The organism is Arthrobacter sp. fls2-241-R2A-172 (assembly GCF_030208885.1).
Taxonomy (GTDB): Bacteria; Actinomycetota; Actinomycetes; order Actinomycetales; family Micrococcaceae; genus Arthrobacter.
Map to the genome: position 1 here is coordinate 56,633 of NZ_JARVTB010000016.1, position 56,243 is coordinate 112,875.

Annotated in this window: 54 protein-coding genes (2 of these 54 running past the window's edge); 40 read left to right on the forward strand and 14 right to left on the reverse strand. The window is 63.6% G+C overall.

Translation table 11 applies throughout. The features are described from left to right. Together dapB and QRM57_RS19175 are read left to right on the forward strand one after the other, a co-directional pair. Positions 1–743, forward strand: partial view of a 4-hydroxy-tetrahydrodipicolinate reductase gene (dapB, locus tag QRM57_RS19170; protein WP_257371117.1) — the 3' portion only. Its footprint begins 16 nt before the window's first position; only the last 743 of its 759 coding nucleotides appear in the window; its start codon lies beyond the left edge, outside the window; its stop codon occupies positions 741–743. A gap of 3 nt (positions 744–746) precedes the next feature. Continuing rightward, positions 747–1,235, forward strand: a complete 489-nt coding sequence (locus QRM57_RS19175) for a hypothetical protein (protein WP_284987781.1) — start codon at positions 747–749, stop codon at positions 1,233–1,235. Here the strand turns inward: QRM57_RS19175 and QRM57_RS19180 are convergent. Further along, positions 1,211–2,446, reverse strand: a complete 1,236-nt coding sequence (locus QRM57_RS19180) for a heparan-alpha-glucosaminide N-acetyltransferase domain-containing protein (protein ID WP_284987782.1) — start codon at positions 2,444–2,446, stop codon at positions 1,211–1,213. The two genes, QRM57_RS19175 and QRM57_RS19180, sit on opposite strands and share 25 nt — an antisense overlap. Before the next feature lie 99 nt (positions 2,447–2,545). Here QRM57_RS19180 and QRM57_RS19185 point away from each other — a divergent pair, with 99 nt between their 5' ends. The 8 genes from QRM57_RS19185 to QRM57_RS19220 all read left to right on the forward strand — a co-directional run bounded on the left by QRM57_RS19185 (position 2,546) and on the right by QRM57_RS19220 (position 11,139). Then, entirely contained in the window at positions 2,546–2,881 is a 336-nt protein-coding gene (locus QRM57_RS19185; protein ID WP_284987783.1) for a hypothetical protein, read from the forward strand. 39 nt (positions 2,882–2,920) lie between these two features. Beyond that, entirely contained in the window at positions 2,921–3,781 is an 861-nt protein-coding gene (locus tag QRM57_RS19190; RefSeq protein WP_284987784.1) for a carbon-nitrogen hydrolase family protein, read from the forward strand. A 58-nt stretch (positions 3,782–3,839) separates the two neighbouring features. Next, positions 3,840–4,772, forward strand: a complete 933-nt coding sequence (gene dapA / locus QRM57_RS19195) for a 4-hydroxy-tetrahydrodipicolinate synthase (RefSeq protein ID WP_235521825.1) — start codon at positions 3,840–3,842, stop codon at positions 4,770–4,772. Between the two features lie 6 nt (positions 4,773–4,778). After that, the gene (locus QRM57_RS19200) at positions 4,779–6,470 is read left to right on the forward strand and encodes a ribonuclease J (protein ID WP_284987785.1); all 1,692 of its coding nucleotides are present in this window, start codon (positions 4,779–4,781) and stop codon (positions 6,468–6,470) included. An 81-nt stretch (positions 6,471–6,551) separates the two neighbouring features. Continuing rightward, positions 6,552–9,416, forward strand: a complete 2,865-nt coding sequence (locus QRM57_RS19205) for an FtsK/SpoIIIE family DNA translocase (RefSeq protein ID WP_284987786.1) — start codon at positions 6,552–6,554, stop codon at positions 9,414–9,416. Between the two features lie 39 nt (positions 9,417–9,455). Continuing rightward, entirely contained in the window at positions 9,456–10,058 is a 603-nt protein-coding gene (gene pgsA, locus QRM57_RS19210) for a CDP-diacylglycerol--glycerol-3-phosphate 3-phosphatidyltransferase (RefSeq protein WP_235521828.1), read from the forward strand. Beyond that, the gene (locus QRM57_RS19215) at positions 10,055–10,567 is read left to right on the forward strand and encodes a CinA family protein (protein ID WP_284987787.1); all 513 of its coding nucleotides are present in this window, start codon (positions 10,055–10,057) and stop codon (positions 10,565–10,567) included. Before pgsA ends, QRM57_RS19215 begins: the two co-directional genes overlap by 4 nt. 137 nt (positions 10,568–10,704) lie before the next feature. Beyond that, positions 10,705–11,139: a helix-turn-helix domain-containing protein gene (locus QRM57_RS19220; protein WP_211711854.1), complete on the forward strand. Its 435-nt coding sequence runs from the start codon at positions 10,705–10,707 to the stop codon at positions 11,137–11,139. 117 nt (positions 11,140–11,256) lie between these two features. Here QRM57_RS19220 and QRM57_RS19225 read toward each other — a convergent pair whose 3' ends face one another. After that, positions 11,257–11,790 carry a MarR family winged helix-turn-helix transcriptional regulator gene (locus QRM57_RS19225; protein ID WP_374111549.1) on the reverse strand — a complete coding sequence of 178 codons (534 nt, stop codon included), beginning with the start codon at positions 11,788–11,790 and terminating at the stop codon, positions 11,257–11,259. Positions 11,791–11,831: 41 nt separating this feature from the next. Between QRM57_RS19225 and QRM57_RS19230 the strand changes: the two genes are divergently transcribed. The 6 genes from QRM57_RS19230 to dapF all read left to right on the forward strand — a co-directional run bounded on the left by QRM57_RS19230 (position 11,832) and on the right by dapF (position 17,341). Beyond that, the gene (locus QRM57_RS19230) at positions 11,832–12,056 is read left to right on the forward strand and encodes a DUF3046 domain-containing protein (protein ID WP_502868669.1); all 225 of its coding nucleotides are present in this window, start codon (positions 11,832–11,834) and stop codon (positions 12,054–12,056) included. 245 nt (positions 12,057–12,301) lie between these two features. After that, positions 12,302–13,342 (forward strand): recombinase RecA, encoded by a 1,041-nt coding sequence (gene recA, locus QRM57_RS19235; protein WP_235521831.1) that lies wholly within the window; start codon positions 12,302–12,304, stop codon positions 13,340–13,342. A gap of 58 nt (positions 13,343–13,400) precedes the next feature. Continuing rightward, positions 13,401–13,874: a regulatory protein RecX gene (locus QRM57_RS19240; RefSeq protein ID WP_374111551.1), complete on the forward strand. Its 474-nt coding sequence runs from the start codon at positions 13,401–13,403 to the stop codon at positions 13,872–13,874. Continuing rightward, a complete protein-coding gene (miaB, locus tag QRM57_RS19245; RefSeq protein ID WP_284987790.1) occupies positions 13,874–15,403 on the forward strand; it encodes a tRNA (N6-isopentenyl adenosine(37)-C2)-methylthiotransferase MiaB in 1,530 nt (509 codons plus the stop codon). Before QRM57_RS19240 ends, miaB begins: the two co-directional genes overlap by 1 nt. A gap of 16 nt (positions 15,404–15,419) precedes the next feature. Then, positions 15,420–16,331: a tRNA (adenosine(37)-N6)-dimethylallyltransferase MiaA gene (miaA, locus tag QRM57_RS19250; protein ID WP_284987791.1), complete on the forward strand. Its 912-nt coding sequence runs from the start codon at positions 15,420–15,422 to the stop codon at positions 16,329–16,331. 41 nt (positions 16,332–16,372) lie between these two features. Then, on the forward strand, positions 16,373–17,341 hold the full coding sequence (gene dapF, locus QRM57_RS19255; protein ID WP_284987792.1) for a diaminopimelate epimerase: 969 nt from the start codon (positions 16,373–16,375) through the stop codon (positions 17,339–17,341). Here the strand turns inward: dapF and QRM57_RS19260 are convergent. Beyond that, the gene (locus QRM57_RS19260; protein ID WP_257371105.1) at positions 17,322–17,936 is read right to left on the reverse strand and encodes a class I SAM-dependent methyltransferase; all 615 of its coding nucleotides are present in this window, start codon (positions 17,934–17,936) and stop codon (positions 17,322–17,324) included. The genes dapF and QRM57_RS19260 overlap by 20 nt on opposite strands. Before the next feature lie 497 nt (positions 17,937–18,433). Between QRM57_RS19260 and hflX the strand changes: the two genes are divergently transcribed. Then, on the forward strand, positions 18,434–19,996 hold the full coding sequence (gene hflX, locus QRM57_RS19265; protein WP_284987793.1) for a GTPase HflX: 1,563 nt from the start codon (positions 18,434–18,436) through the stop codon (positions 19,994–19,996). Then, on the forward strand, positions 19,989–22,049 hold the full coding sequence (locus QRM57_RS19270; protein ID WP_284987794.1) for an ATP-dependent DNA helicase: 2,061 nt from the start codon (positions 19,989–19,991) through the stop codon (positions 22,047–22,049). Before hflX ends, QRM57_RS19270 begins: the two co-directional genes overlap by 8 nt. 25 nt (positions 22,050–22,074) lie before the next feature. Here the strand turns inward: QRM57_RS19270 and lexA are convergent, their stop codons facing one another. Continuing rightward, complete coding sequence (lexA, locus tag QRM57_RS19275) at positions 22,075–22,818, reverse strand: transcriptional repressor LexA (protein WP_257371102.1); 744 nt, start codon at positions 22,816–22,818, stop codon at positions 22,075–22,077. Between the two features lie 350 nt (positions 22,819–23,168). Between lexA and QRM57_RS19280 the strand changes: the two genes are divergently transcribed. The 8 genes from QRM57_RS19280 (at position 23,169) to QRM57_RS19315 (ending at position 29,344) form a co-directional block, all read left to right on the forward strand. After that, positions 23,169–23,528 (forward strand): LysM peptidoglycan-binding domain-containing protein, encoded by a 360-nt coding sequence (locus QRM57_RS19280; RefSeq protein ID WP_284987795.1) that lies wholly within the window; start codon positions 23,169–23,171, stop codon positions 23,526–23,528. Between the two features lie 79 nt (positions 23,529–23,607). After that, positions 23,608–24,726 (forward strand): histidinol-phosphate transaminase, encoded by a 1,119-nt coding sequence (locus QRM57_RS19285; RefSeq protein ID WP_284987796.1) that lies wholly within the window; start codon positions 23,608–23,610, stop codon positions 24,724–24,726. Between the two features lie 46 nt (positions 24,727–24,772). Further along, on the forward strand, positions 24,773–25,399 hold the full coding sequence (hisB, locus tag QRM57_RS19290; RefSeq protein ID WP_235521842.1) for an imidazoleglycerol-phosphate dehydratase HisB: 627 nt from the start codon (positions 24,773–24,775) through the stop codon (positions 25,397–25,399). After that, positions 25,396–26,145: an imidazole glycerol phosphate synthase subunit HisH gene (gene hisH / locus QRM57_RS19295; protein WP_257371098.1), complete on the forward strand. Its 750-nt coding sequence runs from the start codon at positions 25,396–25,398 to the stop codon at positions 26,143–26,145. The genes hisB and hisH overlap by 4 nt, the downstream gene beginning before the upstream one ends. After that, positions 26,146–26,304: a CG2302 family histidine operon protein gene (locus tag QRM57_RS19300; RefSeq protein WP_235521844.1), complete on the forward strand. Its 159-nt coding sequence runs from the start codon at positions 26,146–26,148 to the stop codon at positions 26,302–26,304. It abuts the gene before it with no gap. Between the two features lie 29 nt (positions 26,305–26,333). After that, positions 26,334–27,077, forward strand: coding sequence for a bifunctional 1-(5-phosphoribosyl)-5-((5-phosphoribosylamino)methylideneamino)imidazole-4-carboxamide isomerase/phosphoribosylanthranilate isomerase PriA (priA, locus tag QRM57_RS19305; protein ID WP_235521845.1), 744 nt, complete (start codon positions 26,334–26,336; stop codon positions 27,075–27,077). Next, on the forward strand, positions 27,077–27,988 hold the full coding sequence (locus QRM57_RS19310; RefSeq protein WP_284987797.1) for an SseB family protein: 912 nt from the start codon (positions 27,077–27,079) through the stop codon (positions 27,986–27,988). Before priA ends, QRM57_RS19310 begins: the two co-directional genes overlap by 1 nt. Positions 27,989–28,039: 51 nt before the next feature. Further along, the gene (locus tag QRM57_RS19315; RefSeq protein ID WP_257371095.1) at positions 28,040–29,344 is read left to right on the forward strand and encodes an MFS transporter; all 1,305 of its coding nucleotides are present in this window, start codon (positions 28,040–28,042) and stop codon (positions 29,342–29,344) included. Between the two features lie 72 nt (positions 29,345–29,416). Here QRM57_RS19315 and QRM57_RS19320 read toward each other — a convergent pair whose 3' ends face one another. Next, positions 29,417–29,815 (reverse strand): DUF1844 domain-containing protein, encoded by a 399-nt coding sequence (locus QRM57_RS19320; protein ID WP_257371094.1) that lies wholly within the window; start codon positions 29,813–29,815, stop codon positions 29,417–29,419. A 382-nt stretch (positions 29,816–30,197) separates the two neighbouring features. Here QRM57_RS19320 and infC point away from each other — a divergent pair, with 382 nt between their 5' ends. The 5 genes from infC to QRM57_RS19345 all read left to right on the forward strand — a co-directional run bounded on the left by infC (position 30,198) and on the right by QRM57_RS19345 (position 34,303). After that, the gene (gene infC, locus QRM57_RS19325) at positions 30,198–31,232 is read left to right on the forward strand and encodes a translation initiation factor IF-3 (RefSeq protein ID WP_502868670.1); all 1,035 of its coding nucleotides are present in this window, start codon (positions 30,198–30,200) and stop codon (positions 31,230–31,232) included. A 117-nt stretch (positions 31,233–31,349) separates the two neighbouring features. Then, positions 31,350–31,544, forward strand: coding sequence for a 50S ribosomal protein L35 (rpmI, locus tag QRM57_RS19330; RefSeq protein WP_059387794.1), 195 nt, complete (start codon positions 31,350–31,352; stop codon positions 31,542–31,544). A gap of 119 nt (positions 31,545–31,663) precedes the next feature. Beyond that, the gene (gene rplT, locus QRM57_RS19335) at positions 31,664–32,338 is read left to right on the forward strand and encodes a 50S ribosomal protein L20, sunset domain variant (protein ID WP_026547339.1); all 675 of its coding nucleotides are present in this window, start codon (positions 31,664–31,666) and stop codon (positions 32,336–32,338) included. Positions 32,339–32,363: 25 nt separating this feature from the next. After that, positions 32,364–33,275, forward strand: a complete 912-nt coding sequence (locus QRM57_RS19340) for a TrmH family RNA methyltransferase (RefSeq protein ID WP_257371092.1) — start codon at positions 32,364–32,366, stop codon at positions 33,273–33,275. A gap of 101 nt (positions 33,276–33,376) precedes the next feature. Further along, complete coding sequence (locus QRM57_RS19345) at positions 33,377–34,303, forward strand: cation diffusion facilitator family transporter (protein WP_284987798.1); 927 nt, start codon at positions 33,377–33,379, stop codon at positions 34,301–34,303. Between the two features lie 97 nt (positions 34,304–34,400). On the opposite strand, the gene QRM57_RS19350 is transcribed toward QRM57_RS19345, so the two are convergent. After that, positions 34,401–35,609, reverse strand: a complete 1,209-nt coding sequence (locus QRM57_RS19350) for an MFS transporter (RefSeq protein WP_284987799.1) — start codon at positions 35,607–35,609, stop codon at positions 34,401–34,403. Positions 35,610–35,743: 134 nt separating this feature from the next. On the opposite strand from QRM57_RS19350, the gene QRM57_RS19355 reads away from it, so the two are divergent. Continuing rightward, complete coding sequence (locus QRM57_RS19355) at positions 35,744–36,178, forward strand: (deoxy)nucleoside triphosphate pyrophosphohydrolase (protein ID WP_284987800.1); 435 nt, start codon at positions 35,744–35,746, stop codon at positions 36,176–36,178. A 29-nt stretch (positions 36,179–36,207) separates the two neighbouring features. On the opposite strand, the gene QRM57_RS19360 is transcribed toward QRM57_RS19355, so the two are convergent. Continuing rightward, positions 36,208–37,302 carry an Rv2578c family radical SAM protein gene (locus QRM57_RS19360; protein WP_284987801.1) on the reverse strand — a complete coding sequence of 365 codons (1,095 nt, stop codon included), beginning with the start codon at positions 37,300–37,302 and terminating at the stop codon, positions 36,208–36,210. A gap of 89 nt (positions 37,303–37,391) precedes the next feature. Between QRM57_RS19360 and pcp the strand changes: the two genes are divergently transcribed. Next, positions 37,392–38,033 carry a pyroglutamyl-peptidase I gene (gene pcp, locus QRM57_RS19365; protein WP_284987802.1) on the forward strand — a complete coding sequence of 214 codons (642 nt, stop codon included), beginning with the start codon at positions 37,392–37,394 and terminating at the stop codon, positions 38,031–38,033. Here the strand turns inward: pcp and QRM57_RS19370 are convergent. Both QRM57_RS19370 and QRM57_RS19375 read right to left on the reverse strand, forming a co-directional pair. After that, positions 38,030–38,659, reverse strand: coding sequence for an SIMPL domain-containing protein (locus QRM57_RS19370; protein ID WP_284987803.1), 630 nt, complete (start codon positions 38,657–38,659; stop codon positions 38,030–38,032). The two genes, pcp and QRM57_RS19370, sit on opposite strands and share 4 nt — an antisense overlap. A 2-nt stretch (positions 38,660–38,661) precedes the next feature. Beyond that, entirely contained in the window at positions 38,662–39,108 is a 447-nt protein-coding gene (locus QRM57_RS19375; protein ID WP_257371086.1) for a hypothetical protein, read from the reverse strand. A gap of 178 nt (positions 39,109–39,286) precedes the next feature. On the opposite strand from QRM57_RS19375, the gene pheS reads away from it, so the two are divergent. The 3 genes from pheS to QRM57_RS19390 all read left to right on the forward strand — a co-directional run bounded on the left by pheS (position 39,287) and on the right by QRM57_RS19390 (position 43,947). After that, the gene (pheS, locus tag QRM57_RS19380) at positions 39,287–40,348 is read left to right on the forward strand and encodes a phenylalanine--tRNA ligase subunit alpha (protein WP_235521858.1); all 1,062 of its coding nucleotides are present in this window, start codon (positions 39,287–39,289) and stop codon (positions 40,346–40,348) included. A 2-nt stretch (positions 40,349–40,350) separates the two neighbouring features. Continuing rightward, entirely contained in the window at positions 40,351–42,894 is a 2,544-nt protein-coding gene (gene pheT, locus QRM57_RS19385) for a phenylalanine--tRNA ligase subunit beta (protein ID WP_284987804.1), read from the forward strand. Between the two features lie 186 nt (positions 42,895–43,080). Continuing rightward, positions 43,081–43,947: a trypsin-like serine peptidase gene (locus QRM57_RS19390; protein WP_284987805.1), complete on the forward strand. Its 867-nt coding sequence runs from the start codon at positions 43,081–43,083 to the stop codon at positions 43,945–43,947. Positions 43,948–43,951: 4 nt separating this feature from the next. Here the strand turns inward: QRM57_RS19390 and QRM57_RS19395 are convergent, their stop codons facing one another. Next, positions 43,952–44,938 (reverse strand): nitrilase family protein, encoded by a 987-nt coding sequence (locus QRM57_RS19395; protein ID WP_284987806.1) that lies wholly within the window; start codon positions 44,936–44,938, stop codon positions 43,952–43,954. A 162-nt stretch (positions 44,939–45,100) separates the two neighbouring features. Here QRM57_RS19395 and QRM57_RS19400 point away from each other — a divergent pair, with 162 nt between their 5' ends. Together QRM57_RS19400 and QRM57_RS19405 are read left to right on the forward strand one after the other, a co-directional pair. Next, on the forward strand, positions 45,101–45,982 hold the full coding sequence (locus QRM57_RS19400; protein WP_284987807.1) for a LysR family transcriptional regulator: 882 nt from the start codon (positions 45,101–45,103) through the stop codon (positions 45,980–45,982). Then, the gene (locus tag QRM57_RS19405; RefSeq protein WP_284987808.1) at positions 45,979–46,629 is read left to right on the forward strand and encodes a 4'-phosphopantetheinyl transferase family protein; all 651 of its coding nucleotides are present in this window, start codon (positions 45,979–45,981) and stop codon (positions 46,627–46,629) included. The genes QRM57_RS19400 and QRM57_RS19405 overlap by 4 nt, the downstream gene beginning before the upstream one ends. Here the strand turns inward: QRM57_RS19405 and QRM57_RS19410 are convergent. The 4 genes from QRM57_RS19410 to QRM57_RS19425 form a co-directional block, all read right to left on the reverse strand. Continuing rightward, entirely contained in the window at positions 46,626–47,969 is a 1,344-nt protein-coding gene (locus QRM57_RS19410) for a M1 family metallopeptidase (RefSeq protein WP_284987809.1), read from the reverse strand. The two genes, QRM57_RS19405 and QRM57_RS19410, sit on opposite strands and share 4 nt — an antisense overlap. A gap of 12 nt (positions 47,970–47,981) precedes the next feature. Next, positions 47,982–51,938, reverse strand: coding sequence for a Pls/PosA family non-ribosomal peptide synthetase (locus tag QRM57_RS19415; protein ID WP_284987810.1), 3,957 nt, complete (start codon positions 51,936–51,938; stop codon positions 47,982–47,984). A gap of 118 nt (positions 51,939–52,056) precedes the next feature. Then, the gene (locus QRM57_RS19420; RefSeq protein ID WP_257371078.1) at positions 52,057–53,022 is read right to left on the reverse strand and encodes a quinone oxidoreductase family protein; all 966 of its coding nucleotides are present in this window, start codon (positions 53,020–53,022) and stop codon (positions 52,057–52,059) included. Between the two features lie 85 nt (positions 53,023–53,107). Continuing rightward, complete coding sequence (locus tag QRM57_RS19425; protein WP_235521867.1) at positions 53,108–54,196, reverse strand: fatty acid desaturase family protein; 1,089 nt, start codon at positions 54,194–54,196, stop codon at positions 53,108–53,110. Between the two features lie 168 nt (positions 54,197–54,364). Between QRM57_RS19425 and argC the strand changes: the two genes are divergently transcribed. After that, positions 54,365–55,396, forward strand: a complete 1,032-nt coding sequence (gene argC, locus QRM57_RS19430) for an N-acetyl-gamma-glutamyl-phosphate reductase (RefSeq protein ID WP_235521868.1) — start codon at positions 54,365–54,367, stop codon at positions 55,394–55,396. Further along, positions 55,393–56,243: the 5' portion of a bifunctional glutamate N-acetyltransferase/amino-acid acetyltransferase ArgJ gene (gene argJ / locus QRM57_RS19435; RefSeq protein ID WP_257371076.1), read on the forward strand. The gene runs 316 nt beyond the window's last position; the window shows 851 of its 1,167 coding nt (coding positions 1–851); the start codon lies at positions 55,393–55,395; its stop codon lies beyond the right edge, outside the window. Before argC ends, argJ begins: the two co-directional genes overlap by 4 nt.

Below are 56,243 nucleotides of genomic sequence, written 5' to 3' on the forward strand. Positions count from 1 at the left end.
CTGTTGCAGTGCTGGGCGCCAACGGGCGTATGGGAATTGAAGCCGTTAAGGCTGTTGAAGCAGCCGAAGACATGAAGCTGGTGGCCGCTTTGGGCCGCGGCGATTCCCTGGACAAGCTGCTCGACGCCGGTGCGCAGTATGTTGTTGATCTCACCGTCCCGGACATCACTGAGACCAACGTCCGGTTCGCCGTCGAGCACGGCATCCACGCCGTTGTGGGCACCACAGGCTGGAACGCCGACAGGCTGGAATCCCTCCGCGGACTACTGGAGTCCAAACCGGAAACAGGCGTGCTGATTGCCCCAAATTTTGCCTTGGGCTCGGTGCTGGCATCCGCCTTTGCTGCCAAGGCCTCGCAGTACTTCGAGTCTGTTGAAATCATTGAGCTGCACCACCCCAACAAGGTGGATGCTCCTTCCGGCACGGCCGTGCGCACGGCCCAGCTGATCGCCGAAGCCCGCCAGGAAGCAGGGGTGCCGGCCAGCCCGGACGCCACCGAGACGGCATTGGACGGTGCGCGTGGTTGCGACGTGGACGGGGTACGGGTGCACAGTGTCCGCCTTCGCGGCCTTGTTGCCCACCAGGAGGTCCTCTTTGGCGGTCCCGGCGAACAGCTGACGTTGCGCCACGATTCCTTCGACCGGGCCTCTTTCATGCCCGGCGTCCTTCTTGGACTGCGGAAGGTGGCAGCCAACCCCGGCCTCACGGTCGGCTTGGACGGCTACCTGGATCTGGGGCTCTAGGACATGGGAAATTTCTGGACAGCACTGAAGAAGAACCGCACCAAGATCTGGGTAGGTGCCATCACCTTGTTGCTGGTGCTGTACTTGGTGGTGTCCGTCCAACGCTCCTTCCTCCTGCTCGGCGATCCCAACCTGGTGGCCAAGGGCATCGGTGCCGCCTACCTGGTCCTGCCCGTGGTGGGCGCGTGGGCACTCATCCGCGAACTCCTTTTTGGTGCCCGCACCGAACAGATGGCCAAGGTCCTGGAAGCCGAAGGCGGCCTGCCGGAGGACACGCTTCCCCGCACACCCGGCGGCAGGATTATCCGGTCCGCTGCGGACGCAGAGTTCGAAAAGTACCGGGCGGAAGCCGAGGCCGCCCCGGAAGATTGGCGTTCCTGGTTCCGGCTGAGCTGCGCCTACGACGCCTCCGGTGACCGCAAGCGGGCCCGCGCTTCCATGCGGGACGCGGTGAAGCTCTTCCGTTCTCAGCCAACTGCCGCTGGGCGGTAACTGCCGAGCCTGGCCGCCTGGTGGGCCACCCACTCAAGTGGTCCCCGACGCCGGAGCAGGGAGAAACAGGCCCCGATGATGATCGCGGCGATGGCCTGGGCCCAGTACATCCCTTCCGGGGTCCAGCCGGCCGGCAGGGGCTTATTGGTGAAACCGGATACCACCCACACGTGTGCCGAGTAGAGGCTCAACGTCATGGCTCCCGGACCGCTGAGCAGGACCAGGAAGTTGACCTTTGCCCGCTCAGCCACTGCGCCAAGCAGCAGGCACAACCCCACGACAGCGGCCGCCGTACCCCCGGTGTGCAGCAGGTCCAAGGTGGTGCCCGCGTGTGGCGCCGCGGTAGCCAGCCACCACCATGAATCGACTTGCTGAAGGCCCGTCAGGTTGACCTGCAGCATGCTGTCCAAGGGGTACCCGCGGGTACCGGGGAGCGCCTCCAAGGCAGCCCTTCCGCCCCACGATTCCATGGCCAGGATGCCGACCGTTTTCGCAAGGACGGCTACAGCGCTTCCGCCCGCCAACAGCAGGACCTGTACCTTCGCCGTCGTGAGCGCCAGACGGCCTATGGCAAGCCCCAGCAGCAGGTAGGACATCCACTGGAACACGGGGTAGTAGCCGGTAAAGAAGAGATCGGCCAGAAGCCGTCCCGGTGTCTCCAGGTCCTCAACTTTTGGGTTGTGGCCCAACTGAAGGGGAGGGTTCGTGTCCAGCAGCAGGGGGCGGACCAGGTACGCCAGGACCGGCGAGGCCAGGATCCAGCCCAATGCCACGAAGCAGAGGGCTTTCAGGCGCAGGCCCAGGAACGGCAGGACGCAGAGGAACAAGAGAGCGTAATGGACCAGAATCACCGCGACGTTCACATCAAGCCCGCCCAGGACAAATCCGACGACGGCAATCACCAGGGCGCGCATGGCCACTCCGCCCCGTGCCGCCCGCAGTACGGCGCCGCTCCACGGCTGCTGCTTGCCTGTGCTGAGGGCCAATCCGACGCCGGCCAGCACAGCGAAAAGGGCCGAGGACCGACCTGAAAAGACCAATCCCACGAATGTCGGATCCCACCGTGGGGGAGGCCCGAACGTCGGCATCAGGTGGGTGGACATCATGCCCAGCAAGGCCGCGCCCCGGGCGGCGTCGATCCCCTTGAGCCGGGCTGAAACCGGGCCGGCCCCCGCGGCCTCCTGCTGAGGGGCCGTCCCGTGCGAAGTCATGCAGCGATCGTCTCATAGCTGCTGCGCGGCAACCCGACATGGAGCAGCTGGCGCCGAGTGGCCCTTGTCTTCGAATATATGTTCGAATAGCATTACGGCATGAACGATGTTCCAAAGCCGCAGGACCGCCTGTGTGGACCCATGAAGGCAATGAGCCCCGGTGTGGTCGACTTCCTGTTCAGGCAGCTTGTCACCGGCGAACCACCGGAGGACACCCAGTGGCAGAGCGAAGGTACGGTCCTGGCCGAGCAGATGCCGGGAGCTGAGCTCGCCCGCAGGCTGGCGGATACGGATCTTGACTCGCTCACGCCCATTGAACTCTTCGAGTACGTGCGGGCCTCCCAGCGGCTGGTGGCCTGGGCGGAGCAACTCAAGGAGCGGGCTGTAGCGCAGTATTGTTCGGAGCAGCCGGCCCGGACGTCCGGATCCGCCTGACGTTGCCGGTCCGGCTGTTCGCCGGACTACGATGGCCCGGTGACCCAAGCGCACCCGCAATCACCGTCCCCGTCGACCACGCCGCGACCCGCCGGGCCTGCGCCAGCGTCAGCAACGCTGCTGGCCGCCGTCGTTCAGTACGAAGCGCTGGGAACAGGCAGCGGGGGAGCGGCAGTCGCTCGTAACGTCGCTGCCCACGCGGAGCTTGTGGAAAAGGCCCACGCTGACGGCGCAAGGCTGGTGCTGTTTCCAGAGCTCTCCTTGACGGGCTATGAGTTGGACTCATTCGATGCCCCGGAGCATGCGGGTGGGCGTTCGGCCTGGCTGACTGACGGCGATACAAGGCTCCAGCCTCTTCGGGATGCCTGTGCCAGCACCGGGACCACGGCGGTGATCGGTGCAGGCTGGCGGGAAGCTGACGGTACTCCACGGTTGGCATCACTCATCATCGGACCGGATGGCTCCCTGCGACCGGCCTTCAAGACCCATCTGCATGGCGCGGAGCGTGAGCTGTTCGTCGCCGGGAACGGCCCCGAAATCATGGAAGTGGACGGCTGGCGGGTGGCTCTTGCCGTGTGCGCCGACGCCGCCCAACCGTCCCACGCCGCAGCTGCCGCAGAGTCAGGGGCCGACGTCTACGCAGTGTCAGCCCTGTACGTTTCCGGCGAGGAATTGCGCCTCGGACTGCACCTGGGTTCCCGGTCCATGGACCACCGGATGTTCGGGCTCCTGGCCAATCTTGGCGGGACCACTCCAGTGGGCGCTTCCTGCGGCCTCAGCGGCGGGTGGGGTCCGGAAGGTGCGGCCCTGGCCAAGGCAGCCGGCACGGGAACCGAAACTGTCATGGTGAACCTGGCCCGCTCCAGCTTGCATGGCTACAGGTCTGGCCTTGGCGCATGAGGACCATCACGCGGAACCCATTCTTGTAACAAGCCGCTGACAGGGTAACGTTTTTCTTATGTCTGACTTGCGCGCCCACAATCCCGCCCTTGGTACCCTGCTGACCGCCATGGTCACCCCGTTCACCGAGGACGGCAAGGTTGACTACGACCAAGCCGCGGCGCTGGCAGAGAAGCTTGTCCAGGATGGTTGCGACGGCCTCGTCGTCACCGGCACCACTGGCGAGACCTCCACTCTCACGGACGATGAAAACCTTGGCATGTTCCGTGCCGTCAAAGAAGCCGTCGGTGGCAAGGCAGCCATCATTGCCGGGACCGGCACCAACGACACCGCCCACTCCGTGCACCTTTCACAGCGCGCAGCAGAGGTAGGCGTTGACGGCCTGCTGATCGTCACCCCTTACTACAACAAGCCCAGCCAGGCGGGCGTCCGCGCCCACTTCGAGACGATTGCCTCCTCCACGGACCTGCCCGTCATGCTCTATGACATCCCGGGCCGCTCCTCCATCGCGATCGCCCCCGAGACCATGATCGGCCTCGCCAAGCACCAGAACATCGTGGCCGTCAAGGACGCCAAGGCCGATTTTGCTGCAGCGACGCGCGTCATGGCAGAAACAGACCTGGTCTTCTACTCGGGCGACGACGGACTGACCCTGCAGTGGATGGCGCTCGGCGCCGTTGGGCTGGTGGGTGTCACCACGCATGTGGCCACGCGCCGCTTCCGCGAATTGATCGACGCCGTCAACGCCAACGACCTCGCCACGGCAAGGGCCATCAACTTTGAACTGGAACCCGTGGTTCGTGGAACCATGACGCGGGTCCAAGGCGCAGTAGCCGCCAAGCAGATTCTCAAGTGGCAGGGAGTCCTGCCCAACTCGGTTGTCCGTTTGCCCCTCGTGGAGCCGGACGCGGCCGAGATCGACATCATCCGCGGGGATTTGGCGGAAGCCGGAATGGACTTCGACGTCCAGGACGGTTCCGCCGGAAAGTAGCAAAATATGACCCAAACCGCCCTTCCCGGACTGGTTACTCCGCCGAAATTGCCCAAGGGCACGCTGCGGATTGTTCCGCTCGGTGGACTGGGAGAGATCGGCCGCAACATGGCCGTCTTCGAAATCGACGGCAAGCTGCTGGTCGTTGACTGCGGCGTGCTCTTCCCCGAGGAGACCCAGCCCGGCGTCGATTTGATCCTGCCCGATTTCTCCTACATTGAGGACCGGCTCCAGGACGTCGTGGGTGTCGTGCTGACCCACGGACACGAGGACCACATTGGTGCCGTCCCCTATCTGCTGCGCCTTAAAGCAGACATCCCGCTGATCGGTTCCCAGCTGACGCTTGCCCTGGTGGAAGCGAAGCTCCAGGAACACCGGATCAAGCCGTACACCCTCACCGTCACGGAGGGCCAGGTGGAGCAGTTCGGTCCCTTCGAGTGTGAATTCGTAGCCGTCAACCACTCCATCCCGGATGCCCTTGCAGTTTTCATCCGCACCGAGGGCGGCAACGTCCTCCACACGGGTGACTTCAAGATGGACCAGTTGCCGCTGGACGGACGCATCACGGACCTCAGGCACTTCGCGCGCCTGGGCGAAGAAGGCGTGGACCTGTTCATGGCCGATTCCACCAATGCGGACGTTCCTGGGTTCACGACGGCCGAGAAGGAAATCGGCCCCACCCTTGACCGTCTGTTCGGCCAGGCCAAGAAGCGCATCATCGTGGCTTCCTTCTCCTCGCATGTCCACCGCGTGCAGCAGGTCCTCGATGCTGCGGCCAAGCATGGCCGCAAGGTGGCGTTCGTTGGCAGGTCCATGGTCCGCAACATGGCCATCGCCGCGAAGCTTGGGTACCTTGATGTGCCGGACAACATCCTGGTGGACATCAAGAACATCGATAACATGCCCGATGACCGCGTGGTCCTGATGTCCACAGGTTCACAGGGTGAGCCCATGGCGGCCCTTTCCCGCATGGCCAACGGTGATCACCGCGTGATCGTCGGCAAGGGTGACACCGTTATTCTGGCGTCGAGCCTCATCCCGGGAAACGAGAACGCCGTCTTCCGCATCATCAACGGCCTCCTCAAGCTCGGGGCCGACGTCATCCACAAGGGCACGGCAAAGGTCCACGTCTCGGGGCACGCCGCCGCCGGCGAACTGCTGTACTGCTACAACATCCTCGAGCCGCTCAATGCCATGCCGGTGCACGGCGAGACCCGCCACTTGATCGCCAACGGCAACATCGCCTTGGAGTCCGGAGTGCCCTCAGAAGGAATCATCCTGAGCGATAACGGAACCGTCATCGACCTCAAGGACCACAAGGCGGACGTCGTTGGCCAGGTGGAGGTCGGGTTCGTCTACGTTGACGGCTCCAGCGTCGGCGAAATCACCGACGCCGATTTGAAGGACCGACGCATCCTGGGCGATGAGGGGTTCATTTCCATCATCACGGTGATCAACCGCACCACGGGCAAGATAGTTTCGGGTCCGGAGATCCATGCCCGCGGCGTGGCCGAGGATGATTCCGTCTTTGACGAGATCATTCCCAAGATCAATGCCGCGCTGGAAGATGCCGTGTTGAACAACGCCGATCACACCAACCACCAGTTGCAGCAAGTGGTGCGGAGGATTATCGGCACCTGGGTCAACCGCAAGCTTCGCCGCCGGCCCATGATCATCCCGGTGGTCCTGGAAGCTTAAGCTGCGAGAGCCAGCAACATGCATGCCCAAGGGGGCCTGAAATCCGCGGATTTCAGGCCCCCTTGGGGTAGCGTGGCACTTATGGCGACCCGTACTACCTCCACGCCACGAGGCAGCTCCAGCAGTAAATCCGGCGGCACAGGCCGAGGCGCGGCTGCCCCCAAAAGCGGTGCAACGGCGGCCAAAAGCGGCCGGGGCAGCACTGCGCGCACCAAGCAAGCTGCCGCCGTCGAGCCCCAGGCTCCGCTCCCGTTGCGCCTGCTGGCAGGCGCGTGGCAGGGCATTGGACACGTGGTGGGTGCCGGTGTCCGGCGTATCGGCCACGACGTCAGCGACCTCGATCCCGAGGACCGTCGCGACGGTGCCGCATTGTTCAACCTGGTGTTGGGCATAGCGATTGCCACTTTCGCCTGGTGGGGACTCACCGGTTGGCTGCCCGACATCGTCTACAGCGTGGTGAACGGAACGTTCGGCTGGATGTCCCTGGTCCTGCCGTTCATGCTCTTCATCTGCGCCTTCCGCCTGTTCCGGAAGCCACAGGACGGCCGCGGCAACAACCGTGTGGGCATCGGCTTCATGATCATGACCGTCGCAGGATCGGCGCTGGCCCACGTTATTGGTGGCTTGCCTTCCGTGGCGGACGGCTTCGACGGCCTGCGCAGGGCGGGCGGCATGCTCGGCTTCCTGGCCGCCGCTCCCTTCGCCGCCATCCATCCAGCTATCCCTGTGCTCCTTTACAGCCTGCTGGCCTTCGTCTCGGTGCTGATCGTGACGGCGACGCCGTTCGGTGCCATCCCGTCCCGGATCCGCGGGGCCTACAACCACCTCATGGGCGTCGACCTGATGGACGGTTCCGGCAAGGACGACCACGACCGCAGCTATCTGTACGAGAATGAAGCACCCAAGCCGCGGAAGAAGAAGCGGGTGCGCCTCTTCGGCAAGGACGAGGAAACCGACGCCGGCCTGGAAGGTTACGTCGGGGACGAGGCCTTTGAGCACGCCATAGTGGACGACGACGAAACTCCGGGTCCGTCCGAACCTCGCGTACCGCCGGGCGTGCGGCGTCCGACCCAGGCCGAGATCGCCGTCGGGAAAATCAAGGCCGCCCAGGGACTCGCGGGCTCAACGCCGGGTATCGATAACCCCACCGAAGCCATTCCCGTCCTGACCCCGGAGATGACGGCGCCCGCACCTGCAATCGCCCAGGTACCCGCGAAACCGGCAGGCGCACCGCTTCCGCAAACACCCATTCCCCAGCGCACGGAGCAGTTGTCCTTGGCGGGCGATGTTACTTACACCCTTCCGGCTTCGGACTACTTGACCCCGGGTTCCATCCCGAAGGAGCGCACGGAAGCCAACGACGCCGTCGTCGCTGCCCTGACTGACACCCTCACGCAGTTCAACGTCGATGCGTCGGTGACAGGCTTCAGCCGCGGTCCGACCGTGACGCGCTATGAAATCGAGCTGTCTCCAGGAACCAAAGTGGAGCGGGTCACCGCCTTGTCGAAGAACATTTCCTATGCCGTGGCGTCCAGCGACGTGCGGATCCTGAGCCCGATTCCGGGCAAGTCAGCCATCGGCATCGAAATTCCCAACACGGACCGCGAAACCGTCTCCTTGGGCGACGTGCTGCGGAGCCAGAACGCGCGGCGCACGGACCACCCCATGGTCATGGGCGTCGGCAAGGACGTCGAGGGCGGCTACGTGGTGGCCAACCTGGCAAAGATGCCGCACTTGCTCGTTGCCGGTGCCACCGGTGCCGGTAAGTCCAGCTTCGTGAACTCGATGATCACCTCCATCCTCATGCGGGCCACGCCGGATGAAGTGCGCATGGTCATGGTTGACCCCAAGCGCGTGGAACTCACGGCCTACGAGGGCGTCCCGCACCTGATCACGCCCATCATCACCAATCCCAAGAAGGCTGCGGAAGCGTTGCAGTGGGTGGTCCGGGAGATGGACGCACGCTACGACGACCTCGCCAACTACGGCTACAAGCACATTGACGATTTCAACAAGGCTGTGCGGGCCGGCAAAGTAGTGCCCCCGGTCGACTCCAAGCGGGTCATCAAGCCGTACCCGTACCTGTTGGTGATCGTCGATGAGCTTGCCGACCTCATGATGGTGGCCCCACGTGATGTTGAAGACTCGATTGTCAGGATCACCCAGCTGGCCCGTGCCGCCGGTATCCACCTGGTCCTGGCTACCCAGCGCCCGTCAGTGGACGTCGTAACCGGCCTGATCAAGGCAAACGTCCCATCCCGAATGGCGTTCGCAACGTCCTCCGTGACGGACTCCCGCGTGGTCCTGGACCAGCCGGGCGCGGAGAAGCTCATCGGCCAAGGTGACGCGCTGTTCCTGCCGATGGGTGCCTCCAAGGCGATGCGCGTCCAGGGTGCTTGGGTGACCGAATCCGAGATCCATAAGGTAGTGGAGCACGTCAAGGGCCAATTGCAGGCCGTCTACCGTGACGACGTTGCCGCCGAGGCCCCGAAGAAGCAGATTGACGACGACATCGGAGACGACCTCGACGTGCTGCTGCAGGCCACCGAGCTTGTGGTGACTACGCAGTTCGGTTCGACCTCCATGCTTCAGCGCAAGCTTCGGGTGGGCTTCGCCAAAGCCGGTCGCCTCATGGACCTCCTGGAGTCCCGCGGCGTCGTGGGCCCTTCAGAGGGTTCGAAGGCCCGCGATGTCCTGGTCAAACCCGACGACCTCGCCGCCGTCCTGGCAGCGATGAAGGGGCAGGAGTCACCGGCTGCGCCCGATGCCCACACTGCGGCGCTGAGCGACAACGCGAACTCGAACATCGCCGTCGGCGGTTATGCGGAAGACCTTGTCCAGGCGGACCTGGACAACCGGACGCAGGCCATTGAGTACTACGACGGTGCTGACGGTCCCGATGACGAAGAAGGCGGCGAAGACGCCTGGTCCCTCACGGGACGGTAACGCTCCGGGCGACGGTGCCGGAGACGGTAGCCTAGAGGGGTGACTACAGCCGAGGGTGATAACGCGACGTCCAGCAGCTCCGACATCTGGAACCTGCCCAACATCCTCACGATGCTCCGCATTGTCCTGGTGCCGTTCTTCGTCTGGTTCCTTGTGGCCGACAACGGCAACAACGGGATTTGGCGCTGGGCCGCGGTGGTTGCTTTCGCAGTCGCCATCTACACGGACAAGCTCGACGGCGACATCGCCAGGGCACGGGGCCTCATTACCAACTTCGGCAAGATTGCCGACCCCATAGCCGACAAGCTCCTCATCGGTTCCGCGCTGGTGCTGCTGTCCATACTGGGGGAGCTGCCCTGGTGGGTCACCATCCTGATCCTTGTCCGGGAATGGGGCATCACCGCCCTGCGATTCGTTGTGATCCGCTACGGAGTGATGCCGGCTTCCCGGGGCGGCAAACTCAAGACAGTCATCCAGACGGTGGCCATCTTCCTGTACGTCCTGCCGCTGAAGGCGATCGCGCCGTGGCTGGGAGACGTTGCTTTCTGGGTCATGATGGTGGCCCTGGCCATCACGCTGTGGACCGGCGTCGAATACGTTGTCCAGGCCATGCGGCTTCGGGCAGCCGGACGCCGCGCGTGAGTACTCACGCCTCAGGGTCCGGCGGCGCCCAAACCGCGACGGCGGCAGTTGCGGCGGCAATCGAACGGCATCTGACGGTGGCTACGGCCGAGTCGCTCACGGCCGGTTTGGTAGCTGCCACCCTCGCCAACACACCTGGAGCATCCGGGATGCTCCAAGGCGGCGTGGTGGCCTACCAGAATTCAGTCAAAGCAGATGTCCTGGGGGTCCCGGCCCACTTGCTTGCTGCCGTTGGGTCCGTCGACGGCGGTGTCGCCGAGGCAATGGCCGACGGCGCGCGGCGCGCCTGCGGGTCCGACGTCGGGATTTCCACCACCGGAGTAGCCGGACCGGAGCCCCATGACGGCAAAGCAGTGGGAACAGTCTTTATAGGTGTGGCAACGCCAACGTCGGTTTCCGCGTTCGAGTACCGGTTTTCCGGTGATCGGCAGGCCATCCGGGAGCAGGCCTGCGAGGCCGCAATGGTGCGTCTCCTTGCCGCGCTAAGTGACGTTGGTTACCGTTCGTAAAGTAGCCGGGAACAAAAACAGATTGCCAATAGTTGTGTCATTGTGTCGCTTCGGAAGAGCCGGGGCGCCTAGGATGTAGAAACCAACCCGGTCCGCCAGCCAGCGAACCGGATGAACGAGGGAGCAAGGCGATACAGATGGTAAAGCAGCCCGTATCCGTGAACGGCGTTGTCCGCTGGAAGGATGTGGGCTTGGCTGATCAGACACAGAGCGAACAGAAGGAGCGCAAAATGGTTGTACTACGCCACGAGATCGGTGATGTACTGCGCGATGTCCGCCAGCGTCAGGGCCGTACCCTCCGCGAGGTTTCGCACAGCGCCCGTGTCTCACTCGGTTACTTGAGTGAAGTTGAACGCGGCCAGAAGGAGGCTTCTTCCGAGCTCCTGTCCTCAATCTGCACAGCCCTGGATGTTCCGTTGTCCCACATGCTCCGCGAAGTCAGCGACCGCGTAGCCGTCGCTGAAGGCGTGTCCGTGCCGGACACCGTTCCGCAGGAATTTTCACAGCGTTACGGTCGCGACCTGGACCTCACGGACGACTTTCCGCAGGGAATGCTCTCCGGAGCCCGGTAACCGTTACACAGGAATGAAGGAAGGGCCCCCAGCCGTCGGCTGGGGGCCCTTCCTTGCTGTATTCGGTGCTTGTGGGCGCTTGGTTCCTTGATGGGGGAGCGCTGGCCCCGGCGCAACCTAGGCTGGGTCGTCCGGAGTGTTTTCCTTGAGAGTGACATCCCTCAATACGCCATCGCCGTAGATGGCGTTGAGTCGGCCCATGTAGTCCGCCAGTGTCTGGACGTCCTCCAGCGGCCACTCACCGAGCCGTTCCCGGAACACCTGCCGGCGCGCGTCCTGGACCTGGTGCATCTTCTCTTCGCCCTTCTCCGTCAGCCGGATGGACTGGGCGCGGCCGTCCTGCGGATCGGCTTCCTTGTATACGAGGCCAATGCTTTCCAGGAAGGCGATTTGGCGGCTGACAGAGGGCTTGCCCACCCCGATGCACGTAGCGAGCTCGGTGAGCCGGATGGGACCTTCCCTCCGTATGACGGTAAGGAGTCCGTAGGCAGCCGGCTCCATGTCCGGATGGACCTGTCGGGACAATTGGTGGGAGATTGAACGGGCGCGGCGCCAGAGCAGGCTCAGCTGGTGTTCCACCTGCTGGAGGGCGTCGTCCACGGCGTCGCCTGGCGGGACCGTGTCGGGTGCGCTCTGGAGAGGATTGCTCATGGCAACCATTCTAGAGTCCGGCGGCATGAGAGACTCTATCCGTGAGGGCAAGTGACTTTTGGCGATTGATGGACGACGAATTCGGGGCAGGCTACTCCCGGGTTCTGGCCAACTCCCTGGTGCTTGCCGGCGTTGGTGGACGCACTGCGGTGGAGGCCCTGGCGGCCGGGTACCAGCCCCGCGAAGTGTGGTTGGCCATGTGCGAAGTCCAGGACGTCCCCCTCGAACGCAGGTTGGGCAGGGACATCAAACCAGCCTCAAGCTAAGTGCGTTGAGGTCTCTGCAGCGTGACACGCCGACCCGTTGTTCGAATATCTGTTCGGATGGGGATATGCTCCTGGAAGAGGAAAATTGATCCTGAAGACGCATTCCACGGCATCCAGCGGTCCCGTTTATCCACATAGCAGGGGTCGGCTTGTAAAAATGTCCGGGCACCGTAATAGCGTCGGTCATGACAGGAAAGCGGCCCTTCGGGCCACTCCACAGCGAGAAAGCATCAGAGGTGTGAACCATGGCGGCAGCCCCGGATCGTGAGAAGGCGCTCGAAGCAGCGCTTGCCCAGATCGACAAGCAGTTCGGCAAAGGCTCTATCATGCGCCTGGGTGATGACACCCGTGCGCCCATCGAGGTCATTCCTACCGGGTCCATTGCCTTGGACGTAGCCCTCGGCATTGGCGGACTGCCACGCGGGCGTGTCGTGGAGATCTATGGCCCGGAATCCTCGGGTAAGACCACCGTTGCCCTCCACGCCGTAGCCAACGCGCAGCGCGCCGGCGGTATTGCGGCCTTCATCGACGCCGAGCACGCGCTCGACCCCGACTACGCAGCAAAGCTGGGCGTCGACACCGACGCGCTCCTGGTCTCGCAGCCGGACACCGGCGAGCAGGCCCTGGAAATCATGGACATGCTGGTGGGTTCCGGCTCGCTGGACATCATCGTCATCGACTCCGTTGCAGCTTTGGTTCCGCGCGCGGAAATTGAAGGCGAAATGGGTGACTCCCACGTTGGCCTCCAGGCGCGCCTCATGAGCCAGGCCCTGCGTAAGATCACCGGCCGCTTGAGCCAGACCAAGACCACCGCCATTTTCATCAACCAGTTGCGTGAAAAGATTGGTGTCTTCTTCGGCTCCCCGGAAACCACCACCGGTGGTAAGGCGCTGAAGTTCTACGCCTCCGTGCGCATCGATGTCCGGCGCATCCAAACCCTGAAGGAAGGTGCGGATTCCGTGGGTAACCGCACCAAGGCAAAGATCGTCAAGAACAAGATGGCTCCGCCGTTCAAGATCGCCGAGTTCGACATTATCTACGGCCAGGGCATTTCCCGCGAGGGCGGGATCATCGACATGGGTGTCGAGCACGGCATCATCAAGAAGTCCGGCTCATGGTTCACCTATGACGGTGACCAGCTTGGCCAGGGCATGGAGAACTCGCGTCGATTCCTGCGCGATAACCCTGAACTGGCTCAGGAGCTGGAGCGTCTGATCAAGGAAAAGCTCGGCGTAGGTGTCAAGCCTGAGGAAGACTCGCCGAAGCTGAAGGCCGTTGACGGCTAGGAAAGGTCCGGACCCGGACTCTTCAGTTGCGGCTGATCCTGAACCAGATCCCGAGTCCGTGGCGCGTGCCATCGTCCTGAGGCAATTGACGATGGCGCCGCGGAGCCGGTTGCAGCTATCCAGGAAACTGGCCGAGCGAAATGTCCCCGAGGACGTGGCCGAGGCCGTCCTGGACCGGTTCGAAGAAGTTCAGCTGATCGACGACGCCGAATTCGCCAGGATGTGGGTCCGCAGCCGGTCGCAAAGCAAGAAGCTCGCCAAGGGCGCACTTCGCCGCGAACTTTCAGACAAAGGCATTGAGCTGGAAGACGCAGAAGAGGCGCTCTCCCAGCTCAGCGATCAGGACGAGGAACTGGCAGCGCGTGAGCTCGTTCAACGCAAGCTGCGGCCTGGCATTGACCTGGCTGATCGCGCGGAGCGGGACAAGTACACACGTCGTCTTGCCTCGATGCTGGCACGCAAGGGATACGCGCCTTCCTTGGCCTTCAGGATCGTAGGTGAGGTGCTGGCAGAAGCCGGTACCCTTGAGTAGTGAGTTTGACCATTCCTTCCCTAACAGCTTCCGCCAATCCTTCGGCCGCGCCCCGGACTTACCAGGTCCGGACCTTTGGCTGCCAGATGAATGTCCACGATTCCGAGCGGATGGCCGGACTCCTCGAGGACGCGGGCTACGTACCGGCTGACGGTGACATCGCCGACGTCGTGGTTTTCAACACCTGCGCTGTTCGGGAAAATGCGGATAACAAGCTCTACGGCAACCTGGGCCAGCTGCGGCAGGTCAAGGAAGCGCACCCAGGAATGCAGATTGCTGTTGGTGGCTGCCTGGCCCAGAAGGACCGCGAAACCATCGTGAAGAAGGCGCCATGGGTGGACGCCGTTTTCGGCACCCACAACGTTGGCGCCCTTCCGGCCCTCCTCAACCGTGCTCGTCACAACAACGAGGCGCAGCTTGAGATCCTCGAATCGCTGGATGTGTTCCCGTCAACGCTCCCCACCAAGAGGGACTCGGTGTACTCCGGCTGGGTGTCCATTTCTGTCGGATGCAACAACACCTGTACGTTCTGCATCGTTCCCTCGCTGAGGGGCAAGGAAAAGGACCGCCGTCCCGGAGAGATCCTCGCCGAGATCCAGGCGCTGGTGGACGACGGCGCAGTCGAAGTGACGTTGCTTGGGCAGAATGTGAACTCGTACGGGGTGGAGTTCGGCGACCGGCAGGCGTTCTCCAAACTGCTCAGGGCCTGCGGTGACATTCAAGGGCTGGAGCGCGTCCGTTTCACGAGCCCCCATCCGGCTGCATTCACCGACGACGTCATTGAGGCAATGGCTGAGACACCTAACGTCATGCCGCAGCTGCACATGCCGCTGCAATCCGGCTCGGACAAGATTCTTAAGGACATGCGCCGCTCCTACCGTTCCAGCAAATTCCTCGGAATCCTGGACAAGGTCAGGGAGCGCATCCCGAACGCCGCGATCACCACCGACATCATCGTTGGCTTCCCCGGCGAAACGGAAGAAGACTTCCAGGCGACGCTGGATGTCGTGGAAAAGTCACGCTTTTCGTCCGCGTTCACCTTCCAGTACTCCAAGCGCCCAGGCACACCTGCTGCCGATTTGCCGGACCAGCTCCCCAAGGCGGTTGTCCAGGAACGGTTCGAACGCCTCACCGCCCTTCAGGACCGCATTGCGGCAGAAGAGAATGCAAGCCAACTCGGCCGTCAGGTCGAAATCCTGGTGACGGCCCAGTCCGGTCGCAAAGCTGAGGAAACGCATCGTTTGTCTGGTCGTTCCAAGGATCAGCGGCTGGTCCACTTCTCTGTCCCAGCAGGTGCTGAAACCCCGCGTCCCGGTGATTTCGTCACAGTGACCATCACCGAAGCCGCAGCATTCCACCTTGTGGCGGATCCTGCCACCACGGAGGACTACGTGCTGCGCAGGTCCCGTGCGGGGGATGCCTGGGACAGGGCACAGGCAGATTCCTGCGGCGTTCCCGCACCCGGGGCAGCTCCCGGCAAGGGCGGCGTATCGCTGGGCATGCCGTCGCTGCCCGTGCGCCGCTCCTAGCGCCGGGCAACGCGACGTGTCCACCTCCGGCCCTGAACCGCAGCCTCCCGTCATCGCCGTCGTTGGCCCCACCGGCTCCGGCAAATCGGATCTCGGGGTCAATCTTGCGTTGGCCTTGGGCGGTGAAGTGATCAACGCAGATGCCCTGCAGTTCTATCGTGGCATGGACATAGGCACGGCCAAGATCACCGTGGAAGAACGCAAAGGCGTTCCCCATCACCTTCTTGACACCATGGATGTCACCGAGGAGGCCAGTGTCGCGGACTTCCAGGCGGAGTGTCGCGCCGCCATCCAGGAGATCCATTCCCGGGGCAAGCGTGCCATCCTCGTGGGAGGTTCCGGGCTCTACGTCCGGGCGGCGCTGGACGTACTGGAATTTCCGGGGACCGATCCATCGGTTCGGAAGGAACTCGAGCAGGAGTGCGAAGCACGAGGGTTGGCGCCGCTGAGGACCAGGCTGGAAGCGGTCGATCCCGTGTCTGCAGCGCGGTTAGGGGATGCCCGCCGCGTGATCCGGGCACTTGAGGTCCACCGGATAACGGGCCGTCCTTTCAGCTCCTTCATGCCTCAGCGTGAGTATTTCCAGCCCGCTGTACAAATTGGCCTGTCGGTGGACCGTGAGGTCCTCCGGGAACGGCTCGCCCAAAGGGTGCATCGGATGGTTGCGGCCGGACTGCAGGAAGAAGTGGAGCGCCTCGATGCCGCCGGTTTGAGGAACGGCAAGACTGCCTCCCGGGCCTTGGGATACGCCCAATTCCTCAGAGTGCTCGACGGCGAGGCTGACGTCCCCGCTGCCGCTGAGGAGACCATCGTTGCTACGCGGCAGTTCGCCCGGCGTCAGTTGACGTGGTTCCGGGCGGATCCGCGGATCACGTGGTTGGACTGGCAAGACCCCGAGCTAGTGGCCAAGGCAGCAGCTGCGGCCTGACGAATTTCGGACCGGTGAGCCGTGGCAGGTAGCCTAGTGCCATGGACGAAACCGCTTCCCTTTCCGCCGAGCAGCCCGCTGCTGCCGGCGCTTCCGTAACCGCTGCCAGCCTGTCCGGGCTGGCGTTTTCCAAGGGCCACGGAACGGGTAACGACTTCGTCCTTATTGCGGACCCAGGCGACGCCCACGAGATCACCCCGGAGCAGGTCGCCCAGCTATGCGACCGGCACCTCGGCGTTGGGGGAGATGGCCTGATCCGTGCGGTGCCCTCGAGGTTCCTTCCCGAAGGCCGCGCCCTGCTTGAACAGGACCCTGCCGCCGAGTGGTTCATGGACTACCGCAACGGCGACGGTTCCCTGTCGGAGATGTGCGGCAACGGCGTTCGGGTCTTCGTCCATTTCCTCATCGCCGAAAAGCTGGTGGAACTGGGCCCGGGCGAGACTTTGACCATTGGCACCCGTGGCGGCGTCAAGAAGGTCGTGCGCACCGCCACGGGTTATGCCGTGGACATGGGGCCTTGGGAATTCATTTTCCCCAAGGAAGCCACCAGCAAAGCCATGGATGCCCTGGTCAGCGCGGACGGCCTCGAAGTCGCCCGGCCGGGCCTCTCAGTCAGTATGGGAAACCCCCACACGGTGGTCGCACTGGCGGAGCTCAGCGAGCTGACGGCGACCCAGCTGTTCAAGCCTCCTGTCGTGGATCCCAAACCTGCCAACGGAACCAATGTCGAATTCGTCGTTCCCGCCGAACCGCTGGTTGAAGACGGTGTGGGAACCATCACCATGCGTGTCCACGAACGTGGCGTGGGGGAGACGCAGTCATGCGGCACGGGCGCCTGCGCCGCAGCAGTGGCGATCCGTCACTGGGCCGGCAGCACGGCACCGAACGACTGGCACGTCAAGGTACCGGGCGGCGTCGTGGGTGTGAAGTTCTTCCCGGGTGCCGGCGGCCGTGAGCACGTTGAGCTCAGCGGTCCCGCCGTGATCGTAGCTACTGGGACGCTTTCCTGACCCTGATGATCCTGAAGGACTTGGACGTGCTTTCGCGGGACACCGTGAAGGTGCTGTCCAGTTCATCGGCAAGCCAGCGTTGGAGCGAGTCCGACCCCAGGTTTTTCTGGACCACCAACCAAGCGTTTCCACCCGGTGCCAGGCGCGGGAGCCACGTCAAGAGCAGCGTGTGAAGTTCCGCCTTGCCGATCCGGATGGGCGGGTTCGACCAAATCGTGTCGAATTCCAGGTCGGGATCCACTTGGTCGGGAAGGCTGGCCTTCACGTTGTCCAGGCCAAGCGCCGCAGCATTCTCGTTGGTCAGCGTCACGCATCGCTCATTGACGTCCACGGCGTAAACCCGTGCATGGGGAGCCTTCAATCCGAGGGTCAAGGCTATGGGACCCCATCCGCAACCGACATCCAGCAGGTTGCCCTGCGGTGCCGGGGGCGGAACTTCCGAGAAGAGGATCGCCGTGCCCTTGTCCACACCGTCGGGGCTGAAGATACCCGAGGAGGTCTGCAGGTGGCGGGTAGCGCCGGCGAGCTCCACCGTGAGTGGTTTGCGGGTGAAGGGTCCAGCTGGCTGGGCAGTGAAATAGTGTGCAGACTCCATAATTTGCCAGATTAGTGGGCCGACGGCGACATGGGAAACTGCCGCATCCCGCTGATGGATTGACAGTGGCTGCTAAAGTGGAAGTCATGTTCTTGATCTTTGAGTAGTCTGCCGAAACCCGGCACCGCCCGCGATGCAGGCCCGCTTGGCCCCGAGCCAAACGCACGGCCTTTCCGCCCGGCAGGTCCCACCTGGCAAAGTCAGCCACTGCATGGCGCAGCTGACTGACACTGAAGAAGATCACACCATCCAGTGCCCTGGCGTAACCGTTGACGACGGTTGGCAGGAAGAACGGATGTAAATTTCCTTGGTTGCCCCCGGACCTCCGCGCGAACCCTATTTCGTTTGAATCGCAGCGGCCTTCCCTGCCCTGGAGGCACGGCCGCACAGCCCACAGGAGGCCCCTTTTGGCCCAAGCCCGTCAGCCCAGCGCGAATAGCGCCCCATCAAACAGCAAACAGCACTATTCTGGAATAGCCGAACAGTCTAAGGAGACCATGACCACCCAGAAGCACTCCGGATCCGATTCCGACGCCCAGGACATGAGTCCTGAACAAATCCAGGCCGTCATCGATCGGATTCTTTCCAAGGATGTACCTGCGCAGGCATCCAACGACAACGATGCCAACAGCGTGTTCGGCAAGGCGCAGGCGATCTCGACGCTGGACCAGGAACACAGCATTTACGACGGCGACCAGGAAGATCTGGCTGAACGCCGGGCCCTGCGTCGCACGGCCGGGCTTTCCACGGAACTCGAAGACGTCACCGAGGTCGAATACCGGCAGTTGCGCCTTGAGCGCGTCGTCCTTGCCGGCCTGTGGACCGAGGGAACGCTCGCAGACGCAGAGAATTCGCTGCGCGAGCTGGCTGCTTTGGCCGAGACCGCCGGCTCGGAGGTTCTGGATGGTTTGGTCCAGCGCCGTACCAAGCCGGACCCCGGGACTTTCCTGGGATCAGGTAAGGCCCAGGAGCTGAAGGACATCGTGGCAGCCACGGGTGCCGACACCGTGGTGGTCGACACCGAACTGGCACCCTCGCAGCGACGCGGACTCGAAGACATCGTCAAGGTCAAGGTGGTGGATCGCACCACACTGATCCTGGACATCTTCGCCCAGCACGCCAAGAGCCGCGAAGGCAAGGCCCAGGTTGAGTTGGCCCAGCTCGAATACCTCCTCCCGCGTCTCCGTGGTTGGGGCGACTCCATGTCCCGCCAGGCAGGTGGCCAGGTGGGTGGTGCCGGAGCAGGCATGGGTTCACGTGGTCCTGGTGAAACCAAGATCGAACTGGACCGCCGTCGAATCCGCACGCGCATGGCCAAGCTTCGGCGTGAAATCGCCGCGATGAAGCCGGCGCGCGAGACCAAACGTGCCAACCGCCGTCGTAATGCCGTTCCGTCCGTCGCTATTGCCGGGTACACCAACGCAGGTAAGTCCTCGCTGCTGAACCGACTGACCGACGCCGGTGTCCTGGTGGAGAATGCGCTGTTCGCCACGCTGGATCCCACCGTCCGCAAGGCGCAGACCCCGGATGGCATCGGGTACACACTTGCCGACACCGTGGGGTTTGTCCGTTCGCTGCCCACCCAGCTGATCGAGGCCTTCAGGTCCACGCTGGAGGAAGTGGCGGATGCGGACCTGATCCTGCATGTCGTCGACGCTTCGCACCCGGATCCCGAGGGACAGATCGCCGCGGTGCGGGCTGTCTTCACCGAAGTGGATGCGCGCAAGGTCCCGGAAATCATTGTCCTGAACAAGGTGGATGTAGCGGATCCTTTCGTCGTGGAGCGCCTCAAGCAAAAGGAGCCCCGCCATGCGGTGGTTTCCACCCGCACAGGCCAGGGCATCGCGGAATTGCTGGAGGACATCAGCCAGTCGATTCCACGGCCGGGAGTACGCCTTGAGCTGCTGATTCCCTACGACCGTGGCGACATGATCAGCAAGCTGCACAGCTCCGACTCGGAAATCCTGAGCCTTGACCACGAGGAATCCGGGACGCGCGTGGTTGTCATGGTCCGCGAAGGACTGGCAGCCGAACTGGAGTCATTCGTCAGCAATGGTTGAGAAGGTGGCGGCGGACGCCGTCGAGTCGGTGGGCGAAAAGGCCACCCTCGAATTGTTGGACCGGGCTGTTGCCGGCATGGGCGGACAAAGCCGTGCGGGCCAGCACGAGATGGCCAAACACGTTGCCCGGGCGATCGAGACCGGGGAGCATTTGCTCGTCCAGGCGGGGACCGGAACAGGTAAGTCGTTGGCGTACCTGATTCCGTTGATCGCGCATTCGATGGACAGCAACAAACCGACGCTCGTGTCCACCGCCACCTTGGCATTGCAGACCCAGATTGTCGGCCGCGACCTTCCGCGGCTGTTGGAGAGCATTAATCCCGCCCTTGAACGCCCCGTCAACGTGGCGTTGGTGAAGGGCCGGGCAAACTATGTCTGCCGGCAGAAACTTGAGGGCGGCTTCCCCAGCGAGGAGCCCTCCGAAGGGCAACTGTTCTCCCTGGGTGAGGACACCAGCGTTCCGCACTTCGCTGCCTCCATGGGCGGGCCGCAGTCGCAGCTCGGCAAGGAAGTGGTCCGACTTCGCGAGTGGGCCGAGAAGACATCCACCGGTGATCGCGACGAACTCATGCCCGGAGTCACCGACCGTGCGTGGCGGCAGGTTTCGGTCACGTCCATGGAGTGTCTCGGCGCGCAGAAATGCCCGTTGGCTGAGGAATGCTTCAGCGAACTCGCGCGGTCCCGTGCGGCTGAGGCCGATGTCGTCGTCACCAATCACGCGATGCTGGCCGTGAGTGCTTTTGAGGGATTGGCCGTGCTCCCCGAGTACGACGTCGTGGTGGTCGATGAGGCCCACGAACTTCAGGACCGCGTGACCGGAGCCGTGTCCGGTCAGCTGTCCGTGGCCATGGTCCATGCTGCAGCGTCCAGTGCGCGCAAGCACACGGCCATTACTGTGGATGCCCTCAACGCTGCGGCTGACCGGCTGGATATGGCCATCGCAGGCGTGCCTAATGGCTTGTTGCCCAACGGACTCAACGACGAACAGCTCGACTGCCTTGACCAGTTGCGCGACGCCACACGCGCGGCCCTCTCGGATTCGAAGACGGACTCTTCCAACGCGGTCGACGGCGGTCGGCAACTGGCGCGCTCACGGCTCATGCTCATCCTGGAATTGTGCGAACGCCTGCTCGCCGCCAAGGAGAACAGGGAAGTGGTGTGGTTCTCGCGAAACAGCAACTTCGACCCCCAGCAGGGCTACTCCCAGCCTGATGAAACAGCACCCGCCCTCATTAACATTGCGCCGTTGAGCGTCGCAGGCCGTTTGCGTGAAGGCCTTTTTGCCGGCCACACGGTGGTCCTCACCTCCGCCACGCTGGCCATAGGCGCGGCTTTTGAACCGGCCGCCGGTGGCTTGGGCCTGATCGGTGACGGCGCCCCGAGCTGGACGGGCATCGATGTGGGGTCGCCTTTCGACTACCCCAAGCAGGGTGTGCTCTATGTGGCCAAGCACCTGCCCAAGCCTGGTCGGGGTACATCGCCGGAAGCCCTTGACGAGTTGGAAGACCTGATCAGGGCCTCGGGTGGGGGAGCGCTCTGCCTGTTCTCCTCACGGAGGGCGGCCGAGGAAGCGGCCGATGCCATGCGGCTCCGCCTTGACGTCGACATCCTTTGCCAGGGTGAGTCCACCATGGCTGCGCTGGTCAAGCAGTTCGCGGACGAGCCGGACACCTGCCTGTTCGGCACCATGTCCCTGTGGCAGGGGGTGGACGTTCCGGGCGGCTCCTGCCGGCTGGTGGTCATAGACCGAATTCCCTTCCCACGTCCGGACGACCCCCTGATGACCGCCCGTTCACGGGCGGTCGCGCAGTCCGGCGGAAACGGATTCATGGCCGTGTCGGCCACCCACGCGGCCATTCGGTTGGCCCAGGGAGCTGGACGCCTGATCCGATCAACCGGTGACAAGGGTGTGGTGGCTGTACTGGACTCCAGGCTCTCCACAGAACGCTACGGCGGGTTCCTTCGGGCTGCCCTGCCGCCATTCTGGGCCACAACCGACCGCAAAGTAGTCCGAGGTGTCCTGGAGCGCCTGGGGTCGGAAAAGGCCTCCTAGGGGCTCCTCAGGACCCGCGTGAGGGCTAGAGGGAGCGCAGCACAGAGACGACTTTGCCCATGATGGTGGCTTGGTCGCCAAGGATGGGCTCGTACTGGGTGTTCTGGGGGAGCAGCCACGTATGTCCGTCGCGCTGCCGGAAGGTTTTCACGGTTGCTTCGTCGTCCAGGAGTGCGGCGACGATGTCTCCGTTGATGGCGTCGTTCTGGCGTCGCACCACTACCCAGTCCCCGTCGCAGATGGCCGCGTCAATCATGGAATCTCCGGCGACCTTGAGCATGAACAGCTCGCCATGCCCTACGAGTTGCCGCGGGAGGGGGAGTACGTCCTCCACGGTCTGGTCGGCCAGGATGGGACCACCGGCGGCGATGCGGCCCACCAGCGGAACCATCGCTGTATCGCTGGCGCTGGCCAGTTCCGTCACAGCGAGTCCGCCCGTGCTGCGAAGCGCCGTGGGTGCTTCGACGCCGGGGATAGGACCGCCGTCCAGGGTCAAGGGCATCAGGACTTCCATGGCCCGGGGACGCTTTGGATCGCGGCGGAGGTACCCGAGCTTTTCCAATTGGGACAGCTGGTGGGTGACGCTGGAGAGGCTGGCAAGGCCGACGGTGTCACCGATCTCACGCATGCTGGGCGGGTATCCGTTGTCATTCACGGACCTCTGGATGGTCTCCAGGATCTTCTTCTGACGGACGGTCAGGCTCTTGGGGCTCTTTTGAGGCTGTTGGCTCCGCAGGGGTACCGCGCCGCCCGTGGCTTTCGCTGCCATGTTCGCCAATGCCTTTCCATTCCGTCCCCGGTGTGTGTCCGGGGATGTCGGGCCCGCAAAAATGTCAGACCCTCCTGTTCCACTGAAACAGTGCTGTTTCTTCACTCAAACGTAGGGCAGCCACCGGCGTTTATCAAACATTTGTTCTAGCGAGTCTCGACACCGTTCGTTGATAAGTGCTAAAAATGTCATAGCAAGGTTCGAATATGTGTTCTATAAACCTGACGCTGAGCCCCGTTGTTCGAAGAAAGTGTTCGAACAAGCAAGGGCCGGCACAGGAGAACACCAAGAATTGGCAGCCAGGCGCCGGGCATCCGGCTCATTGGCAATAGCTCAGAAGGGCTCAGCTCATGTCCGCAATCACTACGTTCGCTGATTTCCGCACCACCCAGGCTCCCGCTCGCCTGCGCCTGACCCGTCGGGGGCGGATTGTGTTCTTCGGCATCCCCGCTATGTTGCTGGTGGCTGCGCTGCTGAGCCTTGCCGGTTTCATCACCGCGCCCGCAAAGGCCTCCGACTCGCAGTCTCAGCTTCGACCTCCAGTCGCCGTTACAGTCACTGTCCAGCCGGGCCAGTCCCTGTGGGGTATTGCAGGCGCGGCAGCTCCTGAGCGGGATCCCCGCGATGTCATCTCGGAAATCATCCAGCTCAATGACCTTCGTGGCGGCCGTATCCAGCCCGGTCAGCAGCTCTTCGTGCCCGCCAACTAAGTGCCGGACCCCGCGCGAAACGGGAGTGGCCCGGCGTCACAGTTAGTTGGCGGTCGCAGCGGCCCCTTAAACTGACTGGGTGAGTGAGCAGCTTGAGCGACTTGACCGACTTCCCCTCCGGACCAACCTGCGTGGACTGAGCCCCTACGGCGCACCGCAGCTTGATGTCCCCATTTTGCTGAACGTCAACGAGAACACCCATGGCGTCCCGGCCGATGTGCAGGCCGCCATTACGGAGGCCGTCGCCGCTGCTGCCACTGGTTTGAACCGCTACCCCGACCGCGAGTTCACTGAGCTCCGCGAATCGCTGGCCGAGTACTTGGGTCATGGTCTTTCCCGTGACAACATCTGGGCGGCCAATGGATCGAACGAGGTCCTCCAGCAGATACTCCAGGCATTTGGTGGTCCTGGTCGCAAGGCGTTGGGTTTTCCTCCCACGTATTCCATGTACCCGCTTCTCGCCAGCGGCACGGACACGGAATATGTCCGGGGAGTCCGGGCCGACGACTACGGACTGGACGCGCAATCGGCCGCTGACCAGGTCCGGGAGACCGGCGCCAACATCGTTTTCCTGTGTTCTCCCAACAACCCCACCGGGACGGGGCTCGGGCTGGACGTCGTTGAGGCGGTCTACGAAGCCGGCGAAGCGAGCCAGGCGATCGTAATCGTTGACGAGGCCTACCACGAGTTTGCGCACGACAACACGCCCAGCGCCCTGACTCTGCTGCCAGGACGGGAACGGCTGATCGTCTCGCGGACCATGAGCAAAGCCTTTGCCTTGGCCGGCGCGCGCCTGGGTTACATGGCCGCCGCGCCGGAGGTTACGGATGCGATCAGGCTGGTCCGGCTTCCGTACCACCTCTCGGCCATTACGCAGGCAACCGCCCTCGCGGCGCTGAGCCACAGGGAAGCGCTGATGGCCGATGTCGAGGACATCAAAGTCCAGCGCGACCGCATTGTCACCGAGTTGCTGCGGATGGGCCTCAAGCCTGCCGCATCGGACTCCAATTACGTCTTCTTTGGCGGCCTCGAGGACCCGCAGACCATTTGGCAGGGCTTGCTCGATGCCGGAGTGCTGATCCGTGACGTAGGAATTCCGGGCCACTTGCGGGTGACCGCCGGGACTGAGCCGGAAACCACGGCCTTCCTTGTTGCCTTGGAAGGCCTTTTGGACAGCCAAGCATCACGGCCCGCCTAAACTTGTCAATAGACCCCATCCAACTTTTGTGTAGAAGGACGTCCCAATGAGCGAAACCGGCGCCACGCCGTCCGCTGCCCGCACCGCGCGCATGGAGCGCACCACCAGCGAATCCTCCGTTTTGGTGGAGATCAACCTGGACGGCTCCGGTGTCTCGGACATCAGCACCTCGGTTCCCTTCTATGACCACATGTTGACGGCATTGTGCAAGCACTCCCTGATTGACATGACTGTCAAGGCCACGGGTGATACCCACATCGACGCCCACCACACCGTGGAGGATGTAGCCATTACCTTCGGCGAGGTCCTGCGGACTGCCCTGGGAAACAAGGCCGGGATCCGTCGCTTCGGTGAGGCAACCGTTCCCTTGGACGAAGCCCTCGCCCACGCGGTGGTTGATGTTTCGGGACGGCCCTACCTGGTGCATGGCGGTGAGCCTGCGGGCCAGGAATACCACCTCATTGGCGGACACTTCACGGGCTCGCTGACCCGTCACGTTTTTGAAGCCATTACCCTGCACGCGGGTATCTGCCTGCACATGCGGGTGCTCGCGGGGCGCGACCCGCACCACATCGTGGAAGCCCAGTTCAAGGCGTTCGCACGGGCCCTTCGTGCCGCAGTTGAATCAGACCCGAGGGTCGAGGGAATCCCCTCAACAAAGGGAGCGCTATGAGCAGCCAGGTCCTCAAGGACGGTGCGGTTACCGACACCGTGGCCGTCATCAAGCCGTCCTCACCGGAAGGCAAGCCCACCGTAACGGTGCTGGACTACGGCTCCGGCAACGTCCGTTCGGCGGTCCGCGCGCTGGAACGTGCCGGTGCCCACGTGTTGTTGAGTGCCAAGCCCGAGGACGTTCTCAACGCCGACGGCCTGGTTGTTCCCGGCGTCGGTGCTTACGAGACTGTCATGAAGGAACTCAAGGCCGTCGACGCCATCCGCATGATCGGCCGCCGGGTGGCCGGTGGCAGGCCCGTGCTCGCTATCTGCGTTGGACTGCAGGTCCTCTTCGAGGCAGGTGTCGAACACGGTACGGAGTCCGAAGGCATGGCCGAATGGCCCGGCAAGGTGGAGTTGCTCCCCGCAGCCGTTGTGCCGCACATGGGGTGGAACACCGTGGACGTCCCGGAGGGCTCCAAGCTCTTCGCCGGAGTCGAGCAGGAGCGCTTCTACTTCGTGCACTCCTACGGCGTCCAGGAATGGAACTTCGACGTCGTCCAGCCTCGCATGGCGCCTCCCATGGTGACGTGGTCCGAGCACGGCGCGCGCTTCATCGCCGCCGTGGAGAACGGGCCCCTCTGCGCTACCCAATTCCACCCCGAAAAGTCCGGTGACGCCGGAGCCCGGCTCCTCCGCAACTGGGTGGATGGCCTGCGCAGGCCTGCGTCAACAGCGGAAACCCCTGAAAGCGGTGCCGCCTAGATGTGGTCGGTTGTCCTCATGGGCCTCGCCGGCGTGCTGGTGGGGGGCGGAATTTCCTTCCATCAGCAAAAGAAGCCCACTTGGGTTTCAGTTTCTTTCTACGTGCTGGCAGGGATGTCCCTGCTGGCCGCCTACCTCCTGACGCTGCCCGGTAACTAATCCGCGCCCCCACGATTTCAAGGACACTCATGACCACCTCCACCCAGTCCGTTCTGGAACTCCTTCCCGCCGTCGATATCGTCGATGGCCAGGCGGTTCGCCTCCTGCAGGGTGAAGCGGGTTCGGAAACCAGCTATGGAACACCGCTCGAAGCTGCCTTGAACTGGCAGGACGCAGGCGCCGAGTGGGTGCACATGGTGGACCTGGACGCAGCCTTCGGCCGGGGGAACAACGCCGCGCTCATCAGTGAGGTCGTCTCGCAGCTCAACGTCAAAGTGGAGTTGTCCGGCGGCCTGCGGGATGACGAGTCGTTGGAGCGGGCGCTGGAACTGGGCGTGGCACGGGTAAACCTCGGCACCGCCGCGCTGGAGAACCCGGACTGGACCCGTCGGGCCATTGAGCGCTTCGGCGACCAAATCGCCGTCGGACTTGATGTCCGCGGCACCACCCTGGCTGGTCGTGGCTGGACCAAGGAAGGCGGCGACCTCTGGGAGGTCCTTGCACGCCTCGAGGACGCCGGGTGCGCCCGTTACGTGGTCACCGATGTCACCAAGGACGGAACGCTGCAGGGTCCCAATGTGGAGTTGCTGCGCCAGATGGTCGAGAAGACGGGCAAGCCTGTGGTGGCCTCGGGCGGCATCTCAAGCCTCGAAGATCTCCGGGTCCTGCGGGAACTCGTGCCGCTGGGCGTCGAAGGCGCAATCGTGGGCAAAGCCCTGTATGCCGGTGCCTTTACGTTGCCTGAGGCCCTGGACGTCGCCGGTCGACGCTGATGCCGCACGAGGCTGGACACCAGCACGAAGAACAAGGCCACGGAGGGCGTCAGCTCCCAGGACACATCGCCGCCGCTTTGAAGGGTGCCGGGGGAGCAACTGATTCGGCGGGACGCCCGTGGGCTGGTCGGAGCCTCAGCGGGGACGACGCCAGGATCCACAACTTCGAGGACGACGACGGTACGGCTGATCCCGGCTACGCCTCGGCCATCGCTGCACTCATCGCTGGTACCGGGACTGAGGCCGGCGTCGTGGAAGCTCTTGCCACTGCCAGGGTCTTTGTCCCGGTTGTCGCGCAACTCGCCGAGGAAGCGGACGGCGTCGACGGCCTGCATGCGGACAAGCAGGCCGATATGGCATTGATCACACTCAAGGCCCCTGATGGTAGAACAGCGATGCCCGTCTTCACGTCTGCGGCGGCTTTGGAGGCGTGGCATTCTGAAGCCCGTCCGGTGGCTGTCTATGCGGCGCGGGCGGCCCTGTCCGCAGTTTCGGAAGATGCCCAACTGTTGGTGCTGGATCCCGGTTCCGAGTACACGTTCGTTGTGCGGCGGCCGGCTATGTGGGCTTTGGCCCAGCAGCGGGACTGGACGCCGTCATACCTTGATGATCAACTGGAGTCTGCTCTCGCTTCAGCGGCCCTGGAATTTCCGGCCGTGCGCCGACTTGAGACACGGCCCGGCGGCGGTGTGTCCACGCTGACGGCGGATGGCAGCACGGTTGCCGGCGGAGGTCCTGGCCCGGAACTCCAGGTGGTGCTCTACCTCGAGGACGGACTCGGTGCCGCGGACGTCCAGGCGCTTGTTGGTGGCTTGCATGAAGCGTGGGCGCGGATGGAAACCTTTGCCGAAAGTGTTGACTCCATTGAAGTGAAATTGCAGCGTGCAGCACAGGAGCCTGGGCGGCACTAACGGCAGTACCGGTCCCTCCGGGCTGCCCCGGGGGAACAAGAGGATTTGCCAGTGAATTTCGCTCTCTACAAAGAGATGCTGTCCATCCGCCCAGTCCGGCGCCTGTTGGTGGTGGGCATGATTGCCCGTATCCCGCATTCGGCGGCCGGCGTGCTCCTGACGTTGCACATTGTCCTGACCCTGGGGCAGGGATATGCCGCGGCGGGTGCTGCTGCCGCTGTCATGACGATCGGCATTGCCGTGGGCGCACCCTGGCGTGGTCGCCGCGTGGATACCGTGGGTCTGCGGCGGGCTCTGATTCCTTCCGTTGTTTCCGAAACGGTCATCTGGACGATCGTTCCGCACGTGTCCTATGAGTGGCTGCTGCCTTTGGTTTTTGTTGGTGGCCTCTTCACGCTGCCCATTTTCAGCGTGGTCCGCCAGTCGTTGGGTGTCATGGTGGACGGTGAGCAGCGCCGTTCGGCCTTTGCCTTGGATTCCATCGCGACGGAACTGGTCTTCATGATCGGCCCGGCCGTTGGCGCCGTCGTGGCCACGGCCGGATTTTCGGCGGTGGGCCTGACCGCCGTGGGCATCTCGGTTTCGGTCGCGGGGCTTTTCCTCATGTGGTTCAACCCGCCAACACGCAGCGATGTCGCCTGTACGCCGAAAGAGACTGCCGACCGGGCTGCAGCAGACCTGGCAGCCGCCGAGGCTGCCATGGTGGCGTCGGCTCCGGCCCACGTCCAGGAGGCTGCCTCGGAGATGGCGCCCGCCACGTCCCGTACGGCGGCGATCCGCAGCAAGGTGGCGCGGAACTTCAGCTGGTTTACGGTTTCGGTTGCAGCGCTCTTTGCGGTGGCGGCCGGATCGGGCATGGTCCTTAGCGGTTCGGATGTGAGCATCGTGGGCCTGCTGGAAAGGGGTGGCCACCAGAACCAGATCGGCATCGTGTTCTTCTTCTGGTGCGCAGCGTCCGTTGTTGGTGGGCTCATCTACGGGTCCATGAAGCGGCAGATTTCGCCGATGCTGTTGCTGTTGGGCATGGCCGCGTTGACCATTCCGATGGGTTTCGCCCACGACACGTGGACCCTCGCCTTCCTGTCGATTCTTCCGGGACTGCTCTGCGCTCCTGTGTTGTCGGCATCGTCGGAGAAGGTGGCCGACCTCGTGGATGAGGAACGCCGTGGCGAGGCCATGGGCTGGTACGGTTCTGCGCTTACCGCCGGTGTTGCCCTCGGCGCACCGCTGGCAGGCATCTTCATCGATAACGTCGGCCCGTCGGCCGGTTTCGCGGCCATCGGTGCTGCGGGAGTCGTCCTGTGCCTTGCCGGCCTGGCCCTGATGTCGATGCGTCGGAGATCCGCCCGCGTATAAGGATTCAAACGACGACGGCGACCCCACCGGATGTGGTGGGGTCGCCGTCGTCGGTTCTTGAGGCTGTTGGGGCTAGTTCACCGGTCCGGTGAACTTCTCGCCCGGGCCCTTGCCCGGGGCGTCGGGGATGAGTGAAGCCTCTCGGAAGGCCAGTTGCAGCGAGCGAAGGCCGTCGCGCAAGGGTCCTGCGTGCTGGGAGCCGATTTCCGGGGCGGCGGCGGATACCAGTCCGGCGAGGGCCGTGATCAGTTTGCGGGCCTCATCCAGGTCCTTGAGGTCCTCGGCATTGGGGTCGTCGGCGAGGCCGACTTTTACGGCCGCCGCACTCATCAGGTGGACGGCGCCGGTGGTGATGACCTCCACTGCAGGTACTTCCGCGATGTCGCGGATCTGCTGGGAGACGCCGGCGTCAGCGGCCGGGGCGGCGTCTTCGCCAAAGGAGTTGCGGGAATTGCTGTCTTCAGTGCTCATACTGGTAAGCTTGTCACAGACCGACTGGAAGTCGTTATTTGCAGTCAAACGATCCCGCCGCCCGCAATGTGCGCTTGGCGGGATGTTTCTGTAGAATTGTCTTTCAGTTAGCAAGCGGAGATCTCTCCCACCCGCGTCAGCCGTTTCCCCCAGGGGACAGGATTCCGTAAAAGGACAAGAGGTTGCCGGGTACCTGGTCGGACACTTTGAGGGTGTGAACCCTGAAGTGTGTACTTCCCTTAGGGGAAGTGCCCCCGATCTTCGAGGCCTTCGATTGCGCCAGCAATTGGGGGCCTTCTCTATTTGCCGGTGACATCACCACAACCACAGGAGCTTTAACATTAGCGAGCCAAGAATCAATGAGCGTATCCGCGTCCCCGAGGTGCGGTTGGTCGGCCCTGCCGGCGAACAGGTAGGAATTGTCCGCATTGAGGACGCCCTGCGTCTTGCTGCCGAATCCGATCTCGATCTCGTTGAAGTTGCGCCGCAGGCCAAGCCCCCTGTTTGCAAGCTGATGGACTTCGGCAAGTACAAGTACGAGGCCGCCGTCAAGGCACGTGAAGCGCGCAAGAACCAGACCAACACGGTTCTGAAGGAAATCCGCTTCCGACTCAAGATCGACAAGCACGACTACGAGACCAAGCGCGGACACGCACTTCGCTTCCTCGGCGCTGGCGACAAGGTCAAGGCCATGATCCAGTTCCGTGGCCGTGAGCAGCAGCGTCCCGAAATGGGCATCCGCCTGCTGCAGCGCTTCGCGGAAGATGTTGCCGAGGTTGGCATCATTGAGTCCAGCCCGCGCATCGATGGCCGCAACATGGTCATGGTGATCGGACCGCTGAAGAACAAGGCAGAAGCCAAGGCTGAAGCCCGCCGGGCTACGCAGCGTGCAGAAGCCAAGGCCCAGAACGAGGCCAAGGCTGCAGGCCGCGTGGACACCACGGGGGAGCAGGCGCCGCTCACGCAGAGCCTGGCTGACCTTCTGCCCGAGGGCTTCCAGGTAAGCGAAGCAGAGCCCACGCAGGAAACTGTTGAAGCTCCCGAGGTCGAGGCTCCCGCAGCTGAAGAAGCCGCGGCAGTCAGCGAGCCCGCGGTTGTTGAAGAAGCTCCCGTTGTTGAGGAAGCTCCCGTAGCCCAGGAAGCTCCCGCGCCGGCAGCCAAGGAAGCCGTGGCCGAAAAGGCTCCGGCAGCCAAGGAAGCTGTGGCCGAGAAGGCCCCGGCAGCCAAGGCCGCACCGGCCAAGACGGAATCGGCACCTGCTCCGGCAGCTCCGAAGCCGGCTGTACCCGCAGCAGCTCCGAAGCCGGCAGTTCCTGCGGCTCCGAAGCCTGTCGCCAAGCCGGCAGCTCCCAAGCCGGCAGCTCGGCCAGCGGCCCCCAAGGCCACGCCGAAGCCTGCTGCACGCAAGACCAACTAGTTCAACGCCGCGGAGGCCTGTCCTCCATCGGCAAGCAACCAGCACGCTGGCCCCTGTAGGCCGGCTGCGCGAAAGAATCGCGGACTCGTCCGTGGATACGTAAGGAGATCGGTTCCCATGCCGAAGATGAAGACCCACAGCGGTGCTAAGAAGCGCTTCAAGCTGACCGGTACCGGCAAGCTGAAGCGTCAGCAGGCCAACCGCCGCCACTACCTGGAGCACAAGTCCTCCACGTTGACCCGTCGCCTTGCCGGCGACAAGATCGTCTTTAAGGGCGATGCCAAGGTCATCAAGAAGATGCTCGGCGTCTAAGTTCCAAGTTCTCTGGGTCCCGCCAACCGGCAGGAACCGACTACACCAAAAGCCTTCTCAGGCCCGCCGGACTTCCGGCAGTAGCAGCTTGGGATAAAGATTTCTGAAGGAGTACGCACGTGGCACGTGTGAAGCGGGCGGTAAACGCCCACAAGAAGCGCCGGGTTGTCCTCGAACGCGCCAAGGGTTACCGCGGTCAGCGTTCGCGCTTGTACCGTAAGGCAAAAGAGCAGCTGCTGCACTCGTTTGTGTACAGCTACGGTGACCGCCGCAAGAAGAAGGGTGACTTCCGTCGCCTCTGGATCCAGCGCATCAACGCTGCATCCCGCGCCAACGGCCTCACCTACAACCGTCTGATCCAGGGCCTGAAGGCCGCTGAGGTTGAGGTTGACCGCCGCATGCTGGCCGAACTGGCCGTTTCCGACGCCAACGCTTTCGCTGCACTGGTGAACGTTGCCAAGGCTGCCCTGCCGGCTGACACGTCTGCTCCGGCTGCAAAGGCCGAAGCTGCCCCCAAGGCTGCAAAGGTTGCTCCGGCTGCCGCTACGGCCACGGCTGTCAAGGCTGTTGTCTCCGAGAAGCCGGCCATCGACGGCGCAGTTGCTGCTGATGGCGACGAAGCTCCGGAAGGCTACGCCATCAAGGGCAACGCCGAGTCCAAGAAGTACCACGTGCCGGGTTCCACCTGGTACAACACCACTGCTGCCGAATACTGGTTCTCCACGGTTGAGGCTGCAAAGGCTGCTGGCTTTGAGCCGGCCGGCGGCGAAGCCCGCCAGCAGATCAAGAACTAGTCGCAACAGCCACTAAAGTTCTTATATGAACGAAACCGGGCGCCCGCAAGATTTTTCGATGACCAACCCCCGAGCTGATCGGGTGAGGGATGTCGCCAAGCTTGCCGGGCGCCCGGCGCGTTTAAAGCGCGGGCGCTTCCTGGCTGAGGGGCCGCAGGCCGTACGGGAGGCGCTAAGCCTGCACCGTGACCGGACAGCGGCAGGTGGCGCCGCCGTCGTGCATGAAGTTTTCGCCAGTGAAGCGTGCCTGGAGCGGCTTCCCGAACTTGCCGACCTCGCACAGGGCACCCAGCTCCGGCTCGCCAGTGATGAAGTCCTGGCAGCGATGGCGGACACCGTCAACCCGCAGGGGATTGTGGCCGTCTGCAGTTTTCTCGACGTCAGCCTGGAGTCAGTTCTCGACGCCGGTCCCCGCCTCATTGCCGTGATGTGCCAGGTACGTGACCCCGGAAATGCCGGTACGGTCCTGCGTGCCGCTGATGCTGCCGGCGCGGACGCCGTGGTCCTGACCGAATCCAGTGTGGACATCTACAATCCCAAAGCAGTGCGTTCCACCGCAGGTTCGTTGTTCCATCTGCCCGTGGTTCTGGGGGTGGACGTTGAGGAGCTGGTCGCACGGTGCCGCGAGTTGGGCATCGGTGTCCTGGCCGCGGACGGCTATGGGACCGTCAACCTGGATAAACTCCAGGACGAAAACGCGGCGCGGAGGCTCGGCAACGATACCGTAGCGTCCGAGTATGCCCTTGAGGGGCCGACGGCGTGGTTGTTCGGGAACGAAGCCCAGGGCTTGTCCGACGCGGAACTGGCCCTTGCTGATCATCGCGTCGCTGTGCCCGTCTATGGGGCCGCGGAGAGCCTCAATCTTGGTACGGCGGCCACCGTCTGCCTTTACGCCAGCGCACGCTCCCAGCAGGGCGTCAGGGTGGGGAATGCATAATTAGCCCGTCGCCGGGTACGGTAATGCTTGCAGGGGCAGGCAATGACGATTCTTCTTGACCCTTTCCAAACATTTCCCGAACCCGAAGAGGTGAAGCTTTCGTGGCTGCAGGTGGCGGTACCAAAGCGATCGTGGCGGCTCTCGCCGCCAATCTGACTATCGCTGTATTGAAGTTCATTGCGTTCTTCCTGACGGCGTCATCGTCAATGCTCGCGGAGGCAATACACTCCGTTGCCGACTCCGGCAACCAGCTCCTGCTCCTGGTGGGCGGCAAGCGTGCCAAACGTGCTGCGAGCCCGGAACACCCGTTCGGCTACGGACGTGAGCGATACATCTACGCCTTCATCGTCTCGATCGTTCTCTTCAGTGTCGGTGGCCTGTTTGCCCTCTACGAGGCTTTTGAGAAGTTCCAGCACCCGCACGGCATCGAAGGCGACTTCTGGTGGGTTCCGCTGGCCGTCCTCGTAGGTGCCATCATCGCCGAGGGGTTCTCCTTCCGGACCGCCATCATCGAGTCGAACCACATCCGCGGCAAGCAGACCTGGGTGAAGTTCGTCCGAAACGCCAAACAGCCTGAACTGCCTGTGATCCTCCTGGAGGACTTCGGTGCCCTGCTCGGCTTGGTGTTCGCCCTCTTTGGCGTCAGCATGACCCTGGTTACCGGTGACGGTATCTGGGACGCCTTCGGCACAGCCATGATTGGTTTGCTGCTGGTAGCCATCGCCATCGTGCTGGCCATGGAGACCAAGTCCCTTCTTTTGGGCGAGTCTGCAACCAAGGAGGACGTGCAGCGGATCACCGAAGCCCTGGAGGTGGGCGGAACCCACATCATCCACCTCAAGACCATGCACCTGGGGCCGGAGGAGTTGCTGGTGGCCGCCAAGATTTCCATGGGTGCCTCCGAGACTGGCCAGGAGATCGCCAAGGGCATCGACGACGCCGAGCAGCGGATCCGCGCGGCCGTTCCGATCGCTCGGGTCATCTACCTCGAACCGGACATCGAGCGGGTTCAGGCGCAGCAGGCCTAGAGCTTAAACGACGAATGGCTCCGCACCGGCGGAGCCATTCGTCGTTTAGGGGTCCTTCGTTGGCTGGCTGCGCGCTGTACGCGCCGGCCAGCGGCTGTCAGCTTGCCAGCGGCTTCCTGCGTTCCAGCAGGCCGCTCACAACTGCAACGCCGAGGCCCAGGATGGCCAGGACCGCACCCACGAGTGCCGGAGCGACATAACCCCAACCCCACGCGATGACTGTGCCCCCGAGGAAAGCGCCCAGTGCGTTGGCAATGTTCAGGGCCGAGTGGTTCAAGGAGGAGGCAAGGGAAGCTGCGCCCGGAGCGGCATCCAGGAGGCGTGTCTGCAGGGCGGGGGTCAGCATGGATCCCACGCCGCCAACGACGAAGGCCATGATGAAGGCTGCCCATGCCCAGTGCGCCGCGATAGCGTAAACCACCAGGGCCACGGCGATTCCGGGCATGACCCAGTAGATGGTCCCCATGACGGACTTGTCCGCGATTCGTCCGCCAATGATGTTGCCGGCCACCATGCCGAGGCCATAAAGAGCCACGACGGCGGGGATAAGGCTCTCGGGTATACCGGCCACGGACGTCATCGTGTGGGCGATGTAAGTGTAGACGGCAAAGAAGCCGCCGAAGCCGATGATGCCGATCAACAGCGCCAGCCACACCTGAAGGCGTTTGAGGGCTCCCAGCTCACGCCGGATGCTGGCGTCCGGGTGGGCGGCTTCGAACGGGACGAACTTCCACACCATGACAACGGTGAGAAGTCCGATGGCGCCGACAATGATGAACAGCAGCCGCCAACCGAAAGTTTGTCCCACCCAGGTGGCTAACGGCACGCCGATGACGTTGGACACCGTCAGCCCGGCCATCACCATGGAGATCGCCCAGCCGCGCTTGGTGGGAGCCACCAGGCCCGCCGCGATAACAGCTGCCACTCCGAAGAACGCGCCGTGGGGGAGCCCGGAGGCGAAACGGGAGAGCAGCATGAAACCGTAGTCCGGGGCGATAAAGGAGGTCAGGTTTGCCACGGACAGGAAAAGCATGAGGCCTAAGGCAAGGTGCTTCTTGGGAAGTTTTGCGCCGAAGGCTGCAAAGATCGGCGCGCCGATGACGACGCCCAGAGCGTAGGCGGAGATGAGGCTGCCTGCCTCAGGGGTGCTGACATGCAGCCCTTCCTCGATTTCCTTCAGGAGGCCCATCATGGCGAACTCGGTGGTACCGATGGCAAACCCGCCCATTGCCAGGGCCAGGATGGCCATGCCAAGGTGGCGCTTGGTAGCTTTCGCTGTGGCGGACGGGGACACGGTGGTAGTCATAAGCCTGCTTCTTGAGGGGTGCCTGATCGGCCGGGAAACGCGGAGAAAATCCGATAACAAGTTTAGTCGCGCTCGGGCGAGGTGTCGTCAGCATGTGACGATGCCCATGGACGCAACGGCCATAGACTGTTCCGGTGACTGGACTCATTAACGTTGTTGGCGCCGCTGTCGTGGACTCCCTGGAAGCACCCACCCGTCTTCTCGCTGCACGCCGCACAGCCCCTCCCCAGTTCGCAGGGATGTGGGAGTTCCCCGGTGGCAAGGTGGAAACGGGCGAAACGGCAGAGGCCGCACTGCACCGGGAACTCGCCGAAGAGCTGGGGGTTGAGGTTCGTTTGGGCCAGGAGCTTGAATCCGGAAAGAGCGCCGGGTGGACCCTCAACGAACGTGCATCCATGCGGGTATGGTTCGCGGAGCTGACCGCAGGGGAGCCCCGCCCACTGGAAGATCACGACGAACTGCGCTGGATGTCGTTGGAGGGCCTTGACGACGTTCTCGGACTTGCATGGATTCCGGCGGACCTGCCGATTGTCCAGGCCCTGCTTGATCGGGTGGCTGCCGACGAGTAAGCGACCTGTTCACAGCCCCGCAGGGCGCCTCAGAACAGCGGCTCTTGTCCCGGCAAGGGTGCGGCAGCTTTGGCCTCCGAAGGGGCTCCTGAACCATCGGTGGGGCGGGCATTGCGGTGGCTGAAACCGGAGCTTCCAGTGAAGCCGTGCTTGGCCTTGAAGAAACTGATCCTGCCTGCCAACCAGCTCCGGTATTCCTTCGATGCATAGGAACCCTGGCCGTACAGTCGCCGGTATTTGCCCACCAATTCCGGATGCTGGGCGGCGAGCCAATTCATATACCATTCCCTGGTCCCGGGTTTGAGGTACAGGGCCCCCGCGCTGACTCCCGTGGCACCCGCCTTGGCCAGTTCGGTGAACAAGGCATCGAGGGCTGCATCGGAATCCGTGAGCCACGGCAGAATGGGCATTGCCATGACCCCGCATCCCAGGCCGGCATCACGGAGTCGGGCTATGAGCTTCAACCGCGCACGGGGGGAGGGGGTCCCGGGCTCAATGAGCTCTGCGAGGTCTTCGTTGGTCATGGCAAGCGAGATGCCGAGGTCCACGGTAACCTGGGTTGCCGCATGCTTGAGCAGGGGGAGGTCCCGGGCCAGCAATGTGCCTTTGGTCAGGATGGAGAAGGGTGTTCCGGAGTCCGCCAGCGCCCGGATGATTCCCGGCATGAGCGCATACCGGCCTTCCGCCCTCTGGTAGGGGTCCGTGTTGGTGCCGAGGGCAACCTGGTGTCGCTGCCAGGAGGGCTTGGCCAACTCCTTGCGCAGGACCTCCGCAGCGTTGATCTTAACCACCACCTGCGAATCGAAGTCCCGGCCGGCGTCGAATTCCAGGTAGGTGTGGCTCTTGCGGGCAAAGCAGTAGACGCAGGCGTGGCTGCAGCCGCGATAGGGATTCACCGTCCACTCAAAGGGCATGGCCGAACCGGAAGGCACCTTGTTGAGCACTGACTTTGCGGTGACCTCATGGAAGGTGACTCCGGAGAATTCGGGTGTCGAGACGGAACGCACAAGCCCGGCAAGCGGCAGCAGGGCCTCCATGGCCGGGGCAGGCCCGGAAGGGATGTTGCCGCTGTTATCGGACGCCAACCCACGTGCCGGTGAAAGTGCTTGTGCGTCCCATCTCATGGTCTCTATTCGAAGGTATGTTCGAATAAATGTCAAGGCTTCCGCGCGCAGGCCATAGACGCGGATGGCGGGGTTGCTAGGGTTGGCCCATGATTCTCCTGACTGGCTTCGAACCCTTCGGCGAGGACACGGTCAATCCGTCGTGGCTCGCCGTGCAACGTGCCAGGGACATCCTCCGGAACGAGGGCCACGAGGTGGAAGCACTCGAACTGCCTTGCGTTTTTGGCGGGTCGGCGGACGCCCTGAACGCGGCCATGGATCGCCTGGTTCCTGACGTGGTGGTTTGCGTGGGCCTGGCAGGCGGGCGTGAGCGCGTATCGCTGGAACGTGTCGCCATCAATTGCGATGACGCCAGGATTCCGGACAACGCCGGCCAACGGCCCATAGACCAGGAAGTTGTCAAGGGCGGACCAGCTGCCTACTTCTCCAGCCTGCCGATCAAAGCAGCACTCCGGAACCTCCAGATCGCCGGCATCAAGGGCGAAGTCTCACAATCAGCCGGCACGTACGTCTGCAACCACGTCTTCTATGCGCTCATGCACGCACTGGCGACCAGGCCCGGGGTCCGCGGGGGCTTCATCCACGTCCCCTACCTTCCGGAGCAATTGCCACCGGTCGCTGCCACTCCGTCCATGCCCCTTGAAGTGATGGCCGAAGGCGTTACTTCGGTTGTCCGCACGGCGCTTGGAACCACAACGGACATACAGCTGCCCGCAGGAGCAATCCATTAAAGGAGTTCCCACTCCACCGTGACAGAAGCGGAGACTGACGATTCGCCGGCCTCCACCGGGAGCGCTTCCGTGGAAAAGGAGGCCCTGACCAGCCCGCCCAGGGGAATGGGGGAGCCGGGAACTGGTTGTTGGGAAATGGATCGAACGGCTCCAAGCCGCGCGCCTGCCAGGCCGGCGTACTGCTCCGCCCTGGCCAAGGCGTCCCGCCACGCCGCCTCCTGTGCCTCTGCGTTGATGGGAGCAGTATCCGCGAAGCCTTGCTCGATACCGTTGATTCTGATGTCGTCCCCACCCGCGGCAACTGCGGCAGCGATGGCAGCCGGGGCATCTGCCTGGGTGCGGATGCCCACCTGCAATGTGGTGGATGCGACGTAGGCGGTCACCTTTTGGCCCTGCCCTTCCACCCATGCGACGTCGGCACGGAGGTTCAAGCCACTCGTTCGCACGTCAACGCCGGCCACGCCGGCTTCATGCAAAGCCGAAGCGACAGCGGAAGCCGCCTTTCCGGCGTCGTGATATGCCTTTCCCGCAGTCTCCCGGCGGGTCTCCACGCCGAGAGTCAGCGTGACCAGGTCGGGGGCGGCCTTGGCGCTGCCGGTGCCGGTGACGGTGATGGTTCGCTTCATTCTCAAGCCTCGATTCGTTGGTCGGCTGGTCCGCCCTGCCGACGCTTGTGGTTGTCAACGTAGCCGCCGGCGGCGAGGCCGGCCTGGCGCTCAAAGAAGTTCATCGACGCCGGGTCTCCGCTGCGCAGCAGTGACCACCCGGCGGCGATCCCGTAGAAGGCGAAAAAGGGCAGGCCAAGGCAATACGCATACTGGGTGCTGTGCCGCTCCTCGTGCCCCAGGAGGGTGGCGTTGCTGCCTGCCAGGCCGTGGGGTGCCCGGTAAAGAATCACATTCCCCACGGTGAACGCTCCCGCATGGGGCAATTTCCAGCGGTACCCGGCAGCGATCACCAGGCCGCGGGGACCGTGCGACAGGCGGGAGCGCGACGCCACCGCCACCCCAAGTCCCAACGGCGTGGACAGGTTGATGACATTTGCGATCTGCCTCAGGCGCTGCGCGGGGGTCATGAAGCCATGCTAGACCCGTGGGTCCTGCGGAGGCCGGACGGGAGACAGGCGTTAAATCAGGTCCATGACGTTCAACTAGACTGGACGTTAGTGCCAGCCGTCCGCGGCGAGCACTGCCCTTTTTCGTTTTCCAGGCCAGCATTGCCGGCCGCTCCCTACTCGTAGCTAAGAACAGTAGATGACTGACACTTTGCCAGGCGCTGCCAGCCCGAATCCGCTGGATGAAGCCGCCATCACCGCCGCCGTCGAGGACGCGCTCGCAGCCATCGCGGCAGCTTCCTCCCTCGAAGAACTCAAGGCTGTCCGCCTCGCCCACACCGGCGAGAAGTCGCCCCTGAGCCTAGCCAACCGTGAAATTGGCGGCTTGGCCAAGGAACACAAAGCTGCTGCAGGCAAGCTCATGGGGTCCTCCCGCGGCCGGGTCAATCAGGCGCTCGCAGCCCGGACCGAGGTGTTGGAGGCAGAGAACGATGCCCGGATCCTCGTCGAGGAAACTGTGGATGTCACTGCCGCTCCGCGACGTCGCCGTGCCGGTGCACGCCACCCGTTGTCCACGCTTCAGGATCGCGTGTCGGACATCTTCGTGGGCATGGGTTGGGAAATCGCCGAAGGCCCCGAGGTCGAGTCGGAATGGTTCAACTTCGATGCCCTGAACTTCAAGCCGGACCACCCCGCCCGCGAAATGCAGGACACGTTCTTCGTGGAACCCCCCGAGGCGCACCTGCTCATGCGTACCCACACCTCGCCGGTGCAGGTCCGCTCCATGCTGGAACGCGAGGTGCCCATCTACGTGCTGTGCCCCGGCAAGGTATTCCGCACCGATGAACTCGATGCTACCCACACTCCTGTCTTCCACCAGTTCGAGGGCCTGGCGATCGACAAGGACCTCAGCATGGCGGACCTTCGCGGCACGTTGGAGCACTTCGCCCGGCAGATGTTCGGCGACGAAGCGTCCATCCGCCTGCGCCCCAACTATTTCCCGTTCACGGAACCGTCCGCGGAGTTGGACATCTGGCACCCCGGAGCAAAGGGCGGCCCACGTTGGATCGAATGGGGTGGCTGCGGCATGGTCAATCCCAACGTCCTCCGGGCGGCCGGCATCGATCCGGACATCTATTCAGGTTTTGCCTTCGGTATGGGCATTGAGCGCACGCTCATGTTCCGCAACGAGGTCGGCGATATGCGCGACATGATCGAAGGCGACGTACGTTTCAGCGAGCACTTCGGGATGGAGATCTAACAGTGCGTATCCCACTTTCCTGGCTGCGTGAATTCGCGCAGGTCCCGGCCGATGCAACGGCCGAAGACGTCATGGCTGACCTGGTCAAGGTCGGCTTTGAAGAAGAAGCAGTCCACCGTCCCACGGACGAACTCAGCGGCCCGATCGTCGTAGGCAAGGTCCTGAGCCTGGTCAAGGAACCGCAATCCAACGGCAAGACCATCAACTGGTGCCAGGTCCGCGTCGTTCCCGAAGGACAGGAGCAGACCCTCACCGGCAAGGGCATTGATCCTTCCGGCGTGCAGGGCATCATCTGCGGTGCGCACAACTTTGTTGAGGGCGACAAAGTGGTTGTCACCCTGCCAGGTGCTGTCCTGCCCGGGAACTTCCAGATTTCCGCGCGCAAGACCTACGGCCACCTCTCTGCCGGCATGATCGCTTCCGTCCGTGAACTGGGCATTGGCGATGACCACGATGGCATCCTGGTGCTGTCCAGCATTGGCTTGGATCCCGAAATCGGTACGGACGCCATGGAGCTGCTGGGCCTTTATGACCAGGCAGCGGAAATCAACGTCACCCCGGACCGCGGTTATGCGTTCTCCATCCGTGGTGTTGCCCGCGAGTACGCGCACGCCACCGGAACCTCGTTCGTGGATCCCGCATCCAAGGTCACTGCTCCGGAGACACTTCAGGGCGGCTATGGCGTCAAGCTCAACGATGACGCTCCGATCTACGGCAAGCCGGGCTGCGATCGCTTCGTGGCCAGGACAGTCCGTGGTGTGGACCCGTCGCGTCCCACCCCGCCGTGGATGTCTTCCCGCCTGCGCCTTGCCGGGGTCCGCAGCATCTCCTTGCCGGTGGATATTTCCAACTACGTGATGTTGGAACTCGGCCAGCCCAACCACTGCTACGACCTCGATAAGCTCACAGGCGACATCGTGGTCCGCAGGGCTGTTGCGGGGGAGAAGATCACCACCCTCGATGACAAGGAGCGCACGCTCGACGTCGAGGACCTGCTGATCACTAATGACTCCGGCGCCATTGGCATTGCCGGCGTGATGGGTGGCGCCCACACTGAGGTGTCGGACTCGACCACTAACATCCTGGTTGAAGCCGCTCACTTCGACGAGGTATCAATTGCCCGGTCGCGTCGCCGCCACAAGCTGCCGTCCGAAGCGTCCAAGCGCTTCGAGCGCGGGGTGGACTGGCACGTGGCCAACATTGCCGCCCAGCGCGTCGTGGACCTTTTGGTAGAGCTGGCCGGCGGTACGGCAGACGAGGCAGGGACCGACGTCGGAACCGCTCCTGACCCTGTGACCATCGAGCTGCCTGCTGAGTTCGCTGCTGCCCGGATCGGTATCGACTTCACCGACGAGCAGATCACAACTTCACTCGAGGATCTGGGCGGCGTGGTGGAGAAGACTGCCGCCGGCTACCGGGTGACTGCTCCGAGTTGGCGCAATGACCTCGAAACCAAGGAGGACCTCTCTGAGGAAATCGCACGGCTGATCGGCTACGACAACATCCCCTCCACCCTCCCGGTAGCGCCTCCGGGCCGTGGCTTGACCCGCAGCCAGCAGCAGAAGCGTCGTGTTGTCCAGGCTTTGGCTGATGCAGGGCTCACCGAGGTGCTGTCATACCCGTTCGTTTCCAAAGCCGCCAACGACACCTTCGGTGTTGCGGAGGAAGGCGCGGAACGTCCGGCGCTGAAGCTGGCAAACCCGATCAGCGAGGAGAACGGCTACCTCCGTACATCCATCCTGCCCGGCCTCATTGAGGTAGCACGCCGCAACCACTCACGCGGTTTCCGCGACCTGGCACTGTACGAGGCAGGTTCGGTCTTCCTCCCGGGGGACAAGCTTGGCACGGAGTCCATCCCGCCGTTGGGCGTCAAACCTTCAGATGAGGTGCTTGATGCGTTGTACGACGGCGTCCCGCACCAGCCGCTGCACGTCGCCGCCGTCCTGACCGGCCACGACTCGCCGGCTGCCGCGACGCACCAGCCCCGCGCCTGGGATTGGGCGGACGCCTTGGACGTTGCCCGCCTCATTTCCGACGTTCTTGGTGTTGAACTGGTTGTCAGCCAGGGTAGCCACCAGGCGTTCCACCCGGGGCGTGCCGCTGAGCTTTCCCTGCGTAACGGCGATGTTGTCGGTTACGCGGGAGAGCTCCACCCGAAGCTCCTGGCAGCACACGACATGCCTGCGCGATCTGTGGCTCTCGAAGTCAACGTCGAGGCATTGTTTGAAGCCGCTGCGGACGTGATTGTTGCCAAGCACATCTCCGGGTTCCCTGTTGCGACGCAGGACGTTGCGCTGGTGGTTCCGCAGGATGTACCCGCTGACCAGGTTTTGGCTGCCCTGCGCGAAGGCGCAGGTGAACTCCTCGAGGATGTCGCCTTGTTCGACGTTTACGTGGGTCCGGGCATCGAAGAGGGGAAGAAGTCGCTGGCCTTCGGACTGCGTTTCCGTGCCAACGACCGCACACTGACTGCCGACGAAGCGTCAGAAGCACGGGCCTCGGCTGTCGCAGTCGCCGCTGAACGCTTCGGTGCTGTCCAGCGCTGATCCCGCATTTGCACGCTAAATCCCCGGAACCTCCTCGGTTCCGGGGATTTTCGTTTTATTGAGATTCCACTCCCAGCATCTTGACAGACTATTCACACATGTATGACAGTTTTGTCATGCACATGTGAAACATGTGTATCACATCCCTCGCACGGCTCTCCAAGGGCCGTCCCTTGAAAGGTACCCATGAAAAAGCAGAACGTTGCTGTGCTTGTCGGGGCTGCGGTAATGGCTTTGACGTCCTCGCTTGGAGGATCTGCCATGGCGTCAGAGCCGACGCCGCAACCAGCGTCCGCCGAGGTCCAGCCCGTGTCCCACACCGTGGATAAATCCCAGACGTCCGGCTCCGCCGCGTCCCCGTTGGCCGACCGTTATTCCCTCGCCGCACCCACCAAGAATGGGGGCGCCTCCACGGATTCAGTCATCGGCGCTGATGGCCGGGTCCGTATCACCAACACCACGGCTGCACCCAACCGCTCCATCGTGCAGATTGAATTCAATGGCGGATACATCTGTTCCGGTTCCCTCATCTCCGACGACACCGTGCTGACGGCCGGGCACTGTGTCCACACGGGCGGCACGGGTTCCACGGCGGATTACTCCTGGGGCGTCAAAGTGGCCCCTGGCCGGAATGGATCGACGGATCCTTACGGTACCTGCGGTGCTACCCAACTCCTCACGGACCAGCGTTGGATCGACTCAGCCAACACCAACGCCGACTGGGGCGTCATTAAACTCGACTGCACCATTGGCAACACCACCGGGTGGCTCAATTACACCGGTACGACGGCCAGCCTGAACGGGACCACCGCAACAGTTCGCGGCTACCCGGGCGACAAGGCATTTGGAACCATGTGGTCCATGACGGGCACCATCGACAGTTCCGCAACCGAAAAGGTCTACTACAAGATGGACACCTTCGGCGGCCAGAGTGGAGCACCCGTATACAACAGCTCCAACACCATTGTCGCCATCCACACCAACGGTGGCAGCACCAACTCCGGTACCCGCATCACGCCCACCCTGGCGAATTACCTGACCTCGGTGAAGTGAGAAGCTACGGGAGCTCGACCGGGTGGGGCGAGAAGCGCGCGGCTCGGGCGTCGAGCTCATTGCCCTGTGGCTGGCTGAGGGAGGCGTAGAGTTCCGGCCGGCGCCCCCGTATCCACCGCCGGCCGGTTGAGAGAGGCACCAGGCCGAGGTCCAGCTCGGACGTAACGATTGCTTCGCCTGCACTCCAGGTTTCTGCGATGATTGCCCCATAGGGGTCGATGATCATGGCGTTACCCGTGCGGATCTCGTCATCATCAGGGCCGACACCGTTGCTGAAGATGATGAAAAGGCCGTTGTCGTGGGCGCGGGAAGGCAGCCAGCGCATGAGCCACCCGCGCCCGTGGGGTCCACGGAAGGCCGCTTCAATGGCTGCAGGATCTGCTGCACGGTTTTCCCACAAGGTGCTGGGAATGGGCTTCATTCCCCTGGGACTCCGGGAGTTGGTGCCACCGGTTTGATGAGGGGCCAGGAGCACTGTCGCGCCCAGTAGTGCTGTCGCCCGGACGTTTTCGACCAGGTTGTTGTCCCAGCAGATCAGGATTCCGGCTTTGACGCCCCAGGGGGTGTCAAAGACCGTGAACCGGGATCCGCTGTCGATCGCCTCGTGTTCAAAGGCATGGATCTTCCGGTGGGTGTGCCGTGCTCCGTCGGGGAGGCATACCGCGTATGAGTTGTAGAGTCTTCCGTCGCTGTCTGCCTCGAGATATCCGACGCCGATGCCTACGCCCAGCTCTTGGGCGAGGTTCTGGACGGCGAGGATGCTGGGGCCGCCCTCCGTTTCGGCAAGTTGGTGCAAGCGTTGGGGCGTGTGTCGTCGGAGGTGCCAGTAGCCGAGCAAGCACATTTCCGGGAACACGACCAGCTGCGATCCGTCCATGGCTGCAGCGGTGGCGAGCCGGCGAATGGTCTCGAGGTTGAGGTCCGGACGGTCCGGGATTGCTTCGAACTGAACGGCCGAGGCGCGAAGTGTTGGCCGTGAATTATCGGGCATGGGTTCTCCTTGGGTTTGTCCCTCCCATGCTTCTTGCGATGACCCATTCTGTCTAATGAAAACTTCGGCCTTATCCATTCTGTTTTGGAATGGATTTGTTGGGTGTCTGCGTGCCGCATCGCAGTATGTGAGCGGCACTGGTCCTGTCGATAGTGTTATGAAATGGAACTACGCCTTTTGCGGTCGTTTATCGCGGTTGCCGTGAACCAAAATTTCGGGGCTGCTGCCAAGGCGCTGTCCACAACCCAGCCCGCCCTGACCAAGCAGATCCAGGTCCTGGAACGGCAGGCAGGGACCACGCTGTTCACCCGGGGGCGCCACGGTGCAGCGCTGACGCCTGGCGGCGAGGCGTTGCTCGTCGACGCGGTCGACCTGGTGCGCAGGGCGGATGCCTTGGCCCGCCGCATGGAGCGGGTGGCAGCGGGGGCTGAAGGCGTGCTCAATGTCGGATTCGGGATGTCGACAATCGACGTAGCGCCCCAGACTGTCGCGGCTTTCCGTGCGCGGCACCCCGGAATCGACATCAAGCTCGAAGATATGTCCTCCTCCAGGCAGTTCGACGCACTCCGTGACGGCACGCTCAGCGTGGGGTTTGTGCGCATGCCTGCGCCGCAGGACATTGCCGCCCGGGTGATCCGGCGGGATCAGCTGGCGCTCGCCATCCCTGCCGGTGAGCCTGCTCCGGGGACCGATCGAAAGGGTCTGCGGGCTTGGCTCCAGGACCAGGGCCTGGTCCGCCTTGTCCCCGCCCGCGGGCCGGGATTGGCCGCTCAAACGAGCGAGTTGTTTATGGATTTGGGGTGCAGCCCCACCACGGTGTACGAAACGTCCGATCTCCTGACGGTCGTGGCCCTCGTAGCCGCCGGAGCGGGCCCTGCTGTGGTCCCCGCCAGCGCCTCGGCCATCATCCCCGACGGCGTGCAGTTGGTAAAGATCGATCTGGAGTCCGCGAGCTGGGACATTGGCATTGCCTGGCTTCGCGGGAGCACCAACCCGTTGCTTCCCTTGTTTCTGGAATCAATCAGGGGCGGGGAAAAGGTATGATCGACAACCTTGTCTTCGAGATGCGCCGGCTCGAGGACCAGCTGGCCTGTGATGAGCACCCACCGGACCCGGGACAACCGGCAAAGAGTCGGGCCTCCAGGTTTGCCAGCGCCAAGGACCGGGACGAATTCGTTGCGGCCCGGATTTCGCTGCAGCTGTTCGCTGCAACGCTCCTCAACGTGGAACCCCAGCAGCTCGTGGCGAACTATCACTGCCCGCAGTGCGGCCAAGGCCAGGACCACGGCCGTCCCGGGTTCCTGCTCGACGGCGGCCCCGCACCTATCGCGCTCAGCGCGTCCCGGGCGTCGGGCTGGGTGCTGCTGGCCGGCGTCGCCCATGCTCCCGAAGAACTACGGCTGGGAGTGGATCTTGAATCGACTGGCAAAGCAACCTTCGAAGGCTTCGACGACGTCGCGCTGACCGCAACCGAGAAAAGCTTCCTGTCCACCATCCCGGATCAGGAGCGAGATAGTCAGCGCGCGCGGCTGTGGGCGCGCAAAGAGGCTTGGCTGAAGATGACTGGGGAAGGCCTGCGGCACAACCCGGCAGAGTTGGATGTGCTGGAGCGCCGCGGTGTGCAGGACCTGGACATTGTCGGCGGCCGGGCGCTGCCGGACGGACTGGTGGCCGCCTTGGCGATCGGCTAACGCGGTGACGGCAGCGCGGGAAGTGCTGCCTCGTACAGCCACGGACGGAGAACGGCAGCGGCATCCAATCCCGGAATGAATGCGTTCGCGGCTACGATGAAGGCTTCCGTGGACACTGACCCGTGCCGGTTCTTGGCTGTCCAATGATGGAGGAAACCGAAGAACGCCTCGTCGCCGGCCGCCATTCGTATGGCGTGAACCGCCAAGGCCCCACGTTTGTAGACCCGGTCATCGAACATCAGCTCCGGGCCGGGGTCGCCAACCAGCAGGTCCTGCGGCCCGGCGTCGAGCCTCTTCCATGCCCCTGTAGCCCGCGCTGCAACAGTCATGGTCCCGGATTCCTCGGACCACAACCACTCGGCATAACAAGCGAAGCCTTCGTGCAGCCAGATGTCTTTCCAGCTGTCGACGGTGAGGGAGTTCCCGAACCACTGGTGGGAAAGTTCGTGGGCGATCAGCCGCTGGGATTCCCAGGCGTCGCGCATATGGTTGCGACCGAAAATGGAGACCGTTTGGGCTTCCAAGGGGATTTCCAGCTCGTCTTCGGTGACCACGGACGTGTAATCGGCGAATGGGTACGGTCCGAAGCAATCCTCGAAAGTCCGCATCATGTCCGGCTGGCGTTCCAGACCCCGCAGGGCGTCGGCTGCCATTTCGGGGGTAACGGCAACGAACTGGGGCACCCGGTGGTGGGTATCGTCGGCCTGCAAGGGAACCTTGGTGTAGCGGCCGATCTGCACGGTAGCCAGGTACGTCGCCATCGGCTCGGACTGCTCGTAGACCCAGGTTTCCCTGCTGGACTTCCGGGAGTGCGATACGAGCCGCCCATTGCATACCGGACGGTAGTTGTCATCGGTGGTCACCGAGATGAGGAAGCTCGACTTGTAGCGGGGGTGGTCGTTGCAGGGGAACCAGGATGCTGCGCCGTTCGGCTGGCCGGCCACCAGTACGCCGTCGTTCAATTCCTCCCAGCCAACATCTCCCCACAATCCACGGCGGGGTTGCGGATTGCCGTCGTAGCGGATCTCGAGTGAGAACTGTTGGCCGGGCCTGAGCGCGGACGGGGCGGCCAGGACCAGGTGCTGGGCCCTGTGGCTGAATTTCTGGAGTTTCTTGCCGTCCAGCTGGACCTTGGTGGCCCGCAATCCCACCAGGTCCAGGACTATCTGCGCTGTCTGTTCCAATGCCGTGCACCGCAGGACCGCCTTGCCGATCAGCTTGTTGCTGCCCAGCCTGACGTCGAGGTCCAACTCATACCGGTCCACACGGTAGCTGGTGCTGCCGTGGTCCAGGGTGTAGGGGTCGGCTTCGGTCATGGGGGTGGTGATGGGTGCGGTCATGATCTGCCCAATCTACTTGAGACGGGGCGCTTGTGCAGACGGACCCACCCATGGGCTCACCGGGTTGCCCATCCAGTACGTCCCGGCAGGGACAGTTTCGCCACGCATGACCAACGACGCCGGACCTACGGTTCCACCGTCGCCGATGCTGGCCGCAGGGAGGATGACGCCGTGGGGGCCCATGGTGGCTCCGTTCCCGAGCGTCACGGTGTCCAGGCTCATGACGCGGTCGTGGAACAGATGTGTCTGGACCACGCAGCCGCGGTTGACGGTGGAGTTCTCGCCAAGTGTCACGAGGTCGGCTTCGGGGAGCCAGTAGCTTTCACACCAGGTACCGCGGCCGATCGTGGCGCCGAGCCCGCGCAGCCACCACACCAGGGCGGGCGTGCCCGCAGCGGACCTGGCGAACCACGGCGCACTGACCATTTCGATAAACGTATCCACAACCTCGTTGCGCCAAATAAACGAACTCCACAGGGGGTGCTCGCCGGCGCGAATGGTTCCCACCAGGACCCACTTGGCGACGATGGCGCTGAGTGCTGCGACGCCTCCGGCTGCCAACATCACGACGCCGCCGAGGATCGCCGCGATCCAGTAGCCCCATCCACGGGCCAGCCAATCGAAGACCAGCATGACGCCGACGGCGATGGCAACAGTCAGGATGACAGGAACCAAACGGCACAATTCCCACAGTGCACGCGCGATTTTGAGCTTAAGGGGCGGCTGGAATGTCCGTGTCTGGTCGGCGTCGACGGCGGTGCGGCGCAACCTGACCGGGGGACTGCCCAGCCACGACGTGCCCGACTTCGCCTTGGCAGGGGTGGCCGACAGGACGGCCACGAGGGAATTCTTTGGTACATTCCGCCCGGCGGCCGTCATGCCGGAGTTACCGAGGAATGACCGTTTTCCGATCTTGGCCGGAGCGATTTTCATCCAACCACCGCCCAGTTCGTAGGACGCCACCATGGTGTCGTCAGCCAGGAACGCGCCGTCGCCGATGGTCGTCATCCTGGGCACCAGCAGCACCGTGGAGGCTTCCACGTTCTTGCCCACCTTGGCTCCGAGCAAGCGCAGCCAAACAGGCGTGAACAGGCTGGCATAGACGGGGAAGAGGAGGTCACGTGCCATGTCCAGCAGACGTTCCGTGGCCCACACCTGCCAGCCGATCCGGCTGCGGACACGGTAATACCCCTCTTTGAGTCCGAGGCCAAGGAGCCGGGCAACAACGAGGATGAGGACCAGGTTCCCGAAGAACCACGCCAACGCCGCCAGTGGGAGTGCCAGGGCTATCTGGGGGAGTGCGGTCTCCAACGAATCGTGGCCTTGGATGAACGCCATAAAGACCATCGCAGCAGCGAAGGCGGAGATGTACGGGATCAGGGCCAGAAGCGCCGAAGCGCTGGCAAAGGCTGTGAACCATAGCCGGTCCACAGCGGAAGGATGGCCCGACGACTCAGGCCAGTCGTGCTTTGCCTTGCCGCGTCGTTCGGCCGGGGATCCAGCCACGAAGTGCCCGGCCTTCACTTTGCCCAGCACTGCGGATCCGGCGTCGACGTGTGCGCCCGCACCAATGGTGGCGCCGGGCATGAGGGTGCTTCGTGCACCGACGACGGCACCGGCTCCCACGTGTATCTGGCCGATGTGCACCGAGTCGCCATCCACCCACCATCCGGAAAGATCGACTTCCGGCTCGATGTTGGCGCCGCTGCCCAATGACAGCAAACCTGTGACAGGCGGCAGGGAATGCAGGTGCACATCCCGGCCGATCCTGGCACCCAGGGCGCGCGCGTAGTAGGGGACAAATGGGGCGCTGGCGAGGCCGATGGCCCCGGAGAGGTCTTGTATTTGTTCGGCGAGCCACAACCGAAGGTGGGTATTGCCGGACCTGGGGTAGGTGCCAGGCTCGATCTTGCCGAGCAGCACGCGTGCCGCTATTACCGAAATGGTCATACGGCCCAGCGGGCTGACGAAGACCAGCCAGGATGCCGCGATCCACCACCAGGACACCACAGGAGCTGCGGCGAATCCGGCAAAGTCTGCCAGTAACCTGTTCGCGGCCATCAGGTAGGTGAGCCAACGCATTCCCACCAGGATGTGAAGGGGCACGCCCATGAGGACCTGGAAGATCTGCGACTTCAAGGCTGTGGGACGCACGGTGCGCTCGACAGGCGGACCTGCCGTACCGCCGTCGGGCAGTGATTGCCGGGCGGCATCGATCAGGGCTCCGACACGCGGGGTCGCGTAGATGTCAGCGACAGTGATGGTGGGGTACCGGACCCGGAGGGCAGAGACGAGCTGGGCTGCGGCCAGAGACCCGCCGCCGTAGGCGAAGAAATCCGCGTCGAGGGAGCTCACGGGACTGCCCAGCACCGACTCCCACTGGTCCACCACCCAACGGGCGTCGTCGGGTAGGTTCAGGGGCGCGTTGTTGGCCTCAGCAGCGCTGGTCCCCGCAAGCGGCCAGGGGAGGGCATGCCGGTCCACCTTTCCGCTGGTCTTGGTGGGCAGCGAATCCACCACGGTGAGCAGGGGGATCAATGCTGCCGGAAGGCTTTCGCCCAGCAGGCGGCGGGCCTGCTCCAGATTTAGCTGGTGGCCGTCAACGGGGGCGAGATAGCCCACCAGGATCTGGTTGCCGGCAGCAGTGGTCTGAACTGCGGCGGCGGCGCCGGCAACTCCCGGGAGTGCCTGCAGCGCCGCGTCCACCTCGCCCAGTTCGATGCGCCGTCCACCCAGCTTGACCTGTTCGTCGGCGCGACCCATGAAGATCAGGCCCTCCGGTTCGAAGCGGACGAGGTCCCCGGAACGGTAGGCACGGTCCCAAGCCAGCGTGGCCATGGGTGCATACTTCTCGGCATCCTTGGCGGGATCGAGATAGCGTGCCAGCCCGACGCCGCCGATGATCAGTTCACCGATCCCGCCTTCCGCGACCGGGACACCATCAGAATCGACGACGGCGAGGTCCCAGCCGTCCAACGGCAGCCCGATCCGAACCGGGCCGGGTCGGCCCAACGGTGCGGCGCAGGCGACGACGGTGGCCTCGGTGGGTCCGTAAGTGTTCCATACTTCGCGGCCATCGACGGCGAGCCGTTCGGCCAGCTCCGGCGGGCATGCCTCGCCGCCGAAGATGAGGAGGCGGACGTTTTCGAGGGACTCTGCCGGCCACAACGCAGCAAGGGTGGGCACCGTGGAAACCACGGTGATGCCGTGGTTGATCAGCCAGGGACCCAGGTCCATGCCGGTCCGCACCAACGCCCGCGGAGCCGGGACGAGGCAGGCACCGTGGCGCCAGGCGAGCCACATCTCTTCGCAGGAAGCATCGAAGGCTACCGACAGGCCCGCCAGCACTCTGTCCTGGGGACCGATGGGATCGGCTTGAAGGAAAATCTGTGCTTCAGCGTCAACAAAGGCGGCGGAAGATCGATGTTTAACTGCAACACCCTTGGGCGTACCAGTGGATCCCGAGGTGAAGATGATCCAGGAGTCGTCATCCAGCCCCGGTTTTGAAGGCTCCGATACAGGCTCGCGTGCGGCACCGGCGGCTCGGATATCAAGTCCCGCCCCTACCACCGCGGCAACCTTGGCTTCCCCGAACACGAGGCGTGCCCGTTCCTCGGGATCGTCGGCATCAACCGGAACGTACGCGGCGCCGGCCATGAGGATTCCCAGGATGGCGATATACAACTCGTTGGTGCCGGAAGGGATGCGGATGCCGATCTTGTCACCACGACCCAGGCCCGCAGCGTTCAATCGTGCGGCGAAGGCCCTGACCGCCCTGAGGAGTTCGGTGTAGCTGAGTGATTTTTGCCCGTCATCCAAAGCCGAAGCCTCGGGGAAGGACGCTGTGGTCTCTTCCAGGATGTCCACCAGCGTGCGCTCGGCTGGCGCAGCGGTGCCGCCCGGAAACTGGGGGCGGTAGGTGGTCAGGGCGGGTGCCGGCCCGGCCCCCACGGGATGTTCTGTGCTCACAGGCCTAGCTTTGCGCAGAAAGGTGAACAAAAGGTGTCTGACGTTTCCTGTTCGTCACATTTTCTTGCACCACTGTTTGCCTGTAGGTCGCCAGTTGTTCGGGAGCCGGGCTTTGGAGTTACGGCAGAAGCAGGACTTTGCCGGTGGTCCGGCGGCCTTCCAGGTCACGGTGGGCCTGGGCAGCTTCGGCCAAGGGGTAGGTTGCGCCGACCCTGACCGAGAGCGTTCCGTTGGCGGCGGCGTCGAAAATTTCGGCCGAGCGCCACCGGCGCTCGTGTGTATTCTGCACGAAGTGGGCCATGGTTGGCCTGGTCAAGGTCAAGGAGCCTCCGGCGTTCAGGCGCTGGGGATCGAATGGCGGCACCGGCCCGGAAGCGGCACCAAAGAGCACCATGGCTCCCCGGATGCGCAGGCTTTTGAGGGATTCGTCAAAGGTGTCTTTACCGACCCCGTCGTACACCACGTTGACGCCTTCGCCGTCGGTCAGTTCACGGACCTTGTGGGCGAAACCGTCGTAGCGGAGGACCTCGTCAGCTCCGGCCAGCCTGGACAGCTCGGCCTTTTCGTCGGAGGAGACGGTGGTAAGCACGCGTGCCCCGCGGGCCTTCAACAGCTGGGTCAGCAGGAGGCCAACGCCTCCGGCCCCCGCGTGCAGCAGGACGGTGTGTCCCGGCTCCACCCGGAAGGAGGAGTTCATCAGGTAATGCGCTGTGATCCCTTGCAGCGGAAGGGCAGCTGCAGTGTGGTCGTCGACGCCGTCCGGAACCGGAAGCGCTTTCGCTGCATCCACGAGAGTGTAGTCGGCGTAGGTGCGGGACCCTTCAGCCGTGGCAATACGGTCGCCAACGGCAATGTCCTCCACGCCCTCACCCACCGCCTCCACCGTGCCGGCGGCTTCTGCGCCGGGGGTGAAGGGGTAGTCAACCTTGTAGGTTCCGTTGCGCTGATAGGTTTCGATGAAGTTCACCCCGGCAGCTGCGACCTTGATCAGCAACTGGCCGGGACCGGGGGCTGGTGCTTCCACGGAGGCGTATTCGAGGACTTCAGGTCCTCCGGGCTGCTTTGCGACAATGGCGTGCGTCATGGTGGCTCCTCACTCCGGGGCGGTCCTTCCGGTGCCCGGTTTCAGAATCCATCCTAGGGAGGTTGGGGCCTCCCATGTCGAACGGCTAGCGGCGTCCGTGCGTCGAAGCCACGGGACAGTCGAAGCCGCGGCCTGCTGCGAGGCCCACCTCGTTGAGGTAGCTGACCACGATCCCGTACGACTGCATGAGCGTGGTTTCGGTGTAGGGGATCGAGTGCTTGGCGCAGAATTCCTTCACGATGCCGGCGGCCTTGTGAAGGTGCGGACGTGCCATGTCCGGGAACAAGTGGTGCTCTACCTGCCGGTTGAGTCCGCCCAAGAGGAAGTCCATGAAGCGACCGCCGGAGATGTTGCGGGAGGTCAGGATCTGGCGGTTAAGGAAGTCCACGCGGCTGTCCTTGGGAAGCACGGGCATGCCCTTATGGTTGGGGGCGAAGGATGCGCCCATGTAGAAGCCGTAAACCATGATCTGGACGCCGAGGAAAGCGAACGCCATTCCGATGGGCAGGAAGGTGAAAGCCAGCACCGGCAACGCCGTCAGGCGTGCCACGAGGATGGGGGTTTCCACCCAGCGGTGCCGGACCTTCTGCTTGCCGAAGACAAAGCGGATGGAATCGAACTGCAGGCTCAGGCCAAGCAAGGTCAACAGCGGGAAGAAGAACCAGCCTTGCCGGCGCGTGAGGAATGCCAGGCGGCCCTTGCGCTCGGCCGCGGCGTCCTCGTAGAACACCAATGCGTTGTTCCGGATGTCGGGGTCCTTGGAAATGACGTTGGGGTGATTGTGGTGGGCGCCGTGTTTCTGTTCCCACCATGAGTAGCTGATGCCCGCAACGCCAGTGGCCAGGAGACGCGCCGACCAATCGTTGGCGCGGCGTGAGGCAAAGATCTGCTTGTGTCCGGCTTCGTGGGCCAGGAAGCTCAACTGCGTGCAGAGAATGCCGACGGCCGCGGCAATGAGGAGCTGGTACCAGGATTCGCCAATGAGGGCGAAGCCGAGCCAGGTGCCGGCCATGAGCAGTATCAGGGCTACGAAAACCCAGATATAGAAGCCGCTGCGGCGCTCGAGGAGTCCTGCGGACTTGACGCTCTTGAGGAGCTCTGAGTAGCTCTGAACGACGGGATTTGGCTGAATTGCGCGTGCTTTGGGGCGCTCAGCGGTGGACGTGGGTGCCATTTATATGCCCCGTATCACTAACGGGCAACGCTGCAGCCGACGTTCGGACTGCACGGTCTGGATCACCCTCCACTAAGCATACGCGCAATGTCCTAACAAATGTGCCAGCTCACATTAGGCATGCATAAATATCGGACAGCATGAATATTCTTGCTGTATAGTGGAGTCATGACTATTTCTGTTGCCGTCTCCGGTGCCAGCGGCTACGCCGGGGGAGAAGTGCTGCGCTTGCTCGCGGGCCATCCGAACGTCACCATCGGTGCGATCACGGCGCACAGCAACGCCGGTTCCAGACTAGGGGAGTTGCAGCCGCATCTCCATGGTTTGGCCAGCCGGATCCTTGAAGACACCACGGTGGAAAACCTGTCCGGCCACGATGTGGTGTTCCTGGCCCTTCCCCATGGCGCTTCCGCAGAGATCGCAGCCCAGTTGCCCGAAGGCACCGTAGTGATCGACGCCGGCGCGGACCACCGCCTCCAGGACGCCGCGGCGTGGGAAAAGTTCTACGGCTCGGACCACGCGGGCACCTGGCCTTACGGCCTGCCGGAACTGCCGGGGCAGCGTGAGGCGCTCAAGGGCGCCACCCGCATCGCAGTCCCGGGCTGCTACCCGACGTCGGCCCTGCTCGCCTTGACGCCCGGGTTTGCCAAAAATCTCCTCCTGACGGACGACGTCGTCATTGTCGCCGCCTCAGGCACCTCGGGCGCCGGCAAGGCAGCCAAAGTCAACCTCATTGGCAGTGAAGTCATGGGTTCCATGAGCCCGTATGGCGTGGGCGGCGGTCATCGCCACACGCCGGAAATCGAACAGGGCCTGTCCAATGCCGCGGGCGAGCCGGTCACGGTGTCCTTCACGCCCACCCTCGCCCCGATGAGCAGGGGCATCCTTACGACGGCGACAGCAAAGGCCGGGCACGGCGTGACGTACGCCGAACTCCGGCAGGCATGGGCAGATGCCTACGACGACGAGCCGTTCGTCCACCTGCTGCCAGAGGGCCAGTGGCCCACCACCAAATCGGTGCAGGGTTCCAACCATGCCGTCATGCAACTGGCGTTTGACCAGCACACAGGCCGCGTGATCGTGACCTGCGCTATCGACAATCTCACCAAGGGGACCGCCGGCGGCGCCGTGCAGTCCATGAACATTGCCCTCGGCCTGGATGAAACCGCCGGCCTGAACCTGCAGGGAGTAGCACCGTGACCATTACCGCCCCCAAGGGATTCCGCGCCGCTGGCGTCACAGCCGGCATCAAGGCATCAGGCAACCCGGACCTCGCCCTGGTCGTCAACGACGGACCGTCGAAGGCAGCCGCTGCTGTGTTCACCTCCAACCGCGTAGCGGCCGCTCCCGTGCACTGGTCCCGCCAGGTGGTCAGCGACGGCCGTGTGGACGCCGTCGTTCTGAACTCCGGGGGTGCCAACGCCTGCACCGGACCGCAGGGTTTCCAGAACACCCACGCAACCGCGGAGAAAGTGGCTGACGTGCTGGGAGTCTCAGCTTCCGACGTCGTGGTTTGCTCTACTGGCCTGATCGGCGAGCAACTGCCCATGGACAAAATCCTCCCGGGCGTCGAAGCGGCCGCCAAGGAGCTCAGCGAGGACGGCGGTCCCGCTGCGGCCACGGCCATCATGACCACGGACAGCGTTTCCAAGGAAGCGGTTTTCACGGGAACCGATGCTGAAGGCAAGCAGTTCACCGTGGGTGGCATTGCCAAGGGTGCCGGCATGTTGGCACCAGGCTTGGCCACCATGCTGGTGGTCCTGACTACGGACGCCGAGGTGCCTGCTGACGAGCTCGACGTCGTCCTCCGCGACGCAACGCGCGTCACCTTTGACCGTGCCGACTCGGACGGCTGTATGTCCACGAACGACACTGTGGTGCTGCTGGCATCCGGGGCCTCCGAAGCCCTGCCTTCCACCGAGCAGTTGAGCGAAGCCGTGACTCGGGTCTGCGCCGAACTGGCCCGCAAGCTCATCGGCGACGCCGAGGGCGCCAGCCACGACATCGCCATCCGCACCTTCAACGCTGCCAGCGAACGGGACGCCGA

What these genes read in the sequence shown, in the direction of transcription:
- QRM57_RS19175 (WP_284987781.1), top strand. Translation starts at nt 747, where the DNA reads ATGGGAAATTTCTGGACAGCACTGAAGAAGAACCGCACCAAGATCTGG.
- QRM57_RS19180 (WP_284987782.1), bottom strand. Translation starts at nt 2,446, where the DNA reads ATGACTTCGCACGGGACGGCCCCTCAGCAGGAGGCCGCGGGGGCCGGC.
- QRM57_RS19185 (WP_284987783.1), top strand. Translation starts at nt 2,546, where the DNA reads ATGAACGATGTTCCAAAGCCGCAGGACCGCCTGTGTGGACCCATGAAG.
- dapA (WP_235521825.1), top strand. Translation starts at nt 3,840, where the DNA reads ATGTCTGACTTGCGCGCCCACAATCCCGCCCTTGGTACCCTGCTGACC.
- QRM57_RS19200 (WP_284987785.1), top strand. Translation starts at nt 4,779, where the DNA reads ATGACCCAAACCGCCCTTCCCGGACTGGTTACTCCGCCGAAATTGCCC.
- QRM57_RS19205 (WP_284987786.1), top strand. Translation starts at nt 6,552, where the DNA reads ATGGCGACCCGTACTACCTCCACGCCACGAGGCAGCTCCAGCAGTAAA.
- QRM57_RS19220 (WP_211711854.1), top strand. Translation starts at nt 10,705, where the DNA reads ATGGTAAAGCAGCCCGTATCCGTGAACGGCGTTGTCCGCTGGAAGGAT.
- QRM57_RS19225 (WP_374111549.1), bottom strand. Translation starts at nt 11,790, where the DNA reads ATGAGCAATCCTCTCCAGAGCGCACCCGACACGGTCCCGCCAGGCGAC.
- recA (WP_235521831.1), top strand. Translation starts at nt 12,302, where the DNA reads ATGGCGGCAGCCCCGGATCGTGAGAAGGCGCTCGAAGCAGCGCTTGCC.
- dapF (WP_284987792.1), top strand. Translation starts at nt 16,373, where the DNA reads ATGGACGAAACCGCTTCCCTTTCCGCCGAGCAGCCCGCTGCTGCCGGC.
- QRM57_RS19260 (WP_257371105.1), bottom strand. Translation starts at nt 17,936, where the DNA reads ATGGAGTCTGCACACTATTTCACTGCCCAGCCAGCTGGACCCTTCACC.
- hflX (WP_284987793.1), top strand. Translation starts at nt 18,434, where the DNA reads ATGACCACCCAGAAGCACTCCGGATCCGATTCCGACGCCCAGGACATG.
- QRM57_RS19270 (WP_284987794.1), top strand. Translation starts at nt 19,989, where the DNA reads ATGGTTGAGAAGGTGGCGGCGGACGCCGTCGAGTCGGTGGGCGAAAAG.
- lexA (WP_257371102.1), bottom strand. Translation starts at nt 22,818, where the DNA reads ATGGCAGCGAAAGCCACGGGCGGCGCGGTACCCCTGCGGAGCCAACAG.
- QRM57_RS19280 (WP_284987795.1), top strand. Translation starts at nt 23,169, where the DNA reads ATGTCCGCAATCACTACGTTCGCTGATTTCCGCACCACCCAGGCTCCC.
- hisB (WP_235521842.1), top strand. Translation starts at nt 24,773, where the DNA reads ATGAGCGAAACCGGCGCCACGCCGTCCGCTGCCCGCACCGCGCGCATG.
- hisH (WP_257371098.1), top strand. Translation starts at nt 25,396, where the DNA reads ATGAGCAGCCAGGTCCTCAAGGACGGTGCGGTTACCGACACCGTGGCC.
- QRM57_RS19300 (WP_235521844.1), top strand. Translation starts at nt 26,146, where the DNA reads ATGTGGTCGGTTGTCCTCATGGGCCTCGCCGGCGTGCTGGTGGGGGGC.
- priA (WP_235521845.1), top strand. Translation starts at nt 26,334, where the DNA reads ATGACCACCTCCACCCAGTCCGTTCTGGAACTCCTTCCCGCCGTCGAT.
- QRM57_RS19310 (WP_284987797.1), top strand. Translation starts at nt 27,077, where the DNA reads ATGCCGCACGAGGCTGGACACCAGCACGAAGAACAAGGCCACGGAGGG.
- QRM57_RS19320 (WP_257371094.1), bottom strand. Translation starts at nt 29,815, where the DNA reads ATGAGCACTGAAGACAGCAATTCCCGCAACTCCTTTGGCGAAGACGCC.
- rpmI (WP_059387794.1), top strand. Translation starts at nt 31,350, where the DNA reads ATGCCGAAGATGAAGACCCACAGCGGTGCTAAGAAGCGCTTCAAGCTG.
- QRM57_RS19340 (WP_257371092.1), top strand. Translation starts at nt 32,364, where the DNA reads ATGAACGAAACCGGGCGCCCGCAAGATTTTTCGATGACCAACCCCCGA.
- QRM57_RS19350 (WP_284987799.1), bottom strand. Translation starts at nt 35,609, where the DNA reads ATGACTACCACCGTGTCCCCGTCCGCCACAGCGAAAGCTACCAAGCGC.
- QRM57_RS19360 (WP_284987801.1), bottom strand. Translation starts at nt 37,302, where the DNA reads ATGAGATGGGACGCACAAGCACTTTCACCGGCACGTGGGTTGGCGTCC.
- pcp (WP_284987802.1), top strand. Translation starts at nt 37,392, where the DNA reads ATGATTCTCCTGACTGGCTTCGAACCCTTCGGCGAGGACACGGTCAAT.
- QRM57_RS19370 (WP_284987803.1), bottom strand. Translation starts at nt 38,659, where the DNA reads ATGAAGCGAACCATCACCGTCACCGGCACCGGCAGCGCCAAGGCCGCC.
- QRM57_RS19375 (WP_257371086.1), bottom strand. Translation starts at nt 39,108, where the DNA reads ATGACCCCCGCGCAGCGCCTGAGGCAGATCGCAAATGTCATCAACCTG.
- pheS (WP_235521858.1), top strand. Translation starts at nt 39,287, where the DNA reads ATGACTGACACTTTGCCAGGCGCTGCCAGCCCGAATCCGCTGGATGAA.
- QRM57_RS19390 (WP_284987805.1), top strand. Translation starts at nt 43,081, where the DNA reads ATGAAAAAGCAGAACGTTGCTGTGCTTGTCGGGGCTGCGGTAATGGCT.
- QRM57_RS19395 (WP_284987806.1), bottom strand. Translation starts at nt 44,938, where the DNA reads ATGCCCGATAATTCACGGCCAACACTTCGCGCCTCGGCCGTTCAGTTC.
- QRM57_RS19400 (WP_284987807.1), top strand. Translation starts at nt 45,101, where the DNA reads ATGGAACTACGCCTTTTGCGGTCGTTTATCGCGGTTGCCGTGAACCAA.
- QRM57_RS19405 (WP_284987808.1), top strand. Translation starts at nt 45,979, where the DNA reads ATGATCGACAACCTTGTCTTCGAGATGCGCCGGCTCGAGGACCAGCTG.
- QRM57_RS19410 (WP_284987809.1), bottom strand. Translation starts at nt 47,969, where the DNA reads ATGACCGCACCCATCACCACCCCCATGACCGAAGCCGACCCCTACACC.
- QRM57_RS19420 (WP_257371078.1), bottom strand. Translation starts at nt 53,022, where the DNA reads ATGACGCACGCCATTGTCGCAAAGCAGCCCGGAGGACCTGAAGTCCTC.
- QRM57_RS19425 (WP_235521867.1), bottom strand. Translation starts at nt 54,196, where the DNA reads ATGGCACCCACGTCCACCGCTGAGCGCCCCAAAGCACGCGCAATTCAG.
- argC (WP_235521868.1), top strand. Translation starts at nt 54,365, where the DNA reads ATGACTATTTCTGTTGCCGTCTCCGGTGCCAGCGGCTACGCCGGGGGA.